Consider the following 56,323-nt stretch of genomic DNA (forward strand, 5'->3'; position numbering starts at 1 on the left):
GAAGAACGAAGCGCAACGCAACGAGATCTACGCGTCGCCGCTGCGCGCGAGCACCGCGCAGTTGAAGGGCCTGCCGCCCGCGCTGATCCAGGTGGCGCAGTTCGACGTGCTGCGCGACGAAGGCGAAGCGTATGGCCGCAAGCTCGACGCGGCCGGCGTGGATGCGACGACCACGCGCTACGACGGCACGATCCACGATTTCGGTTTGCTGAACGCGCTGGCCGACGATGCGCCGACGAAAGCCGCGACGAAGGCGATGGCCAACGAAATCGCGACGCGGTTGAAGTAACGCGGCGGGCGCGCACGCGCGCTGCTAGCGTCGCGGTGCGTGTGCGAACGGAACGAAGGCGGGCGTATGCCCGCCTTTTTTGCATGCGACCGGCGCGCGGTTGGGGCGGTGAAGCACGACGGTGTCCGCAGGGGTGACACGGTCGTGCCGGGATCGGGCGATTGCGCCAGTCGCGACTGGCGGCCGGCAATGTTGGTACGATCGCGCGTATCGTCCATGCCGGCGCGGCAAGCCGCCGGCCCGGCGCAACCATTCGGGAGAAGCGGTTCATGTTGCAGGCGTTCGCGGTCTTGCTGATCTTCCAGTGTCTCGGCGAAGGCGTGTCCTATCTGTTCGGCCTGCCGGTGCCGGGCCCCGTGATCGGCATGCTGCTGCTGTTCGGCTTCGTGATGCTGCGCCCGCAGGTGGCCGATGCGATCGAGCCGACCGCGCTCGAGCTGCTGCGCCACCTGTCGCTGCTGTTCGTGCCGGCCGGCGTCGGCATCATGGTGTCGGCCGATCGCGTGCGCGGCGATGCGGTCGCGGTCGTCGTCGCGCTGGCCGTCAGCACCACGCTGGCGATCGCGGTGACGGCGCTCGTCACGCGCGCGCTGCTGCGGCGCCAGCGCCGCGCGGGCGGCAACGCGGGGGGCGTGCAATGACGGCCTTCCCGAAACTCGGCGCGATCTGGGTCTATCTCGCCGCGACCCCGCTGCTCGGCCTGACCATCACGCTGGTCGCGTATCTGTTCGCGCAGGCCGTCTATGCGCGGGCGCGCTTCAACCCGCTCGCGAACCCGGTGCTGATCGCGGTCGCGCTGATCGTCGTGCTGCTGACGATCACGCATACGCCGTATCCGACGTATTTCGAAGGCGCGCAGTTCGTCCACTTCCTGCTCGGCCCCGCGACCGTCGCGCTCGCGCTGCCGCTGTACCGCCAGTGGTCGAAGCTGCGGCGCACCGCGCTGCCGCTGCTCGTCGGCCTGCTCGCGGGCTCGCTGACCGCGATCGTGTCGGCGGTCGGCATCGCCGCGCTGTTTGGCGCGTCGGGCCAGACGATCGCGTCGCTCGCGCCGAAATCGGCGACGACGCCGATCGCGATGGCGGTCGCCGCCGAGATCGGCGGCATTCCGTCGCTCACCGCCGTGCTCGTGATTTCGACCGGGATTTTTGGCGCGGTGTGCGCGCGTGGCATCCTCAATCTGCTGCGGGTCGACGAGCCGGCCGTGCGCGGCTTCGCGCTCGGCGTCGCGTCGCACGGTATCGGCACCGCGCGCGCGTTCCAGGTCAGCGAGGAGGCCGGCGCGTTCGCCGGGCTCGGGATGGGGCTGAACGGCGTGCTGACGGCCTTCGTCGTCCCGATCCTGCTGCCGGTGTTGTCGCGCTGGATCTGAACGCGCGCCGGTCGGCCGCGGGCTATCGGTTTCCCTGACGGCGCGGATGGCAGGCCGAAAGGACGGCCCGTGCCGCTTGCACGTATCGTTGTCGTTATCAGGAGAATTCAGGAACGCACACGGACATTTGCGCGGCGATCGGCTAACGTTGCATCGGCGCCGTTGTCGCAAGCCGTCGCGTGCGCGCCGGTGTCCGATAATCCACAATCAACACTCGACAAGGAGATCCGGCCATGAAGCAGTCTCGCGTGGTTTCGGTGGCAGCAGCAGTAGCGGCGTCGTGCGGTCTGTTGTTGACCGCCGTGCCGGCGGCATACGCGCAGGATCCGGCGTCCGCGCCGACGCAGAAGCAGCTCGACAAGGCGCAGAAGAAGGCGGCGCGCAAGGCGGCCCGTGCGCGGCACGCGTCGGACCTGAAGGCGATCGGCACCGGCAGCGGTTACCGGCTGACCAACGACCAGAGCAACTATCCGCAGAACGCCGTGCAGAAGGCGCCCGCGACGAAGGCGGCGCCGGCCGCGCCGGCTTCGGGCCAGTAACGCCCGCCAGCCCTGCACAGGACGAACGGCGCCGGTCGAACCGGCGCCGTTCGTTCGTGCGCAACGGCAGCGGCGCGAGGCTGCCGCGTTACGACGCGAGCTTGCTGGCGATTTCCGCGACGTGCTTGCCCTGGTAGCGCGCGATGTCGAGTTCGTTCGCGCTCGGCTGGCGGCTGCCGTCCGCGCCCGCGAGCGTCGTCGCGCCATACGGCGTGCCGCCGGTGATTTCGTTCATGTTGACGAGCCCGCTGCACGCATACGGCACGCCCACGATCACCATCCCGTGGTGCAGCAGCGTCGTGTGGAACGACGTGATCGTCGTTTCCTGGCCGCCGTGCTGCGTGCCGGTCGATGCGAACACGCTGCCGATCTTGCCGACGAGCGCGCCCTTCATCCACAGGCCGCCCGTCTGGTCGAGGAACGTGCGCATCTGGCCGGCCATGTTGCCGAAGCGGGTCGGCGTGCCGAAGATGATGGCGTCGTAGTCGGCGAGTTCGTCCACCGTGGCGACCGGCGCGGCCTGGTCGACCTTCACGCCGATCGCGCGGGCCTGGTCGACGGGGATCGTTTCCGGCACGCGCTTGAGCGTGACCTCGACGCCGGGCACCGATTTCGCGCCCTCGGCGATGTGCTGCGCCATCGTTTCGACGTGCCCGTAGGACGAGTAGTAAAGAACCAGAACCTTGGCCATGTTGCGAATCTCCGATTAAAAAGGCCCCGCATTCAGCGGGGCCCGGTTTCCCGAACGGGCGTCATGCCCACTCGGCCGTCACTTCGACCGGACGCAGGTCGAACACCAGCACTTCGGCATCCTGGCCGTCGGCGATCGTCAGCGCCTGTTCGCCGCGGATGCGCGCGCCGTCGCCTTCGCCGAGCGTCACGCCGTTGACCGTCACGCTGCCGCGCGCCACGTGCACGTAAGCAAAGCGGCTCGGGTCAAGTTCCAGCGTCGTGCGCTCATCGCCGTCGAACAGGCCCGCGTAAATCCGCGTGTCCTGCCGGATCTTCAGCGAACCGGCGTCGCCGTTCGGCGACACGACGAGGGCGAGCTTGCCGCGCTTGTCGTCGGCCGCGACATTCGTCTGCTGATAACGCGGCTCGGCACCCTTTTCGGCCGGCCCGACCCAGATCTGCAGGAAGTGGACCGGCGTGTCCGGCGAGTGGTTGAACTCGCTGTGGCGCACGCCCGTGCCCGCGCTCATCAACTGCACGTCGCCCGGCACGATCACCGAACCGGTGCCCATCGAGTCCTTGTGTTCCAGCGCGCCGTCGAGCACGTACGACAGGATTTCCATGTCGCGGTGCGGGTGCGTGCCGAAGCCGCGGCCCGGCGCGACGCGGTCGTCGTTGATCACGAGCAGGTCGGAGAAGCCGACTTGCTTCGGATCGTAGTAATTCGCGAACGAAAACGTATGACGGGAGCTGAGCCAGCCATGCTCCGCACGGCCACGTTGGTTTGCTGCACGGATTTCGATCATGATTTTTTCCTTGAAGTCGCCGGACCTCGGAAGTGGGCCCGGCCGTTCGTTGAGATGAATCTTAGGTCAATCGATTTGACAAATAAATGGCTGTAGAGATAATGACTGTCGCTATGGAGTGGACAATATGGAACTCAACGACCTGAGGATCTTCGTCGCGACCGTCGATGCGGGCAGCTTCACGGCGGCGGCCGACCAGCTGATGCTGTCCAAGCAGTTCGTCAGCCGGCGCACGATGGCGCTGGAGGCGTCGCTCGGCGTGCGGCTCCTGCACCGCAATACGCGCAATCTCGCGGTGACCGAATCGGGGCAGGAGTTTTATGCGCGCGCGCAGCGCATCCTGGCGGAGATCGCCGACGCCGAGCAGGCGATGTCGGTGCGCAGCACCGAGCTGCACGGCTCGCTGAAGATCAGCGCGCCGCTGTCGTTCGGGATCACCCACGTGTCGCCGCTGATCGCCGAATTCCTGTCCGCGCACCCGGCCGTGCGGCTGAACCTCGACCTGACCGACCGGCGCGTCGACCTGATCGGCGAAGGGTTCGACCTCGTGCTGCGGATCGGCTCGCTCGAGGATTCGACGCTGATCGCCCGCCCGCTGGGCGCGTGGCGGATGATCGCGTGCGCGAGCCCCGCGTACCTGAAGCGGCAGGGCACGCCGCGGACACCGGCCGATCTCGCCGGTCACACTTGCCTGCTGTACGGGCGCGAGCGGCGCGTCGGCTGGGAATTTCGCGTCGACGGCGCGTCACGCACGTTCGACGTGCAGGGGCCGCTCGTCGCGAACAACGGCGAAGTGGTGCGCGACGCGGCGATCGCGGGGCTCGGCATCGCGCTGCTGCCGCACTTCATCGTCGGCGCGGCGCTCGACAGCGGCGCGCTCGTGCCGGTGCTCGACGCGTACGTGCCGCCGCCGATCACGCTCAATGCGGTGTTCCCGCAGCATCGGGAAGGGTTCGTCACGCTGCGCACGTTCATCGGATTTCTTGCCGAGCGGCTCGGCGACGCGCCGCCGCCCGGGAAGCGCGACGCGGGCCGGACGCGATAGCAGGCCACCGTGCGGTGAATAGCGCGCATATTCTCCGCAAAATATGCGGAGAATATTGAGCCATGCGGCGAGTCGGTGGGATAATCTCCGCATCATGAGCGGAGATTACACTTTCATCTGGGAATCGGCCGATTGGCCGGCGTGGCGCTTCGACCTTCCGGCACTCGCGACGCCGCTGGCCGACGTCAGCCGCGCGCAAGGCATGCTGGCCGGGCGGCTGGCGGACATCGGCCTCGCGCTGCGCGACGAGGCGAGCCTGGCCGCGTTGACGGAGGACGTCGTCAAGACCAGCGCGATCGAGGGCGAAACCCTGAACGTCGCATCGGTCCGCTCGTCGATCGCGCGCCGGCTCGGGGTCGACATCGGCGCGCTGGCGCCGGTCGACCGCCACGTCGAGGGCGTCGTCGACATGGTGCTGGACGCGACGATCCATGCGGCGGCGCCGGTGACCGAGGCGCGCCTGTTCGGGTGGCATGCGGCGCTGTTCCCGACCGGCTATTCGGGATTGTCGCGAATCACGGTCGGCGGATGGCGCACGGATGCGAGCGGGCCGATGCAGGTGGTGTCCGGCCCGATCGGCCGGCAGCGCGTGCATTTCGAGGCGCCGCCGGCCGCGCGCCTGACGCACGAGATCGCGCGCTTTCTCGCGTGGCTCAATGCCGAACCGGCCGAGCCGTTGCTGATCCAGGCCGGCCTGGCCCATCTGTGGTTCGTCACGCTCCACCCGTTCGACGACGGCAACGGCCGTATCGCGCGTGCGCTCGGCGATCTGGTCCTGGCGCGCGCCGACCGGAGTCCGCAGCGTTTCTACAGCCTGTCGGCGCAGATCCAGCGCGAGCGCAATGCGTACTACGACGTGCTGGAGCGCACGCAGCGCGGTTCGCTCGACGTCACGGAATGGCTCGCGTGGTTCCTGGATACCCTCGGCAGGGCGATCGATCACGCGCACACGACGCTCGACGCGGTGCTGGTGAAGGCGCGCTTCTGGCAGCGCTGTGCGGGCTTCGCGATGAACGCGCGCCAGGTCAAGGTGATGAATCGCCTGCTCGACGGTTTCGAGGGGAAGCTGACGACGACCAAGTGGGCGGCCCTCGCGAAGTGCTCGCAGGACACCGCGCTGCGCGACATCGCGGAACTCGTCGAGCGCGGCGTGCTGCGCCGTTCGTCGTCCGGCGGCCGGAGCACGAGTTACGAGCTGGCGCCGTTCGACGGCTGATACCCGTTCGCGCGCTCGACGGCACGGCATCTACGCGAAAAGGCCGACTTGTGGCGTGTGGTTTCTCGGCTCATCCCGCGGGCCAATCCGATCGGCTATTTCGTCGGACCGAGGATCCGGGAGGCCGGCAAGCGCCACAACGCGAGCACGCTACCCGACCTGTTCAAGGGCCACTGCAGCCGCCGCGCGTTCGAACAGGTCGTTGCGTGCGCATCGATCCTGTTCCTGATTGCCGGCGTTCGCAAGCATCACCGTCGCCGCGCCGGACGTGCTCGACAAGGCTGCGCGCGTGGCTGAAGGCGTCGCCGCGCACGATCCAGCGCGCAAAAGGCATCGTGCGCGTGGCCGATGCGCAGGGGGCAGTCGCCGCGCGAAGCGGCGGGCGCGATGGTGTTCATCGGAATCTTCCATCGCGCGACGCAAGCCGTATTGCGCGACGGCATCGTGCAACGCAGCGTGGCTGCCGGAACGGTTGCAACGACATCGAACGTCGATTGATCGGCGTCGCGCATCCGGGTTACGCTTCGGCGGGCGGCGGCATGCGCCGCATGCCGGGCCGGGCGTTTTTACCTCGAATGTCGCGTGCAGGTAGCTTCTACGGGCGCGCGACCCAGCGACGATCAAGCCGATGACTATCCAGAACCGATCGAATCCGCGCGAACACGCCGCGATTTCCGCATCCAGCGTGCGACGCACGCCTCTGCCATTCGTCGCGGCGGCCGCGCTGCTGACGCTGCTGCCGAGTGCCGCGCAGGCTGCCGGCTTCGACTGCGCGAAGGCCGCCTCGCCGGCCGAAAAGACGATCTGTGCGGATACCGCCCTGTCGAAGCTGGACGGCGACCTGTCGGCCGCGTGGAAGCGGGCGCTCGCAAAAGGCGGCGATACGGCCGCGCTGAAGGCCGCGCAATTGAAGTGGCTGAAGCAGCGCGACCAGTGCGGCAGCGATGCACCCTGCCTCGGCGACCGCTACCGCGAACGGCTCGCGAGCCTGAACGGCACGCCGCTCGCCGCCGACCGCTGGCAGCAGACGTGGTACCTGACGAGCGACAACCCGTCGTTCGGTGGTGTGCTGACGTTCACCGGCACGGCGCCGCGCCTGCATTTCGAACTGAGCGGCAACAACGGCGCGAATGACGGCGGCCTCGACGGCGACATCGTGCTGCACGGCGATAGCGGCACCTATCGCCGGGACGCATGCCGGCTCGATTTCGACCGCAAGGGCGGGCGCATCCGCGTCACGCAGCAGGGCACGGATTTCGATTGCGGTGCCGGCGCGGGTGTCGTCTACGCGGGCGACTACGTGACGGCGTCGCAGTTCCAGGCCAAACCGCCGGCCGACCTGCTGACCCTCAAGGTCGTGACCGACGCGACGCAGAATGCGGCCGCGCACAAACTGCTCGGCGGCGATTATCAGACGCTCGTCGACATGGTCAACTACAGCGCCGACGAGAAGGATCTCGACGGGCTCGATGCGCGTGTGAAATCCTACTGGGTGCGCGGCATCGCGACGACCAACGCGGCGATCGTGATGCGCCGCGGCGCCGATCTGTGGATCGGGCTGCTCGTGTTCGATGCGAAGAACACCGTCCGGATGCGCTACTACACGAACGTGCCGGCGTGGAAGAAAACCGTGCCGAAGACGATCAAGGCCTGGCACGACAATCTCGACAAGACGCTGCCGATCGACGTGATGCCGTGAGCGGGCGCCGCCGCGCGGCACGTTTTCACTTGCGGCGCGCCGCGCGCACGGGCGCCGGCGGCGCGACCGATTCCCGCGTGCGCAACTCGGGCAGCACGGCCCGGCCGGGCCCCGTGGCGCCGTTCTCGAGCGCGTCGAGCAGTGCATGCGCGGCCTGGCGCCCGATTGCGTCGGTATCGACCCACATCGTCGTCAGCGGCGGCTGGATCTCGCGCGCGAGCGCGATGTCGTCGAACCCGGTGATCGACAGTTGCGCGGGCACGTCGATGCCGAGCGCCTGCGCCTCGAGCAGTGCACCGAGCGCGAGTGCGTCGTTGCCGCAGATCACGGCGGTCGGCCGCGTCGCCGCGTCGCTGCCGGCGATCGCGCGCAGGCTCGCGCGCCCGAACGCGATCGTGGCCGCGCCTTCATGCTGATGCACGGGGCGCACGGCGAGGCCGTGCGCGGCCAGCGTGTCGTGAATGCCGCGCAGGCGCGCCTGTACGCGGTCGTTGTCCGCCGACGGCTGCATGATGATCGCGAAATCGCGGTGACCGAGGTCGAGCAGGTGGGTGGTGAGCCGCGCGAACGCCGCGCGGTTGTCGAAGCCGATGCAGCAGTGCGGACTGTCGTCGCGATACGCGTAGGTGACCACGTAGGGCACGCGATGCATCGCGAGGAGTTCGAACAGTTCCGGCGGATACGCTTCGCCGACCAGCGACACGGCTTCCACGCCGCGCGACAGCATCGCGCGCACCTGCGCCAGCGCCTGCGCGGGATCGTAGTTCGAGCAGCCGAGGAACAGCGTGATGCCGTGTTCGGCCATGACCGCCTGCATGCCCGCGACCTGCGACGCGAACACCTGGTCGTCGAGCGTCGGAATGATCGCGCCGGTGATGTGGGTACGCGTGGACGCGAGCGCGCGGCCGGCCGCATTCGGAATCCAGTTCAGCGTGCGCGCCGCGTCGCGCACGCGCTGCTGCACGTCGGCCGACACCTTGCCGGGATCGTTGTACACGCGCGAGACGGTCGCGGTCGACACGCCGGCCAGCTTCGCGACGTCGCCGAGCACCGAGCGGCCGCTGCCGCGGCGCGTGCGCGGCGCGCCGCCGCGGGACGGGGGCGTGCTCATCGGCCGTCTCCCGGCGGGCGGTGCCTGCCTGCGGCATGCGTTGCCAGTCGCGTCATTGTTTACCCTCGATTCATGGTGGTCCCGCTTGCATCCTCATCCGATCCTGTGAGAATGTAAGCGCTATCTTATTGCTGCTTCGTATTATGTCAGACATGGATTTCACCCGCATCGCGAAATTTTCAGAGACGACGGCCTGTTCGGCCATTATGTCGATCTCAAATGTAAGCGGTTACATTCGAGCATGAACGACATCGCCTCGTCGCGTATCGCTGTCGTCGGCAGCGTCAACATCGACCTCGTCACACGCACGCCGCGCCTGCCGGTGCCGGGCGAAACGTTGCTCGGCACGGCATTCCAGACCGTTCACGGCGGCAAGGGGGCGAACCAGGCGGTCGCGGCCGCGCGCCTGGGCGCATCGGTCGTGATGATCGGCTGCGTCGGCGACGACGCGTTCGGCGCGCGCCTGCATGGCGCGCTCGCGGCGGAGCGCATCGACGTGACGCACCTGCATCGGATCGGCGGGGCGGCGACCGGTGTGGCGGCGATCACCGTCGACGACGGCGGTGCGAACAGCATCGTCGTCGTGCCCGGTGCGAATGCGTGTCTCGATGCCGGCCGGATCGACGCGGCGCGCGACGCGATCGCGGAGGCGGCACTCCTCGTGTGTCAGCTCGAAGTGCCGGTTGCCGCCGTCGCGTGCGCGATTGCCTGTGCCACTGAGCACCACACACCGGTGCTGCTCAATCCGGCGCCCGCGCAGCCGCTGTCCGACGCGTTGCTGGCACGGGTCGACTATCTCGTCGTCAACGAAACCGAGGCCGAGTCGCTGACCGGCATCGCCGTCGGCGACGACGCGTCGGCCGTGCGCGCGGCCGATGCGTTGTGCGCGAAGGGCGTCGGCAACGTGCTGGTCACGCTCGGCGCGCGCGGCGTCTGCTGGCGCGGCAGCGCGGGGAACGGCCGGCATCGGGCGATGACGGTGGTGGCCGTCGATACGACCGCGGCCGGCGACACGTTCGTCGGCGGGTTCGCGGCCGCCCGCGCCGGCGGCGCATCGATGGACGATGCGATCGGCTTCGGCCAGCGCGCGGCGGCCATCAGCGTCACGCGCCACGGCGCGCAAACCTCGATCCCGACGCGTGACGAAGTCATGCGCGGGGATACCTGAATTCCGCATACGACGGAACGGCCATCACCGGCCGACACCAGTGACATGGAGACAACCGACATGAACGAAAACCAACCTGTTCCGCCCGCACCGCCACGCATCCGGCGCGGACAACGCATCGCGCTCGCGCTGTTGATGGCGAGCGGGATCGTCAACTACCTCGATCGCGGCACGCTGGCCGTCGCGAGTTCGGCGATCCGCGGCGATCTCGGCCTGTCGCTCGCGCAGATGGGGCTGTTGCTGTCCGCGTTCTCGTGGAGCTATGCGCTGTGCCAGTTTCCGGTGGGCGGCCTCGTCGACCGGATCGGCCCGCGCCGGCTGCTCGGCATCGGGCTGATCGTCTGGTCGTTCGCGCAGGCGGCGGGCGGCATCGTGTCGACCTTCGGCTGGTTCATCGTCGCGCGCATCGTGCTCGGTATCGGCGAGGCGCCGCAGTTTCCGTCGGCCGCGCGCGTGGTGAGCAACTGGTTTCCGCTGCGTGCGCGCGGCACGCCGACCGGCATTTTCAACGCCGCGTCGCCGCTCGGCACCGCGCTGGCGCCGTTGCTGCTGTCGATTCTCGTGGCATCGTTCAACTGGCGCTGGGCGTTCATCGTGACCGGTGCGCTCGGTCTCGTCGTCGCGGTCGTCTGGTTCGCGCTGTATCGCGATCCGGTGCGTGCGCAACTGTCCGCCGCCGAGCGAAGCTATCTCGATGCCGACGCGCAAAGCGTGGCCGCGGCGCCGAAACTGACCTTCGCCGATTGGCGCAGCCTGTTCTCGCACGGCACGACCTGGGGGATGCTGATCGGCTTTTTCGGATCCGTGTACCTGAACTGGGTCTACCTGACCTGGCTGCCGGGCTACCTGACGATGGAGCGGCACATGAGCCTGATCCGCACCGGCTTCGCCGCGTCGGTGCCGTTTCTGTGCGGGTTCGTCGGTTCGCTGGTCGCCGGCTGGCTGTCGGACCTGGTCACGCGCCGCAGCCGTTCGCCGGTCGTGAGCCGACGCAACGCGGTGGTGGTCGCGATGCTCGGGATGGTCGCGTTCACGATCCCGGCCGCGCTCGTGCAGAGCAATACGGTTGCGCTCGCATGCATATCGGTCGTGATCTTTCTCGCGAACGCCGCGTCGGCCAGCTCGTGGGCGCTCGCGACGGCGGCCGCGCCGCCGAGCCGCATCGCGTCGCTCGGCGCGATCCAGAATTTCGGCGGTTTCATCGGCGGCGCGCTTGCGCCGATCCTGACGGGCATCATTGCGCAGAAGTGGTCGTTCGTGCCGGCGCTGCTGACGGCCGCGGCGATTGCGTTCGCCGGTGCGATGGCGTACCTGCTGCTGGTGCGCAAGCCGATTCCCGAGCAGGCCGCGAACGCCGCGCCCGGACCGTTGCCGGCATGACCCGCGGCCTGCCCCCCGCATTCACTGAAGCAAGGAGAAACAGATGCAACACCCGCAGCAATCGAACGTGACCATCGAGGGGATCGTGCCGGTGATGCTGACGCCGTTCGACGACGCCGGCGCGATCGACTACGCCGGGCTCGAACGGCTCATCGAATGGTATCTGGCACACGGCTCGGATGCGTTGTTCGCGGTCGCGCAATCGAGCGAGATGCAGTTCCTGAGCCTGGCCGAACGCGCGGAACTCGCGCGTTTCGTGGTCGATCGGGTGGCCGGGCGCGTGCCCGTCGTCGCGTCCGGGCACATCAGCGAGGATCTCGATGCGCAGGTCGCCGAATTGTGCGCGGCGGCCGAATCGGGCGCGCAGGGCGTCGTGCTCGTGACCAACCGCCTCGATCCGCAGCGCAAGGGCAGCGCCGCGTTGCTCGATCATCTGCACCGGCTGCTCGCGCGACTGCCGTCGGATCTTCCGCTCGGCCTGTATGAATGTCCGGCGCCTTACCGGCGGCTCCTCTCGGATGACGAACTGCGTGCGTGCATCGACACGGGCCGGTTCGTGATGCTCAAGGACGTGAGCTGCGATCTCGAGACGGTGAAGCGGCGTGTCGGGATCGCCGCGGGATCGCCGCTGAAGATCCTGAACGCCAACGCCGCGATTGCGTGGGACGCGATGAAGGCCGGGTCCGCCGGCTTCAATGGCGTGTTCACCAATTTCCACCCGGACCTCTACCGGTGGTTGCGCACGCAAGGCGACACGAATCCGGCGCTGGCCGACGAACTGTCGACGTTCCTGGTCGTGTCGGCGGTGTCGGAGGCGCTCGGCTACCCGGCACTCGCGAAGCTCTACCATCAGCGGATCGGCACGTTCGGGTCGATCAAGTGCCGTGCGATCGACTACGACGTGCGCGAGCGATTCTGGGCGCTCGACGCGGTGCTCGACAAGATCGTCGCGGGAACCGAGCATTTCCGCCGGCGGATCGCGGCGTAGGCGCCCGGGGTGGCGGGTCGGGCGATGCATTCGGGCCGCATGTGCGGCCCGGCGTCACCGCTTGCCGTGCCGTTTTGCACGCGCCTTGATGCTTAACAAGCCCTTGTTTGACTCAATTGTCCACTAAATCGAGACAGCGAATCATATTTCGACGGATTGATGATTTGCAGCGAGACAGTAGACTGCACCCGTGCTTCGCCAGAACCGGTTCGCAGCGCGCCGCGAACGGCGCGACCGGACGGATTCTTCGGCAACCGGCCACGGTATCGGCCGGCGATCCGGTCGGGCGAGGCGTGGTCCGTCGCCGGTCACGCGCGCCGCTTCGGCGTGCATCGGCGGCGGCCGCATCAAACCGTCAATTCAAGGGTGATTGTTATGCGTTACGTTTCGCTGGAGTCGAAGAAGGACGAGCTGCTGCTGGCGGCTCGCGTGTTGATGATGATCCTGTTCGTGCTGTTCGGCTGGCAGAAGCTGACCGGCTTCTCGGGCACGGTCGCGTACATGGCGTCGACGGGGAACCCGGCGCCCGAACTGGCGGCCGCGGTCGCGGTGGCGGTCGAACTGGCCGGCGGCGTGCTGATCGCGATCGGCTTCTACACGCGTCCGCTCGCGCTGGTGTTCGCCGCCTATACGCTCGCGACCGCGCTGATCGGCCATCGCTACTGGGCGCTGCAGGGGATGGAGCAGTACATGGCGATGATCAACTTCTACAAGAACGTGAGCATCATCGGCGGGTTGCTGTTGCTCGCGCTGACCGGGCCGGGGCGGTACTCGGTGGACCGGAAGTAACGCAGGGCGAAGTTTTGCCCGGTCTCATGGGCCCGGTGCACCGAGGTGCGCCGGGCCTTGTTTGTTGCGGACTTTTGCGGCCCCCGTTCGCGGCCGCAGGCATTGCACGGAACCGCGGGCCGGCAGCGCAGGCATCCGAATTTTCGAGAATGGCATCCGGGTACTCGTTGTAACCTCATGCTTCCAAACCTCGAAGCCATCCGTTCCCGATGCCAAGCACGACGTCACCGACCGAACTCCCCACCATCCTCCTCATCGGCGCCTCCGGCCTGCTCGGCCGAGCCGTCGCCGCCTCCCTCGCCCGCGAACCGTCGCTGAACCTGATCGCGACCCGCCGTAACCCGCACACCGCTGGCGCAAGACTGCTCGCGCTGCCGCCGGAAAACCTCGAGCTGCTCGACGTCCTCGACCAGCCGGCCCTCGAGCAGGCGTTCGCGACCCACCGGCCGGCCGCCGTCATCCTCTGCGCGGCCGAACGCCGGCCCGATATCTGCGAACGCGACCCGGCCGCCGCCCGCGCGATCAACGTCGACGCGCCGGCCCGCGTCGGCGCGCTGGCTGCCCGATACGGCGCGTGGACGCTCGGCATTTCCACGGACTACGTGTTCGACGGCAAGGCCGCCCCGTATCGTGAAGACGCGGCGCCAAACCCGCTGAACATCTACGGCCGCACCAAGCTCGAAGGCGAGGCGGCGCTGCTCGCCGCGTCGTCGCTGTCCTGCGTGCTGCGCCTGCCATTGCTCTATGGTCCGATCGCCGACTGGAGCGAATCGGCGGTCACGAGCCTCGTCCCGGCGACCGCGGCATCGGCGCGCACGGGCGCACACGCGGTCGGCATGGACGCGTGGGCGATCCGCTACCCGACCTACACGCCGGACGTGGCGGACGTGATCCGCGACCTCACGCTGCGTCACCTGTCGGGCCGGACCGTCACGGGCATCCGTCACTGGTCCGGCGACGAGCCGATGACGAAATACGAGATCGCGCAACGGATCGCCGCCGCGCTCGGCGTCGCCGCGTCGCTCACGCCGATCGAGCAGCCGACCGACGCGACGCCGCGCCCATACGATTGCCATCTGGACGCGTCGAGCCTGCGCGCGCTTGGCATCGACCACGCGACGCCGTTCGACGTGGCCTTGCGCACGGTCCTGCGCGGCGCGCCGCCGATTCCGTAAGGCCGTCGACGATGTGCTGCGGCGGGCCGTGCCACCGGCGCGGAAAGCCCGGGACGAAGCGGGTTTTCGTTCGACGGGGCGCGTGATCCGCACCCACCGGCAGAGGGCGGCATGCGCTGTCGTGCCGTCATCGAAAGGCGATACACTGCGCGGGTTCCCGACCCAGTCGGGAGCGTCGGGGCACCGGGCAAACCGGCAGCGATGGCGCGGATCGCGCCACATTCCCTGACTCATTCGAACAAATCGAGAGAGAAAGAGAGGGCCCATGCTGACACGTCTTCGTAACGGACTCGACCGCGCGCGCGACTTGCGCGGATCCGGACCCGCTTCAACCCTTGCGCACCGGCCGACGGCGTGCGAACTGGTCGACCTGAGCGCGAAACGCGCGATCTGGCGCGTTCCCGTGCCCGGTCAGGCCGACTGCTATCTGGCGGCCGAGCCGGCCGGGGTGGAGCGTTTCGTCGTCCATCTCGACGCCGACGCGTTCTATCGCCGCTGGCTCGAAACGAGCCCCGCATTCCCGAAACAGGATTCGCAGGACTGCGTACCGCGCCGGGCCATGCCGCTCGACGGCAAGTTCGCAATGGCCGCCGCCGGGTTCAGGGGCGGCCGAGAGGCGCCGGTGGCGCTGCCGCCGGTCGGCTACTGGCCTGCGGGAAGCGGGTACGAAGTCGCGATGAGCGACGGCATGACGCGGACCTTCTGGCTGCTCGCCAATCACGTGCGGTCGTTTCCGGTGAGCGTGGCCGACGCGACCTGGGCGACGATGCTGAACGGCATGGCCGGTATCGGCGTGGCGCCGATCGCATACAGCGCGCTGTTCGCGCGGGGCGTGTAAGCGCGGCAACGGGGTGAGGCACGCGGGCCGGCGACGTGCTCGGCCCGCCGCCTATCGCGCGTCGTCCCCCTGATTTGACACCCGGCGCGTGCGCCCATTACAGTCGCGACGCGGGCCGGTGGGTCAAGCACACACCCGGAACAGGCAGTCGACGTTCCAGGACCACGGGGCTACCCCGTGGATCGGATCGACACACCGATGCGTCGCAAGGGGCCCGGTTGCGCGCGGCGCAACGCCTCCCCTCGCAGCACCAGCCACGTTGACTCATCGTCCCGCCCATTCCCGGCCATGCATTCATCCCTGCGCGACACGACCCGCACGATTGCCGAGGCGATGCTCGCCGGTTCGCCCGAACGCGACGGCGTCGTCGCGCGGATGGCGGCCGTGCTCGGCGGCGCGCCGGTCTGGGCAGATGAAGTCGCGGATGCATCGCTCGCGCGCTTCGGCGCGCATTGGGCCGACACCGCCATCGATGCACTTGCGGCCGTCGTGGCCGAGGCGCCCGGATTCGTGCGCGCGTGGTATGGCGACCCTCGGCCGGCCGTGATCCGCGTCGTGCGGCGGCCGCCGGTCCAGCGGCCGTTGCCGGCGCCGCTCGCCGGCTGCGAAGTGCCGCCATGGGCGACGCCCGGCGATCTCGCCGACTGGCTCGGCGTGAGCGTGCCGGCGCTCGACTGGCTGTCCGACCACTGGCGCGTCGACGCGCGCAGCGGCGCCACGCCGCTGCATCACTACACGTACGTCGCGGTCGACAAGCGCAGCGGCGGGTGCCGGTTGGTCGAGATCCCGAAGGGAAGGCTGCGCGAGGCACAGCGCCGCATCCTGCACGGGTTGCTCGATCGCATTGCGCCGCACGGCGCGGTGCACGGTTTTCGCAAGGGGCACGGGATCGTGTCGTTCGCGGCGCCGCATGCCGGCCGCGATGTCGTCGTCCGCTTCGATCTCGCGGATTTCTTCGTCTCGGTACGCGCCGCACGCGTCCATGCGCTGTTCGCCACGCTCGGGTATCCGGTCGAAGTCGCGCGCACGCTCACCGGGTTGTGCACGAATCGCGTGCCCTCCGCGCGGCTGCTCGCGCCCGACCTGCGCGACCGGTTCGACTGGATTGGCCGCCAGCGCTATCGCGAACGGCATCTGCCGCAGGGCGCGCCGACGTCGCCGGCGCTCGCGAACCTGAGCGCGTTCCGGTTCGACATGCGGCTCGCCGCGCTCGCGCGTTCGCTCGACGCGACCTACACGCGCTATGCGGACGATCTCGCGTTCTCGGGCGGCGGCGCGCTTGCGCGCGACATCGAGCGGCTGCAAATCAGGGTTGCCGCGATCGCGCTCGAGGAGGGCTTCGCGCTGCAACTGCGCAAGACGCGCGTGATGCGGCGCGGGGCGCGACAGCAACTGGCCGGCGTGGTCGTCAATCGTCATCCGAATCTGGCGCGCGACGAGTTCGATCGGCTGAAGGCCATCCTGACCAACTGCATCCGGCACGGCCCGGCCTCGCAGAATCGGGACGCGCATCCGGATTTCCGCGCGCATCTCGCCGGGCGCGTCGCGCATGCCGCCGCGCTGAATGCGGCACGCGGCGCGAAGCTGCGCGCGCTGTTCGACCGGATCGCCTGGGATGCGCACGACGCCGGGCGGTAAGCCGCTCGCTGCGCATCGATTCCGTTACGCGACTTCTGCAATACGATGTCGCGCACTGCTATCATTCGCGCCATGCCGCACCCGTGCCAGGGGCGGCGCCTGACTTGCCGCAGCCGTTCGCCGTGCCTGTTCGTGCGCGACGCCGGCCCGGTCCTGCCTGTCAATGACGCGCGACGTCGTTTAGTGCGCATCGCGCAAAGCATGCCGGCTCGGGCGGACGATTCACATATTTGACAGCACCGATCGGCGGAACTTCGTGATAGGTTCGACCATCGGAGTTTTTTGCAAAAACATGCCCAAAGAGGATGAATACATGACCCAGGCCCTGCAGGAACTCGAAGCACAACTTCGGGACCTGAACATCAAGCTGTCGGATGCGAAGCAGAAGGAGAAGCAGGCCGCGCTCGCGGCATTCAAGGAGCAAGTCGAGCTGTTGGGCATTTCGCAGCAGGAAGTGTTGAGCGCGCTCGGCTACATCGTCCAGCGAAAACGCAAGGCGCCTGCCAAGTACTACGATCCGACGACCGGCCGCTCGTGGTCGGGGCGCGGCCCGCGGCCGAAATGGCTCGAAGGCAAGGATCTCGAATCGCTCGCCGTCGACCGCGAGGCCAAGGCCTGGTGGCCCGGCGACGACCAGGGCTGAAGCCGGTCGAGCCGCCCGGCGGCGCGGCGCCGTCCGGCTCGGGCCGGCAGGCCCGCCGGTAACCCCCGTCCGTCAATCTTTTTCATCCGGTGTCCGGCCTGGCCGCGACATCGCCGGCCTCGCCGCCGACACCGGATCGACGTTTCCTCCGTTTTCCCGCCTTGCCTGCCATGTCCCGCTTGCCGTTGCGGCAGCGGCGCCGATGCGCGCCCGCGCCCGTCGTCGGCGCACACAGGCCTTAGAATGTCGCCGGACATTCGTGGCAGGACACCATGGCAGCAAACATGAAATCTTCGACGCTCGACGGCCCGTCGGCCCCGCGCGTGGAGCAGGTCGGGTCGTACGCGTGGAAAGCGCTGGCCGGGTCGGCGATCGGCTATGCGATGGACGGCTTCGACCTGCTGATCCTCGGCTTCATGCTGCCGGCGATCACGGCGGCGCTGCAACTGACGCCCGGGCAGGGCGGCGCGCTCGTCACGTGGACGCTGATCGGCGCGGTCGCGGGCGGCATCCTGTTCGGCGCGCTGAGCGACCGCTACGGGCGCGTGCGCGTGCTGACCTGGACGATCCTGCTGTTCGCGATCTTCACCGGCCTGTGCGCGTTCGCGCGCGGCTTCTGGGATCTGCTGGCCTACCGCACCATCGCGGGCATCGGGCTGGGCGGCGAGTTCGGGATCGGCATGGCGCTCGCGGCGGAAGCGTGGCCGGCGAGCAAGCGCGCCCGCGTGTCGTGCTACGTCGCGCTCGGCTGGCAGGCCGGCGTGCTGCTGGCCGCGCTGCTGACGCCGCTCCTGCTGCTCCACATCGGCTGGCGCGGCATGTTCCTGGTCGGCGTGCTGCCCGCGCTGCTCGCGTGGGCGATGCGCAACAAGCTGCACGAGCCGGCAGCGTTCGTGCAGCGCGCGACGCAGCCGACGTCCAATGCGTTCCGCATGCTCGTCGCCGACGGCCGCACCGCGCGCACGAGTCTCGGCATCGTGATCCTCTGTTCGGTCCAGAACTTCGGCTACTACGGGATCATGATCTGGCTGCCGACCTTCCTGTCGAAGCAGATGGGCTTCTCACTGACGAAGTCGGGGCTGTGGACGGCGGCGACGGTCGTCGGGATGATGATCGGCGTGTGGGTGTTCGGGCAGCTGGCCGACCGCATCGGGCGCAAGCCGACGTTCCTGCTGTACCAGCTCGGTTCGGTCGTCACGGTCATCGCGTATGCGCGGCTGACGGACCCGACGGCGATGCTGTGGGCCGGCGCGCTGATGGGCATGTTCGTCAACGGGATGGTCGGCGGCTACGGGACGCTGATGTCGGAAGGTTATCCGACGGCCGCGCGCGCCACCGCGCAGAACGTGCTGTGGAATATCGGCCGCGCGGTCGGCGGCTTCGGCCCGGTCGCGGTCGGCGCGCTCGCCGCGCACTACTCGTTCCAGACGGCCATCGCGCTGCTCGCCGGGCTCTACGTGCTCGACATGGTCGCGACGTTGTTCCTGATTCCCGAGCTCAAGGGCGTCGAACTCGAATGAGCGTGGCGCTCGCGCGCACCGCGACGATTTCACCGGAAACCACGATGCAACAGAAGAACAGGACGATCGGCGTGATGGGCTCGGGCAAGGAGCCGTGGCTGGCGTTTTCGGAGCCGCTCGGCGCATGGCTCGCACAGGCCGGCTTCAATCTGCTGACGGGCGGCGGGCAGGGCGTGATGCTGGCCGTCGCGCGTGCGTTCGCCGGCGTGCCGGGGCGGGCCGGCCGGTCGATCGGCATCCTGCCGACGCAGGCCGATCCGGTCGCGGGCTTCGTGCCGCTCGACGGCTATCCGCATCCATTCGTCGACATCCCGATCCTCACGCCGCTGCCGCGCCGCGAACCCGATGCCGATCCGCACACGATCAACCGCAACCACGTGAACGTGTTGAGCAGCGACCTGATCGTCGCGTTGCCGGGTGGGCCCGGCACGGCGCAGGAAATCTCGCTGGCGCAACACTGGCGCAAGCCGCTCGTCTGCTTCGGGCCGGACGGCGCGTTTCAGGCGCTCGCGGTCGATGCCGTATGCACGTCGTCGCTCGACGACGTGATCCGGTTCGTGGAGGCGGCGTTTGCGGCGGAGCGCGCGCGGGCGACGAGATAGCTCGCGCGAGCGGCTTCGACGGCGGCGGGTTGCGCTTTCGATGCGGGCGTGCCTGCGGCGCATGCGGCCGCAGGCACGGTTCGGTGCCGTCCACGTCCCGTTTTCAACCGCGCCCACAGCCGGTTCCGCAGCCGGCGAATCTCGTGCGGCATCGGCTTGAGCCGCGTCATCCTGCCCGGCACCTCGTCGGCCGGATACACCAACGGATCGCGCGCGACGGCCGGCTTCACGTACTGGCGGGCAGCCTTGTTCGCGGTCGCGTAGAACGCCGCGTTGGGGATGCCCGCGTTGACCTTCGGATCCTGCCGTAAGTTGATCCATTTCAGCGCCGCGTCGAGGTGGATCAGTTCTGCTTGGGCATCAACAACGAGAGATCTGATTGAACGGGTCCGGTCGCGAGAAGGGATCAACAAATCGGCGAGATATGCCATGAACCATTCCGAATCTTTCCAATCCGAGGTGAGCGTTTTAACGTACTCAGATGATGAGCTGCGGCGGCTAGATGACGAGATGCCCATCCTGGCGGCAATCAAAAGTTTTTTGTCAGGCCTGCCCCCAAGGTGCGGCCGCGACCGACCGAAACCAGTTGCATGCCGTTGAACAGGTTGCCGAAGGTTTCATAGCGTTTGTCGAAAAGATTGCGGCCGAACAGATAGACTTCGAGATCCTTGTTCTTCCATCCAATCCGGGCATTCACCAGGCTATAGGCGTCAAGGTAATAAGATTTGTCGATATCTGCGGTGCGCTTGCCGGTATATTGGTATTGAAGGTCGGCGGAGAGCGTGCCCGGCAAATGAATTGCCTTGGCTGAGGTTTCGTATTGCAGCCCGGCCGTCGCCGTCCAATTCGGTGTGTTCGGAACGGGATTGCCGGTGACCGTATTGACCGCGGCGCCGTTGGCGCCGAGTTCGCTATGGATGTAGCCGACGCCCCCGGAGAAGCTCAAGCCTTCAGCGACGAGCGCGCGCGCCTGCAACTCGAAACCACTGGTCTTGTAGTCCTGGTATGTCGTCCGAAAGGCGCCAAGCGAAGGATCGAGATAGGACATGACACCGTTCTTGATGTCGTTGTGATAGACGCTGGCATCGATCTGAAGACGATGGTCAAGAAGATCGGCCTTGACGCCCGCTTCGTAAGTCCACCCCAAAGCGGCCGGATAGGGGTTGCCCACGATGCCGTCGACCGGATAGCTAAAGAGCGGGTACACCCTTGACGCGTGACCACGAGCCACCGACACGTAGCTTTGAATGTCGTTCGTCCACTTGAAGGACAGGGCTACCCGACCTGTCGGATAGGTTTGCGACGTGGAGTTGGAGCCGGTCAGCGAAGCGAGGCCCAGGGAGTTGTCCTGCTTCATCTCGATATTGTCATGGCTTACCCGACCGCCGATCGAGAACTCCCAGCGGTTCGCAAAGGGGATCGAAACGTCCCCGAACAGTCCTAGATTGGTCGTGTCGAGATTGCTTTTCATCGCGACTGAGCCGGAATACGGAGGCGGCGCGCACTGCGTACTGCTGCACCAGCGTATGCCGTTGGTTCGCATGGCACTGGCACCGACGACCCAGCGAACCGGGGCACCCTCGATTGAATTCAGCCGAATCTCCTGGCTGAAGATGTTCTCCTGATCCGTCGAGTGGCCCACGTTACTGGATGCGGGAAACCCGATCGCGTCATAGACAAGTTTGTCCACGAGATCGAGTTCGCTTTCCAGCTTGTTGTGCTGGTAGGAACTGATGGAAGTGAGCTGGAAATTCTTGAAAAAATGCTCGACGGTCACGGTGGCGCCCGCTTGCGTTGTCTTCAAGTCCGGCTCGGTCAGGATGCCACTGGTCGGAAACTGATTGGCGCTACGCAGGATATAGAGCGGGGAGTTGGCCTGATCATGCAGATAGTTGCCCGTCACTGTGATGAGCGTGTCGTCCAGCCCCGTGAAGCGTAGTCCTCCACGGAATGCACCGATGTCGCGCTTGCCCAGCTTGTCGGTGTAAAGGCTGCGTATATCGCCATTCTCATGGCCGTAACGGATCGCCATCCGTCCGTCAAGTTGCCCGGGCACGATATTGCCGCCAAGAACTGCCTCGCCCATGCGATAGCCGTGTTCGCCGACCTCGGTTGTCACGTGAACATCCCGAGTTCCGTCAGGCTGCTTCGTGACAACGTTGATGGCGCCACCCAGCGTATTGGTTCCCCATAGCGTGCCTTGGGGACCGCGCAGCACTTCGATATGGTCGACGTCAAGCAACATGTTCGACGCGCTCATCATGCTGTTCGGCACACCATCGACATTGAATGCGATCGTGCCATCGGCGTAGTTGGCAGGCGTCCCAAGTGAACTGACACCGCGAATCGAGAACCACTGGGAGCCTGTGGCGCGGCTGACCCATTGGACATTGGGCGAATGGCCGGCGATAGCCACACCCGGATCGAAGGGCGATTCCTTCAAGGTCTTCGCTTGCAGAACCGTGATGCTTTCAGGCACATCCTGAAGGCGTTCGGTCGTTTTCCGGGCGGTGACCGTGACGGGCTCAAGGACGGTGCTCTCTGCGCTCGATGCCGACGTGCCGCTATCCGGCGACTCAGTGGTTGATTGCGCTTGCTTTCCCTCGGTAGCGAACACGTCCGGAGCAGCGACGGCGACGGCTGCGGCAATCGTTGCGTTGAGCAATGTATGTCGGACGGTACGCAAGCCACACGCCGGGAGCCTTTCGCGCATCGCGTCGATCGAGCCTGAACTTCTGCCAAGGGATTGATGAAAGGGAGAGCGACGTACCGCGCATTGCCCTTCAATATGAGGCGTGCTAGACATTAAACGAGACTCATTTGCATTATCGGGACCGTCAATTTACCGATTCGCCGACACACCTCCGTAGCGAGATTTGGCCAATTCCTTGTTCAATCAGGCCAAGTGGATGTCTTTCCATCGAGATGGCCGTATTGCGAAATAAATTGACTAGATTTCGCAATGTAGAAGTGTGGCTGCACGGGTAGGCTGCGCCTCATCGTGGCCTGCCATGCCTGTTCTCTGGCCGGCCGAGTACTTCGTCCTTCCCGAGGAATACCCGTGCACTCACATATCATCGGTAGATCGGCCATGCGCGGCCGTTCAAGCGCCATCTCGAGCCCCTTTGCTCAAGCGGGGCGCGCATGAGCACCGCCGCTCTCTCCCGTACCAAACCCATTGTCATAAGCGTTGTTGGGCTGGCCGTGGTCTTCGGCCTGCTGTATGCCTGGCGCGCTGTTCGAAGCGGCGGCGCGGAACAACAGGCCATGCCGCCGATGCCTGTCTCGACGATCCGCGCAGCGCCACGCAGTGTGGCCGACGAGTGGCAGGCCGTTGGCAGCCTGCAAGCCGTGCATGAAGTGCTGCTGGCTCCCGATACCTCGGGGCGGGTGACCGCCGTCAATTTCAACGCAGGCCAGTCCGTGAAGGAAGGGGCGGTGCTGATTCAGCTCTACGATGCCCCCGAACAAGCGGATCGTGCCGCCGCCGTGGCCAAAGCCGATTTCGCCCAGTTGCAACTCAGGCGTTCGCAAGCGTTGGCACCTACCGGCGCGGAACCGCGCGAATTGCTCGAACAACATAAGGCGGACGCTGCCCAGACTGCCGCGGCAGTCCGGCAACTGGACGCACGCATTCAGCAAAAGGCGATTCGCGCGCCGTTCTCCGGTCAGTTAGGTATCCGACGGATCAACCTGGGTCAGTATCTCAATGCCGGTGACGCGATCGCCACGCTGACCCAGCTCGACCCGCTCTATGTCAACTTCACGTTGCCGCAGCAGGACATGCCCAGGCTGACGTCGGGCGCACCGGTTCAGGTCACGGTGGATGCTGTGCCGGGGAGGGTGTTCACCGCCAGGATCAGCGCCATCGAACCGCGTATCGATGGAGAAACCCGCAATGTGGCCGTTCAGGCGCTGTTGCCCAATGCCGACCGGGTGCTGAAACCCGGGATGTACGTGACGGCGCGGCTGGTATTGCCTGCCACGACCGACAATATCGTATTGCCGCTGACGGCGATCCAGACTTCGGCCTCTGGTGACAGCGTGGTGGTCGTGAAAGGGGCCGACGCGCAGGGAGTCGGCAAGGCGATTGCCGTGCCGGTCGTCACCGGCCGCCGGCTCGGGGAGGAGGTTCTCGTATCCCAAGGCGTCAAGCCTGGCGACATCGTGGTGATGGCTGGCCAGAACCGTCTTCCGCCCGGTGCGACCGTAAAAATCAACGGCACGCCCCCTTCGGCAACGGCGACACCTGACGCCCCGGCCGTTGTGTCCTCCAGCGCCAGCGCGCGGTAAAGGAAACCACGCCATGCGCTTTACAGACATCTTCATCCGTCGACCCATCCTGGCACTGGTCGTCAGCCTGCTCATTCTGCTGATGGGTGCCACGTCGATTTTCCTGTTGCCGGTGCGGCAATACCCCTATCTCGAAAACGCCACCATCACGGTCAGTACCACGCTGCCCGGGGCAACCCAGGACGTGATGCAGGGTTTCGTGACCACGCCGATCGCGCAGTCCATCGCCACGGCCAGCGGTATTGAATACCTGAGTTCGACCACCACGCAAGGCAAGAGCGAGATCAAGGCGCGATTGGTGCTCAACGCCAACGCTGATCGCGCGATGACCGAAATTCTTGCCAAGGTGCAGCAGGTCAAGTACCAGTTGCCGGCGGGCATTACCGATCCGGTCATCAGCAAGTCCACCGAGGGCGGTACAGCGGTGCAGTACATCGCCTTCTACAGCAAGACGCTGTCGATCCCGCAAGTGACGGATTTCGCATCGCGGGTTGCGCAGCCTCTGCTCACCAGCATTCCGGGGGTGGCCTCGGCGGACGTCTATGGCGGCCAGACGTTGGCCATGCGCATCTGGATCGACCCGGTGAGGTTGGCCGCGCGCGGGCTGTCGGCCGGCGAGATATCGGCCGCGCTGCGCGCCAACAACGTGCAGGCCGCGCCGGGCCAGCTCAAGAGCGCGCTGACCGTCACCAACATCAGCGCCGCCACCGATTTGCGCAGCGTCGAGGACTTCCGCCAGATGGTCGTGAAGTCGAGCCCCGGCGGTGGCGTCGTGCGGTTGTCGGATGTCGCCACCGTGGAAATAGGCGGCCAAAACTACAATAGCCTCTCGTTCGCTACCGGCATACCCGCGATCTTCGTCGCCATCCAGCCCACGCCGGCCGGGAACCCGCTGGAGATCGTCAAGCAGGCCAACGAACTGCTGACCAGGATTCGTGCAATGGCGCCCCCGGGACTGACGGTAGCGCCGAACTACAACGTAGCGCGCTTCGTCAATGCTTCGATCGAGGAAGTGAAACACACGCTGGTGGAAGCCATCGTGATCGTGATCGCGGTGATCTTCCTGTTCCTCGGCACGTTCCGCGCGGTGATCATTCCGGTCGTCACCATTCCGTTGTCGCTGGTCGGCACCGCTGCGTTGATGCTGGTCTGCGGTTTTTCGATCAACCTGTTGACCCTGCTGGCGATGGTGCTGGCGATCGGTCTGGTGGTGGACGATGCCATCGTCGTGGTGGAGAACATCCATCGACACATTGAGGAGGGGCTGACGCCGGTGCGCGCGGCCCTGCTCGGCGCACGCGAAATCGTCGGGCCGGTGATCGCCATGACTATCACGTTGGCGGCGGTCTATGCGCCAATCGGCATGATGGGTGGACTGACCGGCGCGCTGTTCAAGGAGTTCGCCTTCACATTGGCCGGCTCGGTCATCGTCTCCGGCGTGGTCGCGCTGACGCTCTCGCCGGTGATGAGCTCGATGCTGCTCAGTTCCAGGCAGGGAGAGGGGCGGCTGGCGAAGCGGGTCGAACACTACATGGAAGGGCTGACGGCGTTCTACGGGCGCCTGCTGGCCCGCACGCTCGCCGCTCGCGGTGCGGTGCTGCTGGTTGGTGTGGCCGTGCTGGCCGCCATCGCGGTGCTGTTCACCGGCACCCGCCGCGAACTGGCGCCGACCGAGGACCAGGGCGCCGTCATCGTCGTCACCAAGGCCCCGCAATATGCCGGCGTCGGCTACACCGCCCGCTATGCTCAGCAGATCGAAAAGCTGTTCGAGCAGATTCCCGAGTTCGACAGCAGCTTCATGAACATCGGCGACTCCGCCGGTGGCCAGAACATGATGCTCGGTGGCGCGATCCTCAAGGACTGGTCGAAGCGCAAGCGGTCGGCCACCGAGATCCAGGGGCAGATTCAAGCCGCCGGCGGCGCCATCGACGGCGAGACGTTGACCGCCGTGCAGTTGCCCCCGCTACCGGGTTCCAGCGGCGGCCTGCCGGTGCAGATGGTGCTGCGCTCGCCTGACGACTTCAAGACGCTGTACGAGACCGGCGAGAAGATCAAGGCAGCGGCCTATGCCAGCGGTCTGTTCCTCTACGTGCAGAACGACCTGTCCTACGACAGCCCGCAGGCACACATCACGATCGACAATGCGAAGGCCAGCGAAATGGGGGTGACCATGCAGTCTGTCGCCGATACCCTTGCCGTGCTGGTCGGCGAAAACTACGTCAATCGCTTCAACTTCCACGACCGCTCCTACGACGTGATCCCGCAAGTGCGCGGCGCCGAGCGTATGACACCGGAAGACCTCGGGCGCTTCTATGTCAAAACGACCTCCGGCGCACTGGTGCCATTGTCGACCGTGACGCATGTCGAGATGCGCCCGCAAGCGAACCAGCTCACCCAGTTCGGCCAGATGAATTCGACCACGCTCGAAATGCTGCCGGCGCCGGGCGTGAGCATGGGCGAGGCTGTGAAGTTCCTGCAATCGCAGCCGCTGCCGCCCGGCACCAGTGTGGACTGGCTCAGCGACAGCCGCCAGTTCGTGCAGGAAGGCAACCGCCTGCTGGTCTCCTTCTGCTTCGCATTGGTGGTGATCTTCCTGGTGCTGGCCGCGCAATTCGAGAGCCTGCGCGATCCGCTGGTGATCCTGGTGACGGTGCCGCTGGCGGTCTGCGGCGCGCTGGTGCCGCTGTGGCTGGGTTTTGCCACGCTCAATATCTACACGCAGATCGGATTGGTCACCTTGATCGGCCTGATCTCGAAGCACGGCATCCTGATGGTCACTTTCGCCAACCATATCCAGCACCACGAAAACCTGAGCCGCATCGAGGCGATCGAGAAGGCGGCGGCGGTGCGGATGCGTCCCGTGTTGATGACCACCGCGGCAATGGTCGCCGGCCTTGTGCCGCTGTTGTTTGCAGACGGCGCAGGCTCGGCCAGCCGGTTCTCCATCGGCATCGTGGTGGTGATGGGCATGATGGTCGGCACCTTCTTCACACTGTTCGTACTCCCCACCATCTACAGTTTCATCGCCAAGGATCACCGGGGAACAGCGGAAAGTTCTCGCGCCCGTGAACTCGCTACTGCGGAGGCTCCCGATGTCGCTCTTTAAACCGGTTCCCGCGATGCCTGTTGTGTCGCGTCCGGCGACGCTTCCCTCTCCACGCGCAGCCTTCTTGGCGATGGCCGTTGCCGTTATCACCGCAGGTTGCGCCAGCGGCCCCGATTACCACGCGCCGGCCTTACCGGAAACCGCAGCAGGCCCGTTCGTCAGTCACCCGTCCAATACGGATGTTGCCGAAGCACTGCCCGCGAACTGGTGGAAGCTGTATGACGACCCCGCGCTCGACAAGCTGGTGCAGGAAGCCTTGTCGGCCAATCCCAACCTGCGCGTGGCGATGGCCAACCTCGATCGCGCGCGGGCCATCTACACGGAAGCGCGCAGCGGGCAATTCCCTTCGACCCGTATGTCAGGAGGCGTGGGATACGGGCGCGATCAGACCACGTGGTCCGGCACCGGCCAGGCCCCCGCGCAATGGAGCTACAGCGCTGGCCTCGACGTCTCCTATGAACTCGATCTGTTCGGTCGGGTCAGGCGCGACATCGAGGCTGCTCGCGACGACACCGATGCAATCGCCGCCGCCTACGATGCCGCCAGGGTAGTTGTTGTTGCGGAGACGACGCGGGCCTATGTGGACGCCTGCAGCTACGGTGAGTCCATCGGCGTGGCGCGCTCGTCCGTCGAACTGGCACAGCGCAGCCTGGATCTCATCGACAGCCAGGCGCGCGCGGGCTCGGCGTCGCATCTGGATGTGGAACGGGCGGGTGTCACGCTGGCCCAGGCCCAGGCCGCCTTGCCGCCCTTGCAAGGCCAGCGCGAAGCCGCACTGTTCGAGCTGGCCGCGTTGACGGGGCGCACGCCCTCGCAAGTGCTGGAACCGGCGCGTGCCTGCACCAAGGCTCCCGAGATTTCCGGTGCGTTGCCGGTCGGCGATGGCACGGCGCTGCTGCGCCGTCGTCCCGACGTGCGGCAGGCCGAGCGCCAACTGGCGGCGGATACCGCCCGCATCGGCGTGGCCGTGGCGGATCTCTATCCACGTGTCACGCTGGGCACCTCGGGTAACTACCTGCGCAACGACTACCTGAAAGGCAATCGCACCTTGTCCTTCTCTTTCGGGCCGCTCATCTCGTGGACGTTCCCCAACATGATGGTGGCTCGCAGTCGCATTGCGCAGGCGAAGGCACAAAGCGCGGCGTCGCTGGCCAGCTTCGACGGTGCCGTGCTGAATGCACTGAAAGAGTCGGAGCAATCGTTGAGCGCCTATGGCGCGGCGATGCAGCAGCGCGATGCGCTGGCAGAGGCGCGTGACCGTGCCGAGAATGCCTTCCGGCTGGCCGACCAGCGTTACCGCGCCGGCTCCATCAGCTACCTCGACGTGATCGTGGCACAGACCGGTCTGATCGACGCGAAAGCCCAGGTGGCCGCTGCTGACCAGCGAGTCGGTTCTGCGCGAGTCAGCGTATTCAAGGCGCTTGGCGGTGGCTGGGAACAGGCCAGTACGCAGTAATGCTCGAGGGCATCGGCGCGTGGGCGATCTCACCGTCGCGCCGATGTCTGATGCCAACCATTAGCCACGCGGCTCCGCGTTGTCGCGAACGACCGGAGGTCCGGCATAGCGAAGGAAGACGGATATGGACCCGCACGACGACCCGCCTCGGATCATTGACCTGATTACATCATTCGGCAGCAAGAGCCCGCCGTCTGGCAAACACACGATGAAGCACACCACAGCAGCCTGTCCGGCGACCACACCGCCGATGTCGTCTCAGGAACAACGATTGGCGGCCAGCCGACTGCGACCGACGATCGCTCGTACCCGTGTCCTGTCCGTACTGGAACAGGCGGCGCCGCGCTGTCTCGATGCCAGTCAAATGTATCGCATCCTCTGCACGCAACTCGACAGCCTCAAACCGGCCTCGATCTACCGTGCGCTGAATGATTTATGGACCTCCGGCTTGCTGGTCCGTACGGAGGGCGCACAAGGCCGCGCACTCTACGCGCTCAAGCCGGACAGGAAGAACCTTCAGAACGACACCGTGCGCTGCCACTGTGGCGCGCGGTTGGTTTTTATCGAGGACCGGGCTTTGCACGAGCATCTTCGATCGCTGGCGACCAAGGAAGGCTTCGATCTCGACAAGGAGCCAGCTTTTACCATCACCGTGACGTGTGCGGAATGTCGGTCGTTCCGCAGGAGAAGAGAGTAGGCGACTTTAAACCGAGGTCGCCCGATCTGACGGCGGCTCGCCGCTTTTTGCTGCCAAGCGTCCATGCTCGGTGGACGACGGCACGCTCCCGTCAAGGTGAGACTTAATCGGGAAGCATGATGCCGCGTACGGCGGCAGACTGCGCGGTTGTCGTTCGATCGGAAAGGTATCGTGCTGGCGGCTTGCCTACCGCCTTGCGGAACATGGTGATGAATCCGCTGGCATTTTCGTAGCCCAGTTCCAGCGCCACCGTTTGCACGCTTTCGCCGATGGTCAGGCGTTGAAGCGCAAGGATCACATGCAATTGCCGGCGCCAGCGTCCGAAGCTCATGCCGATTTCGTGCAGCAGAAGCCGGCTCATGCTTCGTTCGCTCATGCCAATGCGGGTAGCCCAATCGCCCTTTGAGGTTTTGTCGGTAGGATCGGCCAACAGCATTTCCGCGAGTCGGCGCAATCGCGGATCACGCGGCATCGGCAAATGCAGGTCTTCTACCGGCGCCGCCGCCAACTCATCTAGCAACGCGGCAATCAGTCGGTCTTCCCGGCCGCCCGACGGGTATGACGCGGGGAAGCCGGCCACCTTCAGAAGCAACTCGCGCAACAATGGCGAGACGGAGATCGTGCAGCAGGTTTTCGGAAGATCCGGTGCGGCATCAGGCTCCACGAACAGGCAATGACATTCGGTTTCACCGGATCCCCGTGCCGAGTGGGGCAAGTCTCCCGGTATCCATACCGCGCATTGCGGCGGCACGATCCAGACACCGTTTTCGATTTCGCAGTTGAGGATGCCACGGACGGAGTAAAGCAGTTGCGCCCTGCGGTGCCGATGCCTCGCATGTTCCCAGCCCTTGGCTACCGACATGGCACTCAGGGCGACAACGGGACGGGGCAGGTTGTCCACGTCCTTGGCCACGGTCGGATCGGTGATGGCAATGCTTGACATGATGCGTATCGGGCTTCGGATCCAAGATGAGGCGCTGGCCTAATTGAAAAACATTATGGCCAACTTGTGCAATGACGTCCAGCCATTCCGTCGGTATCGTGTGATTGACCATGCTGGTCGTTCTGCTCGCCAGGGCTATTGCGCTTCCGGTCCGGAGGGGTATCCCATTTTCTTGACGAGGTAGGGCCGCCAGCTATTTCCCGTGAAGCGCCGAAGGAGTATTGGCATGTTGATTGACGCCTCGAAGTTCCCCTTGGTCTGGATGCGGCTGAACGCGCCAGGCACCGACCCCGCAGCCTCGCCTTTTGCCGAGTTCGAGGGATTGCTCGCACGGAAGGAAGTTTTCGTTTTACTCAACGACGAGGGGCTTGATCAAGGCGAACACGAACATTCGCCGGAAGAAAGGAAGCAAACCTCGCTTTGGATGAAACGCCACAAGAGCGAATTGCGAACCTTCGTCAAGGCAGGGATCTACATCGAACCGAATACCGCCAAGCGACTGGCGGCCAAGGCGTTCGCTCTGGTCTACGAAAAATTTTGGGGCTATCCCATGCTCACGGTTGCGACGAAAGACGAGGCGCTGGCCCTGGCGCGGAGGTTGTTGCTGGGCGAGCAAACGGATGCATGGTCGCACTAGGCCCGACTAACTGAGGGCGGTCGGTATCGGTGGACGGCAACGCGTTAAGCGGCGGTACGGTCACCGAAGAAATGAGGCAGGTCATGGCATCGAAACCCGTCGAAACCCGGAACGTCGTCTCCGTCGGAAGCAAGATCCGATCGCTGCGCCAGCGCCAGGGCCGCACGCTGGATGACATCGCGATCGTCTCACATCTTTCGAAATCCTTTCTTTCTCAGGTCGAGCGAGATCACGCCAGCCCGTCGATCACTTCGCTCGCGAGCATCGCGAAAGCGCTGGGCGTGTCCGTCAGCTATTTCGTCGATACGCCGACCGAGGAAGGCCGTGTGCGCCGCCATAAGGATTTGCAGTACTTCGCCTTCGCCGGTTCAGCCGATCTGCTCGCGCGCCTGTCGAATCAGTCGGGCGGCCGCCAACTCGAAGCGATTCTCGTGCGCATGCCTCCCGGCGAGCGACCAAGCAAAGTGACCACGCACGCATGCGAGGAATTCGTGCATGTGCTCAGTGGTGAAGTGACGATCACGCTCGAAGGCAAATCGTTCGTGCTCGGCGCAGGCGACAGCGCGCACTATGAATCGACAATTCCGCATCTCTGGACCAACACGCGCGACGACGAAGCCGTGCTGGTCTGGGCCGGCACGCCGCAGCTGCTCTGACTGGCGCGCGGCGCGGCAGGACTTGCTTGCGCGTGAGGCGACGTCCTAAAGAGCTCGACCTTGCCTGGCAAGATGATGATGGGGCGGCTCAATATGCAGTCGCCGAGTCCAGTGCGAGGGGAGAAAGTGTCCAATCCCGAGCGGCTATCGGCGGGTGCCTGGGGGGCGTTGATCCAGATCGACGGCTGCGATCATCGATGGTGCGAGGAACGGGCGCCGGCCTGCACGCTGCTGGTGTACGTCGACGACGCGACGAGCCGGCTGACGATGTTGCACTTTACGCAAACCGAATCGACCTTCGGCTACTTCGAAGCGACACGAGCGTACATCGAATGGCACGGCAAATCTGGGGCGTTCCACAGCGACAAGGCCGCTGTGTTCCGCAATGTGAAGTCAGGTAAGACCGGTACCGACCGGAGCACGCGTTCGGCCGTCGACGTCGCCCGCGATCAGAAGCGGTATCCGACCGAAAGGAACGTCACGATCGGATTGACCCGGAATTTGCTGGTGCTCGTGACCGTGCCGACGGACGACCGGGTCGTCAGCGTGGCGCGTGTCGATACCCACGAATACGCCACCGACGCGTTGATCGACCAGCGAGAGTCGATGTTGTAGGTCAGGCCGCCGCTGACGACGGGCGCAAAGGACTTGCTGAGCGACACGGACGTCGGCCCCCCGAGCGCTGTCCCAGCGGTCGGCGAAAAATAGATCTGCCCGGTGGAGACAGGATTGCTCAGCTTGATGTTGCTGAACCACGTATAGGTGACGCCGGCGCCCAGATACGGCCTGAACCGCGCATTCGGCTGGCCGAAATAGTAGTTGAAGAGGATCGCGGGACTCCACGCGCGTGCAGTGCCCAGTTCCCCGATACCGCTGAGCGTGCCCGCACCGTTCAGGCGCCATGTCGGCGGAACGCCCATGACCATCGTCGCCGCGATATGGTCGGTCAAGAAGTACGTTGCGGTCAGCCCGAACGTATCGCCGCTTGCGATCTCCCCACCGCTGCCGGTCATCACTTGTGACCGGCCGAGCGCATTGACGGTCAGCGGATCAGCCGACCCCTGCGGGGCAAAGTGCGACCAGCCGGCATTGACTACCCACTGGCCGGCTGATTGCGCGTGCGCGCCAGAGATGGCCGCGAGCAGTACGACGGTTCCTGCGCTCATTCGTTTCATGATTGTCTCCAGATTTTGGTGTTTGTGTTCAGGAATCGTGAAACCTGTCTTCATCCCCGTGCGCCAGACGTGACGCGCGGGCGGGTCCTGCGCGGATGAAGCGCGACGCCAAGGGCATCGGGTTCTTCTTCGGTAATCAAAAGATCTTTCAGTAATTTCGGATTCCGAACATATTTGTTTAATCCAACGTCAAGCATTCCGAGAATCGACAGTCACTGATGTTCGGGTTCGACCGACGTCGAAAAGGCAAACGGGAAGCGACCCATCACCGTATGGGTCTTCGCTATCTGCGCGCGATCGCTCAGCGCCACATGCAAGGCGAGCCCGCACGACGGGTCGTCCGCCATGCTCACTCGGGCACCCTCGATGCCGGCATCGTTCAGCGCGGCGATCAGCGCGTCGAGCGTCTCCCGTCGTTTGAGTTCGGGCTTGAAGATCTTGCCGACCGCCGTGAGCGGCATTGCCTCGACGATATGAATCCGCTTCGGTAGCGCGGCACGCTCGCCGATCAAGCCGCGTATGAATGTGTCCAGCTCCGTCTCGGTTGCGGTTGCGCCGGCTTTCAACTGCACGTACGCGACGGGCAGCTCGCCTGCATGCACGTCGGGACGTCCGATTGCCGCAGCGATTTGCACTGCCGGGTGGCGGTGCAGCGGCTCTTCGATCGTCGCCGGATCGATGTTGTGACCGCCCCGGATGATGAGTTCCTTGCGGCGGCCCGTGAGCCAGAAGTAGCCCTGCGCATCGCGCCGCGCGAGATCCCCGGTGTTGAGCCACTGCCGGCCGTCGTCGAGATCGAGCCACAAGCTCTTGTTCTGATCTTCCTGAAGATAGCCCGCGAAAACGTTCGGCCCGGAAATCGTCAGCACACCGACTTCGTTCTCGACGCAATCGCGCACGTAGCGGCCGGCGTCGTCGAGTATCACCGCCTTCATCATCTGGCCGGGGATGCGCAAACCGATCGAACCGAGACGCCGTTCGCCGCCCGGCGGATTGACGCTGCTTACGCATGCGCCCTCGGTGAGCCCGTAACCTTCGAGGATCCGGACCCCGGTGCGATCCTGGAACGTGCGGAATACTTCCACGGGCATCGGCGCGGCACCGCAGAGCCCATACTCGAGCGAGTCGATATTCCAGCCGTCGACGGGCACGTCGAGCAATGCCGAATACAAGGTCGGTACCGCGCTGAAGAAATTGATCCGGTGTTGCTCGACGATTTCCCAGAATCGTTTGACGACTCCGTCGCCGCGATAGCCCTGTGGCGTACCGAGCACCACATGTGCGCCGCGCGAGAACGGCACCAGGCCGGTTGCCAGCACGGCATTGACATGGAACAGCGGTAGTCCGCAGAAAACGGTTTTCCCCGGGCCCATCCCGGTACCGACGACCTGCCCGACGCTCCAGGCATTGGCCACCTCGTTGCCGTGCCGGCGAATCGCGATTTTCGGCAATCCCGTCGTGCCTCCCGTGCAGAAGTAGGACGATATGTCGTCGGCTTCGAAACGCCGTGAGGCCAGCAGCGCATCACCGGATTCGCGCGCCATCGCAGCGTCGAAATCGTGGATCGCGATGTGGCGCGGAACGGCGCCGCGCAGACCCGCGCGCCCGTGCAGCCGTTTGCATTCGCGGCGCCCCATCACGCGCGCCGCCATTCGGCGCCAACCCCGCACGCGCTCGGCCAGATCGATCAGGACGAGGCTTTGCAGCGACGGCACCTGGCTGAGGATGGGCTGGATCTTCGACCAGATATCCGTTCCCGGAAAGGGCGTCAGCGTCACCAGCACTTTTGTGTGTGCGGCCTTGAGCAGCGATGCGATTGCCGGCCCCTCCAGCAACGGATTGATGGCGCATACGATCCCGGCCGCTTCGCCTCCCCAGATGACGAAATGCGTCTGCGGCAAGTTCGGCAGCACGTAGGCAACCACCGAGTGGCGATCGATGCCCAGGCGCGAAAACATGTTCGCGGTCCGGGTGATATCCCGCATAAGCTCCGAATAAGTCCAGCGCGATGGCTTGCGATGATCGTCGGCGCGCAGGAAAAACGACAAGGCCGGCGCGGTCGGGTCGATCGCCGCACCACGGCCGATCATCTCGTAGGTGCTGGCTGGGAGGTCGGCGGGCGGCCCCTGGTTTTCGATCCGCAGCACGTCCGCTTCGGTTGCGATGGCGTTCATGCGAGCTGGTCCACGATTCGGTTGCGTTGCACACCGAGGTCAATCGCCCCGTCCCTGCTCCGGATCCGTGATTCGACCAGATCCCCGGCCTTCAGATACTGCGGACGCGCGGCCTGAACCTTCGTGAAAATCCGCCACTTCACGTGCTCGGGCAGCAACGCGGCAATTCGTTGCTTCGCCGGCGACGGAATGCTGAGCGCGCATCCGGAAGGCGTGCCCGTTGCAAGCAAGTCACCGGCGTTCAGATCCTGAACACCCGAAAGCTCGGTGAGTGTTTCGGCTGGACCGTATACGAGGTTCCCGGTCGAATCGCTCTGCCGGACTTCCCCGTTCACGGTCAGTGTCAGCGTCAGCGTGCGCAGCCGCGCGATATCGCTTGCCTCCAGCAGGCACAGATACGGCCCCACCGGCCCGAACGTTCGATAGCTTTTCCCTTTGTAAAACTGCATCTGGGGAATCTGGATATCGCGTGCGGAATAGTCGTTGACGATCACGAGGCCGGCCACGTACTCGTGCAGGTTCTGTTCCGTGATGGCTTGCCGGGACGTGATATCGCGGCGAAGCACGAGCCCCAGTTCGATCTCGTAATCCAGAAACTGCACATGTTGCGGCCGGATGACGTCGGAATCGGCGGCGACGATGCAGCCGGTCGCCTTCGTGAAGATCATGTTGAATGACTTCGCGTCCGGATTCATGCCGGACTCGATCATGTGCTGGCGATAGTTGGCGCCCTGACAAACGAACTGTTGATTGTGCGTGACCGGCGACAGCCACTCCACGTCCGACTCGGGAATCGTTTCTCCGCCGAGCGCGGCGAGTTCATCGATCCGATGTGCCCGCACGAATTCGCCGGTCGTCGGGTAGTCGCCCGGTATCGGTGTGATCCGGTGATTCGTCACCACGCCCCATTGGGCGCGCCCCTGATGCCGATAGTGCAAGACGTGCAATGCCATGAAGATGCCTCGAACAGGTCTGAGTGAAGATGAAAGTCACGCAAACAGTTTCGCGAGCGTGCGCAGCTTCGCGAAGGTGACGTCCGGACTGGTCCGGAGGTTTCGGATGAGCGATGCGATGCTTGCGGCAGTGATCTTCGGTTTGGTGAAGCTGCGCGGCATCCGGGGGCCCCACTGCGACATCGCTTCACGGCTGACTTCGTGGATGCCCGTGGCCACGTCCGCCGTGAACATGTCCCCATCGCAATAGTGTTCGTGCTTGTCGCCCCAAGGATCCTGCCAATAGTCGAAGACCTGGCTACCGAGAATGTGGCGCCCCATCCCCCATGCGTGCGTCCATCCTTTGTCGCTCAGCAGACGCTGCCCGATCCCCACCGCGTCCGCGTCAACCAGCTCGAATGCCGAGTGGCTGTAGAGCGCTGCGAATCCCTGTGCCAACGCGAGGGTATGGTGATCCGCGGGTATCGCCCCGCGATCGAGTCGCAGGAACGCGACGGCGGGCGATCCATCAGGCAACACCTGAACGTCGCTCGGGATGAAGCCGAAGTGAGACGTGTACCACGCACAGGTCGCCTGGAAGTCGGCGAGTTCGAGCACGACATGACCGAGGCGAATCACTTCCGGCACCTCCGGCGGCGGACGCTGGGTATCGTTCACACGAACGATGGAATCGGGCGAGTTGAACGGTAACGCCGACCGGTGCGGCAGGGCGCCGGCCCGCGCTTGTCCCGCGACTGCGTCAACACGAAAACCCGATGGATCGACGAGCGTGACTCGATGCCCGCCGCCGGGCCACGGTGACGGCTCCACGTCCGATGCGCCCGGCACGTGGGCAAGCTTTCGCAGTGCGTCGATGTCGTCAACTTCAAGCCCGAAGCCGACGAAACGGTTTTTTTCAGCGCGCCGGACGACGTAGCAGAACGGCGTGGCGGCGGTGCCCCGGAGGAACAGATATTCGCCGTCACGGGATACGGTCCGCAGGCCGAAATCGTTGAGAAATCGTTCGGCCCGTTCGAGATCGGGACGCTCGAACATCAAATAGGACAGTGCCCGAGCCTTCGTCGTTGGTCGGGGGTTCCGTGCGGGTTGTGCAGTCGTGAGCTTCATGGGGGCCTCAGGAAGTCGGCTGGGCAATGTGACCGGATAGCGACGACAAGGAGGTGCGCGCACCCAGCAATTGCAGGGATTCGAGAACGAGGCGGGTCGAGTCGGCCACCGGGCCTTCGTGCAGGACCGTTTTGTCCGGCCGAATCACGGCCGCCCAGCCAAACCGCACGACACCCGGCATGAACGTGCCGTCCAGGTCCTCCCAGCCGTCGTTCTCGATGCGATGAAGGCGCTGCCCGCGGTGCACGACTTGCACCACGACACCACCCGCCGCAATCAACGCGGCTCGCGCGCCGGCGTCGAGTTCGACGTCTGGATCCCGTCCGAATCCGATCAACGCAAGACCGCTGCCGAACACGTCGTCGCTCAGGCGGATCGCCCCATCGTGCTTGCGCAGCCATCCCTGCGGAAGCACGGCGCCGCGCACGAGCCGCGTGGTCGAGCAGCCGGGGACGAACAGGCCTCTGCGGAACGCATTCTTCGGCTTGATCCCGAGCTCGTCGAAGTGATTCCGTAGCGGCGGAACGAGCCGCGTCAATCGCATCAGACCGTGCGTGAACAACGCGATCCCGGCATTTCGTGGCATCACGAGCTTCCCCATGAATTTCGCGACGCCGATCATTGCCTTGGCATGAGGTCGGCGTTCCTGATCATAGGAATCCAGAATTTTAGGGGTTGCTTGGCCATTGACGACCCACGCCAGTTTCCAACCGAGATTCGCGGCATCGCGCAGGCCGGCGACGAGCCCCTGGCCGACGAACGGCGGAGTGATGTGGGCGGCGTCGCCCGCTAGGAAAACGCGTCCTTTGCTGAAGGTCCTGACGGTTCGGGCATGAAAACGGTACACGGCCTTGCGTTCGATCACCATGTCCTGGATGCCGCCCCACGGTGCGAGCAGTTCGCGGATGCGTTCGTCGGATTCCATCTCCTCTCGCGTCTCGTCGGGATGGAGCATGAACTCCCAACGCTCGCGCCCGCCGGGAGCGGTCATATGAGGCGTCGGCCGCCGGTGGTCGCAGAGGAACTCGACATGGTCGATCGGTCGGCGCACGTTTCGCGCGTCGACGATCAACCAGTCTTCCGCGAACGTCTTGCCCTTGAACTCCTGTCCGATCAACTGGCGCACGATCGAGCTGGCACCGTCGGCGCCGACGACGTAGCGGGCGCGCACGACGTGCCGCACGCCCTGCGCGCTGTCGAGCGTGGCGGCGACGTGATCGGCGTTCTCGTCGAGCGAGACGAGCGTTACACCGAGCGCCATTCGGGCGGTGCGGTGTGCGGTCAGTCGGGCGCGCAAGCATCGCTCGAGGTCCGGTTGATAGAACGTCACAAGCTTCGGATGGCCATCGATGCTCCCGAGCGTATTGATGCGCCCGAACTCGCCGAACCACGGCGAGCGCATCCGGACGTACGGAATCGCCACCGTATCGAGGTCGGCTTCGTTCACCCCGACGTACTGCAGGATGCGAAGCGCATCGTTGTCGAGCGCGATCGCACGCGGCGCCATGAAGATCTCCGCCGCCCTGTCGACGACAAGCACGCGCACGTCGTCCCGGCCAAGCAACGCGCCGATCGTCGCGCCGACGGGACCGCAGCCCACGACCAGCACGTCGACGTCCGACGGCAAGTCGCGCCCGCCGGCACGGCTCGCGGTGTCGTTGCCTTCATGGACGCCCGACTCGCACGTCAGTTTTGTCTCCGCCACCGTTCTGTCTCCCATTCTTCAGGCAGGCCGCTGCAGGCTGCCTTGATGACATTAAAATCATAACTGATGATTTTGTCAATTTTGATGTTCGAACGTATACTCGAAACATCGAACCTACGCGCACGCCGATGCCCAGCACTTCTTCCCGTCGCACCAGAACACCGTCGCCGGCCGTCTCGAACGGGCAAGCGCCGTCAGGCCCCGAGGTTCGCGAGCCTCGAGGCGCGCGTCGAAAGCGCGAGACGCGGGCGCGCCTGCTGGATGCCGCCTTCGTACTCATGGCGCAAAAGGGGATGGAAGGCGTCGCGATCAATGAAATTACGGAAGCCGCGGACGTGGGGTTCGGCTCGTTCTATAACCACTTCGAATCGAAAGAAGCGATTCATGCCGCGGTTCTGGAAATCGTGTTCGAGGAGTTCGCGGATACCCTGGACCGCATCGCCGCCAACCTCACCGACCCTGCCGAGATCATTTCGGTGTCGTTGCGTCATACTTTGCTGCGAGCCAGAGGTGAACCGGTTTGGGGACAATTTCTCCTCCGCGAAGGGCTGTCGATGCGAGCACTCAGCCGCGGCCTCGGACCTCGGTTGTTGAGGGATATCCAGAAAGGGATCCTCGCCGGGAGATTCTCGGCAAATGACCCGCTGATGAGCGTTGTCACGGTCGGCGGCGCGGTACTGACCGCCATTGCAATCGAATTACGATTCGATGCAGACGAGAAGCCCGTCACCGACATGTTGAACATGATCGGGTACAGTCAGAACGGCTTTGCCGAGCGCGCAGCGTCATCCCTTTTGCAGACGCTCGGTGTGCCGCGAACTGAAGCGATGGAGATTGCGAATCGTCCCCTGCCGCTCGCTGTGACGTCAGCGCCCCAGGCGTCGCCAGCGCGTGAGCTGTGAGCGTGAAGGGGGTGTTTCTCGACGCAGGAGGTCTGGCCGTCGGCACAACGCTGCCGATGGGGGCGAGTGATTTCGTGAAGTTGGTGGAGCGGGTTGGGGGGCGGTAGGGACGCGGTGCTGACTTTTCGGGGCCGATCGCGATGAACGAGCGCCACCGGGGTGATCCCGGTATCGGTGGCGCTCATTGAATAAGCCTCGTCAACCGAAGACCCCGCCGGTTGAGCTACCGGCCATTCCCGCTGAACTGCCCGAGCAATTCGGCAGCGACCCGATGACGGCCGAAGCCCTCCATGCCGCGACGCTGGCGCTGAAGAACGCGGCGGCTGTGCACCGCCGCCTCAATCGGCGCCGATCTTGTCTTCGGCGTACACGAGTTGCTGCAGGCGCGCGGCGGCTTCATCGCGCATCTCGATCGAAACCTGCGGCGGCACGCCGGAAACATCCGCTGGCGCGTAAAGCGCGCCGATCAGCGGCGGCTGGGCGGCGATGAACGCGCGCCATTTCTGCGACGACGCGCGCATCGCTTCGCGCGATGCACGCGGCAGGCGGCGTTCGATCGCGGCCGTCACGTCGTCGATATCCTGCAGGTACAGCGGCGCGGCCTGCGCCGCGCAGCGGCCCTTTGCGTCGAGATCGGCGAGCGCCGCGCAGTGCGCCCGTTCGAAGCGTGCGCCGCGTCGCGGTACGGCGTCGACGCGTTCGGGACGGTCGTCCGTCGCGGGCGGCAGGCGTGTGGCCAGGCTGAAGCCGTGCGCCGCGCGATCCGCTTCGAACCGTTGCAGCGACAGCGCGCGCTGCCGTGTCAGTTCCATCACGTCGTTTGCATTCATCGGCGCGTAGATCGTGCCGCGTGTCGTCGCGTAGACGGCGCCGATCAGCTTCAGGTCGGCATCCCGGCGCGCGAGCCACGCGCGCTGGGCGCGCAGCAGCGCGGGTCGGTCCGCCGCCGGCAGCGATGCCTGCAGCGCGCGATAGCTCGCGTTGAGCCGTGCGTCCCATGCGCGACCCGCGTCGACGACGCATTCGTCCTGGCCTGCCGTCGACGCATGTTCGGGATCGTTCAGGCACTGCGTCATCGTCCGGTCGATCGGATCGATGCCGGTCGCGGCGTCGGGTTGCGCGGCAACGGCGGCAGGCGCGGTGACGACCGCGCAAAGCGCGAGGGCCGCGAGACGTTCGAGCATGGGCAGCGTCCTTTGTCGTGGTGAGCGTGATGACGCCCTTCAGCGTGAATCGGGTGCGTCGAACGTCAGCTGCCGGCGGGCCCCGGCCGGCTGAACCGCTGCTCGACGACCTCGGTGCCCCAGTGCGTGCCCGCGGACTCGTGGGTCAGCGTGAAGCCGAACGCGTCGTACAGGTGGCGCGCCGAATCCAGTCCCTTGAAGGTCCACAGGTAGGTCTCGCGAAACCGGTGCTCGTCGACGAAGCGCATCGCCAGCGTCATCATCTGGCGCCCGATGCCGGACCCGCGCAACGCGTCGTTCACGATGAACCAGCGCAGGTGCGCGACGCCGGTCGCCGGATCGCCGTCGATCGCGAGCGACGCGAGCGTCCGCCCGTCTTCCTGGCAGAGCCACAGTGCCTTGCCGACGGCCGGCAACGTGCCCGCGAACTCGGCCAGCTCGGTCGCCACCCGCTTTTCGAAAAAGACGCCGAACCCCCAGTGCTCCGCATAGAAGCGTGCATGCAGGCTCGCGATGTCGCCGATACAGCCCGGTTGGTAGCCTTCGCGGATCGGCGGCGCATCGAGGGTCGTCGCGGGCGCCCTGGCGGCGTTGTCTTGCGCGAGGGCATCGGCATACAGCGCGAGGGCGCGCAGCAACGCCTGCTGGTCGGCGGGAATCATGCGACGCAACGCATTCGACACCTGGTCGGTCGCGAACGTGTCGATTCGTTTCTGCAGCTTTTTCCCCTCGGCGGTCAGGTACAGCTCGATCGCCCGCGCATCCTCGCTCGATACGCGGCGTTCCACGACACCGGCCGCCTCGAGCCGCGCGAGTTGCCGGCTCGTGTTCGATTTGTCGAGCCGCAGGATGTTGCCGAGATCCTTCGCGTTGATGCCGGGCGCCATCCCGATCTCGAGGATCGCGTGAACGGCCGACGGCGCCCAGTCGCTGTCGGCGAGCGTCGCGCGCATGAAGCCGAGCTCGCGCACCAGCTTGCGGGAGAAGTCGCGCAATTCGAGGATGGTCGCGTCGCGAGGCTTCGCGGGCGCGTCGATGAGGTCCATGGTTTGCCCCAAATGGTTGCGTGTCGCAATCGATAATAGTTGCGGATCGCAACTTGTCAAGGCGAATGTGTGGCGCGCAGAAGTGGTATTGGCGCGGATGGCGGTGTGCCGGCACGTGGACGCATACTGCGCGTATCGGGCGACGGGCGAGCGCGTGCCCGGGCATCGATCCAGGTTCGCGGACCACGGAGGCCACCATGAACAAGCTGTTGCCGATGACGATCGGGTTGCTTGCCGGATGCGGCATCAGTACCGGGCCGCTCCATGCCGCCGGCGGCATGGATGCGCCGCCGTGCAGTGCCGCGCATGCGGCGGACCCGGGCGGGAACGCGGCGATGCCGGGCGCGTCGGTCCGCAGCTTCTCCACCGCCGGGTGTTCGGGCGCGGTGCTGCAGGGCGACCGCGCCACCGCGACGGTCAACGGCGACCGGATCGAACTGCGCGACGGCATCGTCTATGTGAACGGACGGTCGTACGGCGCCGTCACGCCCGCGCAGACGGTCGAATACGAGGCCGCGCGCGACAGGCGCACGTTGAAGGTCGACGGCAAGGTCCGTACGCCGCTGCGCTGAGTGCTGCTTCCAGCGCGCCGCAGCGGCGACGCGTCAAGTCACGTCGCTTTCGGGTAACTGACTTCCATGCCCGCGCGCACGTCCTGCTGGATGCCGTACTGCGCGAACGGATAGCGTAGCCCGTTGCGCGACAGCGCCTCCATTCCGGCAACGGCCTGTTCCAGCGCGTCGGGCGCCAGCGCCATCAGCATCTCGTCGTCGAGCACGCCGCCGTAGCGGCGTTCCGCGTAGCACGGAATCGACAGGCTCGGCTGCCCGGTCGACAGCGCGCGGCCCCACGAATCCGCGCATGCCGATTCGCCGACCACGCTCCAGTCGAAGCGCTTGTATCCCGACCATTGCAGCCCGTTGATGAAGTACATCATCGCGCCCGGCGTCGCGTAGAACAGTGCGATGTCGGGCGCGATGCGGCCGGCCGCGAGCGGCGACACGACGAGCGCTTCGTACTGGCCGTCGGCCACGCAGTGCATCGCGGCCTGGTGCGCGCGCGAATCTTCCTGCGTCGCGTACCAGACGCCGGCCATCTGCTGGCCGGATGCCCACTCCGCGTCCTTCGCGTGACCGAGCCCGACGACCGACCGGCACTGCGCGCCGACGAGGTCGTCGGCCGTGATGCCGACCGTGAAGCCGAGCCGCGCCGTCTGCCCGACGATCTGGTCCAGCGAGTGAATCGCCTTCGGGCGGCGAATGCGCGGGACGGCTTCCATGTCCTCGCGCCGTTCGAACAGCTTCATCCCGAACGGGATGCTGCGCAGCTTGAGCAGCCGCTCGAGGTCCGCCGACAGTCCGGCAAGCGTTTCTTTCATGTGAGGTCTCCGGGATTCGCCGGACCAGTGTAGCGATCCGGGGTACCCCCTTCAACACGCCGCCGGCTGCTCAGTCGGCCAGCGTCAGCCGGCCGTCGCTGAGCCGCACTTCGCGTCCGATCCACGCCGCATCGACGCGCGGCAGCACGGCCGACGGCTTGCGCAGTTCGCGCAGCAGCGTTGCGCCGTGCGACAGCCGGCCGCCCATGCGTGCGATCACCGCGCGGGCGGCCTGGTACTGCGCATGCCGGCCCGGGTCGAGCGCGTCTTCGAGCAGGATGTCGCGGCCGAGCACGCCCTGCGCGTGGCCCGGATAGATCATGAAGCCGGCTGCCTCGTCGGTGCCTTCGCCGCCGTCCTGCCAGAAGCTGCCGTTGCGGTCGCGGCGTTCGGGATGCGGCGCGAACCAGGTGTCGCGGTCGGCGGCCGGCATCGCGTGATGCAGGCGGAAGAACACGCGCATCAGGTTGTCGCGATACCACTCGCGTACCTGCAGATACCAGCCGCGCATGCCGGGCGCGCCGAGCGCGTGCAGCACGCGGACCGGCAGCGGCCAGGCGGGGAAGGGCTGCAGCGGCAGGTCGGCGGCCGCGGGCCGCGCGGTGCCCGGATCGGTTTCCCACGGCAAGCGGTGCGGGCTGTCGTCGAGCTGGCCATAGGCGGTCGGCGGACGTCCCCACAGTGTGCCGCCGCTGCTGGCGAGCGATGACGCGATGCACAGGTTGCCCTGCACGACGAATACGTAGAAGCGCGTGAACCAGTCGGCCAGTTGCTGGCCGTCCGCGCGCCGTTCGACGAGCGTCGCGAGTTCCCGGTCGAAGCGCTGCAGGCCGCGCGCGAGCGTCGGCAGGTGCCCGCGCGCGACGCGCTGCATGCGCCAGAACACCGGCAGTGCGCGCAGCAGGCGCAGCGGACGCCAGCGCAGCGGCGGCGTCGCGCCGCCGATCTCGCCGCTGTAGTTCGCGGCGGACACACCCCAGTCCGCGAGACGCGCGAGGAACAGGTCGTTGTTGATGTACGACGCGCCGCCGTACAGCGCGGTGAACGGCTCGTTGTCGCGCAGCACGCGCGCATCCCAGCGCGCCATGATGGCCGGGATGCTGCCGGCCGCGCGCCGTTGCGCATATTCGACGAGCCGGCTCGGCTGCGGCGGCAGGATCTCGGCGATGTTGGCCGAGGTCAGGTGCCGGTGCCAGCCGTAGCTGCTGATCGGGCGGTATTGCAGGAGCCACAGCTGCGTGCCGTCCCATGCCCATTCGACATCGCCGGGTACGTAGTGGAACGCGCGCAGCACGCGTTGCAGGAACGCCCACAGCCGTTGCGAAGTCAGGCCGTGCGCGGCCGCGAACGTGCCGCGCCGCCACGGCTCGCCGAGCCGCGACAGGATCGCGCGCCGCGGGCTTGCCTGTCCGTCGGCAAGCGATTCGAGGTGGCCTTCCACCCATTCGACTTCCACCGACAGATGGCGCACGAACGCGATGCCGGACAGCACGGGCGCGACGAAGCGCTGCACGACCGCTTCCTCGAGGCCGCCGTCGAGCAGTTCAGCCACGCGTGCGGCGGCATCCGATGCCGGCACGCGCAGGAACGTCGTGTGCAGGCCGGCGTTGGCTGCGTCGGCCTGGTCCTCGCCGTGGCTCGACGAGCGGACCGCCCACTCGGCGCCGGGCTGGCTCGCGAGAAAGGCGGGCAGGCGCGGATCGTCGGCGCGGGTCAGCGACAAGGCGGGCGGCACCGGCAGGCCGGCCATCACGGCGAGTGCCAGACGTCCGCCCTTCGTGTGCGCGACGAAACCCGTGTCGCCGGCTTCGAGCCACTGCGCGAACGCGGCCGGCGCATCGATCCACGGATAGTGTCCCCAGCCGCGCTGCAGCGTGACGGTGAGGTCGGCGCGCGCGAGGATCGCCGACCACGCGGCGGCCTGGCGCACGCCGAGCACGGCATCCTGGTCGCCCCATACGAGCTCGATGCGGTCGGTGACCCACTCGAGCAGCGACAGCGCGGTATCGGCGCGCACGAGATCCCAGTGCGGCAGGAACGCGCGGCAGCGCGCGTAGCCGGCGCCCATGCGGCGATATTGCGCGGGCGTCCAGGTCTGGTTCGAGAACTGGCGGGCGAACAGCGTCGGATGGTGCGCGAGCAGCCAGTGGATCGTCTTGCGCAGCGGTTTCGGCGCCATCAGTTTCGGCAGCCGCCGTTCCCACAGGAATGCGCCGACGGGCGCGAGCAGCACGCTGCGGCCGAAGTGGCCGGGGCGCCGTTGCAACGCGTGCAGCACCAGCAGCGCGTTCACGCCGACCGCCATGATCGCGTGGCCCGGTTCGGTGACGTCCAGCAGCGCCTGCGCGTACGCGGCGAGATCCTCGCACGGCGGCGCGGGATGATCGCCGAAGCCCGGCAGTTCCAGCGGCACCGGCCGGTAGCGCCGGAAGTGGGGCAGCGCATCGTCCCACCAGTCGGCCGCGCTGCCGTTGCCGGCGAGAAGGTACAGGATCGGTTTGCTCATCGATGCTTCGCCGGTCGACGATCGTCGCGGTCGCGGTCGCCCCGATCGGGGCGGCGACGTCGGCGGATGCCACGGCTCTCGTTGGTATGGGTGTTATGCCGATGCGAGTGGAGTGGAAGGGCGGCCCGCTCGGATGGATGGTTGCGGGCATTTTACGCGAGTCGATTCCGTGCGATTCGCGCTTGATTGCCGGGGCCGGATTTTTCGCTGCGCGTTTGTCGGGCGAGCACGGAACGCAGGATCAAGCCACTGGAATCCGCCAGGCAGGATTCAACGGAAGACAGTGACAGGGAGCCGGGGTGCGGCGGGATCGATTGCGCTCGTCGCCCACGGTGTGTTGGTCAAGAACGGCGTCACGCCGATCGCGCACCGGCGTGACGAGGACGACGCATCAATGCGGCGCGGCCGCCTCAACCCGATCGACCGGGCTGCCCGGCGGCTGCCCCGTTTGCCGGCGCGATCGGCCCGAACTCAGGTACGCGGCGATCGAGTCCTGCGTGACCTCGCCGAGCCACACGCCGTCCGGGTCGAGCACGGGCATCCACGACACGCTGTACTGGTACATCTTCGACAGCACGATGCGCAGGTTGTCGTCGGCCGAGACACCGGCCGGGAACGGCGTCACGCGTTCGCCGCATGTGCCGCCGTCGCCGCGCGCCGCGCGGCGCGTCACGTAGCCGAGCGCGCGGCCCGCGTCGTCGAGCACGGTCAGGTAGCGGCAGTCGGCTTCGTCCATCACCGCGAGTGCGTGCGCGAGCGGCGTATCGACGCGCGCGGTGTCGGGTTGCGTGGCCGCGTCGCCGGCCTTCACGAGCAGCAGGCGCTTGAGCGTGCTGTCCTGGCCGACGAACTGCGCGACGAATTCGTCGCGCGGGCGTGCGAGCAGCGTGTCGGGGTGATCGTACTGAACGAGCTGGCCGCGCCGGAACACCGCGATGCGGTCACCCAGCTTGATCGCTTCGTCGATATCGTGGCTCACCATGATCACGGTCTTGTTCAGTTGCCGCTGCATCTGGAAGAACTCGTTCTGGATCGACTCGCGATTGATCGGATCGACCGCGCCGAACGGTTCGTCCATCAGCAGCACGGGTGGATCGGCGGCCAGCGCGCGAATCACGCCGATACGCTGCTGCTGCCCGCCCGACAGCTCGCGCGGATAGCGTTTCAGGTACAGCTTCGGATCGAGCGCGACCATCGACATCAGCTCGCGTGCGCGTTCGGCGCAGCGCTTCTTGTCCCAGCCGAGCAGGCGCGGCACGACGGTGATGTTCTCTTCGATCGTCATGTTCGGGAACAGTCCGATCTGCTGGATCACGTAGCCGATGTGGCGCCGCAGGTCGACTTCGTCGAGCTGCGCCGTATCTTCACCGTTGATGAGCACGCGGCCCGATGTCGCGGCGATCAGCCGGTTGATCATCTTGAGCGTGGTCGTCTTGCCGCAGCCCGACGGGCCGAGGAACACGCAGATTTCCCCCTCGGGCACCGACAGGCTCACGGAGTCGACCGCGCGTACGGTCTGGCCGTCCTTGCGCGTGAAGGTCTTGGTCAGTTGGTCGAGTTCGATCATGTCTTCTGCACTCCCTTCGGTGTCAATGCCCGCTGCAGCCTCTGCAGCAGCCGGTCGGCGACGATCGCGAGCAGGCTCACGAGCACCGCGCCCACCAGCAGTTTCATCATGCTGCTCTGTCCGATGGCGCGCAGGATCAGCGTGCCGAGCCCGCCCGCGCCCACCACGGCGGCGATCGTCATCACGCCGATGTTCATCACCACCGCGGTGCGCACGCCCGCGAGAATCACGGGCACCGCCAGCGGCAGCTCGACGAGACGCAGGCGCTGCCACGCGGTCATGCCGATGCCGGTGCCGGCTTCCTTGATGCCCGCATCCACGTTGCGCAGCGCGAGGTAGGTGTTGCGCATGATCGGCAGCAGCGAATAGAGGAACACGGCCGTGATCGCGGGCGCGGCGCCGATGCCCTGGCCGAAGCGCGAGAAGAACGGGATCATCAGGCCGAACAGCGCGATGGACGGCAGCGTGAGCACGATCGTGGCGATGCCGAGCAGCGGCCCGGCGAGCCATTCGTGGCGATTGATGAGGATGCCAAGCGGTACGCCCGCGACGATCGCGCAGCCCACGGCGATCGCGACGAGCCACATGTGTTGCAGCGTGAGCTGCAACAGCTCGGGCCAGCTCGAAGCGAGATAGTCGAATACGCTCATCGGGTCTCCTTCAAGGTAGCGGATGCGTGCGCAGGAACGCGTCGGCGACGTCGCGCGGCGATTTGCCGTCGAGGTCGACGGCCTTGGCCATGGCCTGCATCGCGTCGTTGTCGAGCGCGGCGGACAGCGCGTTGAGCTGCGTCGCGAGTCCCGGATTGCGCTCGAGCGTGTCCTTGCGCACCACGGGCGTCGCGTTGTACGGCGGGAAGAAATGCCTGTCGTCCTCGAGCGGCACGATGCCGAAGCCCTTCACGCGGCCGTCGGTCGTGTAGACGAGGCCGATCTTCAGCTGGTTGTTGTGCAGCGCCGTGTAGACGAGCCCCGGATCCATCTGCTTCAACTGCGCGCGGCTGAACTGCATGCCGTACGCGGCGAGCAGCGGCTTCAGGCCGTCCGGACGGTTCGCGAATTCCGCATCCATGCCGAACACGTAGTGCTTTGCGGCCGGATCGGTCTTCAGGTGCTCGGCGAGCTGCGACACGGTGCGGATGCCGGTGGCCTGCGCGAGCTGGCTCGGCAGGCCGATTGCGTAGGTGTCGTTGAGCGGCGACGCGTCGAGCCACACGAGCCCGCGCGGTACGTCGAGCGCCTTGACCCGCCGGTACATCTCCTCGGGCGAGAGCTTGTCCTGGATCTTGTTGTAGACGAGCGCGGCGGTGCCCGTGTAATCCCACATCAGGTCGAACTGGCCGTTTTCCAGCGCGCTGCGCGTGAGCGTGCTGCCGAGCCCCGCGCGGACTTCCACGTCGTAGCCGCGCGAGCGCAGGTATTGCGACGTGATTTCCGCGAGGACGTATTGCTCGGTGAAGTTCTTCGCGCCGAGCACGAGCTTGGCGGCGAATGCCGGTGTGCCGGCGGCCATGCACACGGCCAGGGCGGCGCACAGGCGGGCGATCGATCGAAGCGGGCGCATCATGCGGCACCTCCGTGGCGCGCGAGCCAGCGGCGGCTGCCGGTTGCGACGATGCCGTCCAGCACGAGCGCGAGGATCGCGGTGAGCGACGCGCCGAGCAGCAGCAGCGGCTGGTTGTCGAGATAGATGCCGGGGAAGATCAGCGAGCCGAGGCTGTCCGCGCCGATCAGGTACGCGAGCGGCGCCGTGCCGACGTTGATCGCGAGCGCGGTGCGCACGCCGCCGACGATGATCGGCACCGCATGGGGCAGTTCGACGCGGGCGAGCGATTGCCAGCCCGTCATGCCGATGCCCTTGGCCGCTTCGCGCAGCGCGGCCGGCACGTTCTTCATGCCTTCATAGGCATTACGCGTGATGGGCAGCAGCGATGCGAGGAACAGCGCGATGATCGCAGGTACGTCGCCGATGCCGAAGATGCCGAGCGCAATGGCCAGCACCGCGAGCGACGGGACCGTGTTGCCGATGTTGAAGACCTGCATGAAGCGCTCGGCCCGGTGCTGAAACCGCGGCCGGCTCAGCAGCACGCCGGCCGGTACGCCGACGACGATCGCGAGCGTCATCGAGTAGACGACCAGCAGCATGTGCTGGCCCGCGTAGTACGCGAGATCGTCCGCGCGCTGGCGGAACGTGTCGGCGCCGATGCCGCGCGCCAGCGCCCATCCGACCGCGATGATGGCTACCGGGCTGCCCACCAGCTGGACAGTGCGTCGAGTCATGAAGATACCCCTCCTCGATCCCGATGCGGCACGCGCGCAGGCACGCGCCGCGATGACGCCGGATGGCGTCGCGATGGAAGTTCGTGATCCCGGCATGGCCGCGATTGAACTGACGGAAACAGTGCTGCCGGCTGCACCGAAGTGCGGCTGGCGGTCGGGTGAACGCGATGTTGCGTTCGTCTGATTGTCAGGTTCAGCCCGGCGGCGCCGTAACGGCAAGGCGCGTTCGAGCAGGGCACCGTCCTGCGAAGACGGCATGGATGCGGGCGGCTTGGCGCCGACCGCTGGGGCCGGTGGCCCCTTTGACGTGGCGAAACGGATGCATGCGCAACAAAGTGCGAAATGACATCACGTTGCGCACGAGATCATGCGTTTTGTGATGAAGTTGGAGCGAGTATAGAGCAATCGAATGAGCGCGTCCAGCTTGGGCACGGCACGCGGTCGTGCGGCGGCGTCGAGCCGAACGCCGTCGGCGGCTTTCGTGGAAATGATTCGAATTCCAAACTAACAGGCGGGGGCGCCGTTCGGATTCGGCATGCGCGATCGACGTTACATGTCGTTACCGGCGTCCGCGCGCGGCGTCTTGCCGGTCCAGCGCCGGTACGCGTGACGGAAGCTGCGCGGCTCGCTGTAGCCGAGCCGTTCGGCGATCACCGCGACCGTCAGCGTGTGGTCGTCGAGCATCCGCACGGCTTCGTCGTGACGGACTTCATCGAGCAGCGACTGGAACGTGATGCCGTCCTTGTCGAGCCGCCGGCGCAGCGTGCGCTCCGTCAGGTGCAGCGCATTCGCGAGCGCCGTCATCGACTTGAAACGCACGAGGTCGCGCGCCATCAGCTCCTTCGCCCGATCGGCGAAGCGCGTGCCGACCGACGCGGCCCACTGCCGTTCGAGCACCTCGCACTGGCCGTGCAGCGCATTGAAGCTGACTTCGTTCGCGAGACGCGGCGTTTCCGTGCCGTTCACCGACGTGAATACGAGACGGTTGTCGGCCGCATTGAATGCGACCGGGCAGCCGAAGTGGCGTGCGTAGTCGGCTGCATTGCGCGGCGTGCGGCGCGCGAGCTGCAACTGTTCCGGCCATACCGGCTTGCCGACGAGATCGGACACGATCAGCCGCAGGCTCGACAGGCACATGTCGACCTGGAATACCTCGAGATCGGGTTCGCCGTTGTAGCGGCTGATGGTCACGCTCATGCCGCCGGCGTGCGCGTCGACGCGCACGTCGAAATACAGCCCCATGAACAGCGGGAACTGGCCCATGCAGCGGAACGCCTGCGTCACGGAGCCGCTGATCAGCATCGCGTAGCCGGCGAGACCGAGCGTCGACACGTGCAGCCGCGCGCCGATCGACAGCCCGATCGACGGTACGCCGCTGCAGCGCAGCAGGTTGCGGAAGCAGCGCTGCTCCTGGCCGCGATTCACGTGCAGGTTCGGCGACGCGACCTCGTCCGCGCCGAGCCCCGTGCCTTCGAGCAGCGCGGCGCCGTCGATGTGCCGCACGCGGCACTCGTCCAGCGCGACCGCGATCGCGTGAACGGTGGCCGGAATATCTTCCTGGCGTCCGGCCGGGCGGGCGAGGCCGAGCGATGTGCGCAGGCTGCGCTCGGCCCGGCTCTGGTTGCGTTGGGAGCGGCTGTCCATGGTGCCGATACGGTGACGGGCGTGCACGGAACATAGCCGGAATGTCCGAAAAATGCCAGTGCGGCACAGCAGCATGCATGGCCGGACGATGCGATGCGTGACGCTGTGTCCTGAAATATCCCCCGATTACGTCCGTATTTCTCATTCGTCCGGGATTTTTTGGCGCACCACACTTTCTTCCGATCGCGCGCCGCCGTCGGCGCCGGGCGATCGAGAGTTGAAGTCATGAACGCCACCCACCCACGTGAGGACAGCATGGACAACGACAGGCCAGGCCGAACCGTATCGGCCGCCGCGACGCACGACGTCGGCGCGAGCGCGCATCGAGGCGACCCGGACGAGCGCCGCACGCCGCGTCTGCTCGGCCTCTCGACGCTGGTGATCTTCGGCCTCGCGTACATGCTGCCGATGACGGTGTTCACGACCTACGGCCTCGTCACGAGCGAGACGAACGGGCATCTGACGGCCGCCTATGCGGTCACGCTGGTCGCGATGCTGTTCACCGCGCGCAGCTACGGCCACATGGCGCGGCTGATGCCGAGCGCCGGTTCCGCGTACACGTTCGCGAGCCGCAACTTCGGCACCTCGGCCGGCTTCATGGTCGGCTGGGCGTTGCTGATGGACTACCTGTTCATCCCGATGATCAGCTACCTCGCGATCGGCATCTACATGAAGCAGATTTTCCCCGGCGTGCCGGCCAGCGTATGGATCGTCGGCAGCATCGCGCTGGTCACCGGGCTGAATATCGTCGGGATCCGGCTCGTCAACCGCGTGAACCTGATCCTGATCGCGAGCCAGTTCGTGTTCATCGCGATCTTCGTCGTCGCATCGGCGCGCGTCGCGGCCGGCGAAGGGCTGTCGATGACCGTCGCGTTGCCGTCGTCGGGCGACGCGCGCGCGATCTTCGCGGGCGCCGCGATCCTGTGCCTGTCGTTTCTCGGTTTCGATGCGGTCACCACGCTGTCGGAAGAGACGCGCGAGCCGCGGCGCACGGTGCCGCGCGCGATCCTGCTCTGCACGCTGGCGAGCGGCCTGCTGTTCATGCTGATCGCGTATGCCGGGCAAGTGGTGTTTCCCGACTGGCACGCGTTCAAGGATCTCGATTCGGCCAGCTTCGAATTGATGCGGCGCATTGGCGGCGGCACGCTGTCGGCGTTCTTCGTCGCGGTGTACGTGGCGGGCTGCTTCGCGAGCGCGATGGCCGGGCAGGCGAGCGTGACGCGCGTGCTGTTCGCGATGGGCCGCGATCGCGTGCTGCCCGAATGCGTGTTCGGCCACCAGCATGCGCGGCTGCATACGCCGGTGCGCGCGACGCTCGCGGTCGGCGTCGTGTCGCTGTCCGCGCTGTTCGTCACGCTCGACCTCGCGTCGACGATGATCAGTTTCGGTGCGCTCGTCGCGTTCGCGGTCGTGAACCTGTGCGTGATGCGCAGCTACCTGGGCCAGCGCGGGCACCGTCATGTCGCAGGCTGGATCACGTTCGGCGCGATGCCGGCGATCGGCTTCGCGATGAACGTGTGGCTCTGGTCGGGACTGTCGCGCCAGACGTTCTACGTCGGCTTCGGCTGGCTCGTGCTCGGCCTCTGCCAGCTCGTGTGGCTCACGCGCGGCTTCACGCGCCCGGCGCCGACGCTGTCGATGCATTGAATGACCGGCGGCATGTCGCCGGTTCTGAAACCCTGAAGGAGGAGTGACCCATGAACGCTGTTGACGTCAATCCCGGTGCGGACCTGCAGGCGCTCGGCAAGCGCCACCTGCTGATGCATTTCACGCATGCCGATGCGTACCGCGAGAACGCGCTCACCGTGTTCGACCGCGGCGAAGGCTGCTGGCTCGTCGATCGCCACGGCAAGCGTTATTTCGACGGGCTGGCCGGGCTGTACTGCGTGCAGGTCGGCTACAGCCACGGTGCGGAGATCGGCGATGCGATCCGCGAGCAGATGGTCCGGCTGCCGTTCGCGACCAACTGGGGTTATGGCCACGAACCGGCGATCCGGCTCGCGCACCAGCTCGCGGCGCTCGCGCCCGAAGGCCTGAACCGCGTGTTCTTCACGTCGAGCGGCTCGGAGTCGAACGAATCGGCGATCAAGCTGGTGCGCCAGTATCACCAGTCGCGCGGCGAGCCGCAGCGGCGCAAGTTCATCGCGCGGCGCGTCGCGTATCACGGCACGTCGTTCGGCGCGCTCGCGCTGAACGGGATGACGAATTTCCGCAAGCACTTCGAACCGTTGATGTCGGGCGTGCGGCACGTGAGCAACACGAAGCGCTACGGCCGCCCGGCGGGCGAGACGGAAGCGCAGTTCACACGCCATCTGCTCGACGAGATCGAATCGCTGATCGTGCAGGAGGGGCCGGATACCGTCGCCGCGCTCGTCGTCGAGCCGCTGCAGAACGCGGGCGGCAGCCTGACGCCGCCGGCCGGCTATGCGGCCGGGCTGCGCGACATCTGCGACCGGCACGGCGTGCTGCTCGTCGCGGACGAGGTGATCTGCGGGTTCGGCCGGCTCGGCGAATACTTCGGGTCGGCGCGCTACGGGCTGAAGCCGGACATCATCACGTTCGCGAAAGGCATCGCGTCGGGCTACGTGCCGCTCGGCGGCGTGATCGCGAGCGACGCCGTGGTCGACACGGTGCTCGACGGGCCGCAGCAGATGTTCCTGCACGGCGCGACGTACGGCGGCCATCCGGTCGCCTGCACGGCCGCGCTCGCGAACCTCGCGATCATGGCGCGTGAAGGGGTGCTCGAGAACGTCCGCGACAACGAAGCCGTATTCCGCCAGACGCTCGACGGGCTGCTCGAACTGCCGTGCGTCGGCGACGTGCGCGGCGACGGCTACCACTACTCGCTCGAACTCGTGACGGACAAGGCCGCGCGCCGCTGGGCGGCCGGTATCAGCGCGCAGGCGTTCGTGTCGACGATCCTCGCGCCCGCGATCTTCGACGCGGGGCTGCTGTGCCGTGCGGGCGTCGATCACGAAGGCACGCCGATCGTGCAGTTCTCGCCGCCGCTCGTGATGTCGCGCGACGAGATCGTGTGGTTCGTCGCGCAGATCCGCGACATCCTCGCCGACACCCATGCCCGGGCGACGCGCTGAGCGCGGCGTCGTTCATTTCAGAAGGAGCAACCGATGCGAACGTCACAACAGTCCTATATCGACGGCCAGTGGCTCGATCCGGCCGATGCCCGGTCGATCGACGTGATCGATCCGGCCACCGCGCGGCCCTATGCGCAGCTCAGGATCGGCGCCGCGGCCGACGTCGATCGCGCGGTCGGCGCGGCGAAACGGGCCTTCGACACGTATTCGCGCTGGCCGGTGGACGAGCGTGTCGCGCTGTTGCGGCGCGTGCTCGAGATCTACCAGCGCCGCTACGAAGAGGTCGCACAGACGATCAGCCGGGAAATGGGCGCGCCGATCGCGTTTGCGCGCGCGGCGCAGGCCGCGGTCGGCACCGCGCACCTGGAACAGACGATCCGCGCGCTGCAGTCGTTCCGCTTCAGCACGCAGACCGGTTCGCTGCTGGTGTCGCACGAACCGATCGGCGTGTGCGCGCTGATCACGCCGTGGAACTGGCCGATCAACCAGATCGTGTGCAAGGTCGCACCGGCGCTCGCCGCCGGCTGCACGATGGTGCTCAAGCCGAGCGAGGTCGCGCCGTTCAGCGCGATCCTGTTCGCGGAAATCCTGCACGAGGCCGGCGTGCCGCACGGCGTGTTCAACCTCGTGCACGGCTACGGGCATGAAGTGGGCGATGCGTTGTCGCGACACCCGGATGTCGACATGGTGTCGTTCACGGGCTCGACGCGCGCGGGTGTCGAGGTCGCGAAGGCGGCCGCCGATACCGTGAAGCGCGTGCACCAGGAGCTCGGCAGCAAGAGCCCGAACCTGATCCTGCCGGATGCCGACATCGAGGATGCCGTCACGCGCGGCGCGCGCAGCTGCTTCAGCAACAGCGGCCAGTCGTGCAATGCGCCGACGCGCATGCTCGTGCATGCGGATCACCTGGCGCTGGCCGAGCAGGCGGCGCGGCGCGAAGCGGAGCGTACCGTCGTCGGCGATCCGCGTTCGACGGAAACAGGCATCGGGCCGGTCGTCAGCCGCACGCAGTTCGACCGCATCCAGCACTTCATCCGGCTCGGGATCGACGAAGGCGCGACGCTCGTCGCCGGTGGTCCCGGCCGGCCGGAAGGGTTAGGCGACGGCTTCTACGTGCGGCCGACGGTATTCTCGAACGTCACGCCGGACATGACGATCGCGACCGAGGAAATCTTCGGGCCGGTGCTGTCGATCATGACCTACCGGACCGAGGAAGAAGCGATCGCGCTTGCGAACGATTCGGTGTACGGGCTCGCGGCCTACGTGCAGTCGAAGGATCTCGATCGCGCACGTCGCGTCGCGGCGAGGTTGCGGGTCGGCAACGTTCACATCAACTATCCGGCGTGGAACCCGGCCGCGCCGTTCGGCGGTTACAAGCGTTCGGGCAACGGGCGCGAGTATGCGGAGTTCGGCCTCGTCGAGTATCTGGAAACGAAGGGGACGACGGGGTACACGGACGGCAGCGCGTGATGATGCCCTGATCGCCCTGGGGACCGGGGCGGCGAACCGGTTCCTGCCGATGGCGGCGCCTCGCGTGGCGTTCGATCGGAACGGCACGTGGCCGCCCGCCGCGGGTGCGGCAGCAGTCCCCGGGCCGCCACGAAGCGGTCGACCTTGATTCCTCGCTGCGTGTGCCGCCGCTCAGCGGTCTTCGGGATCGGCCACGGCCGCATCGGCGCCCGCAACGGGAGCGGCGGCGCGCCGGCGAATCTCGGAATCGAGGATCAACCGCCCGCGCAGCTTGCCCTTCATCCGCTTCACATGCTTGGGCGCCTCGGTCATGTGCTCGACCATCAGCGCGCGGACGCGCTCGACGTCGCGCTCGCGCGCGGCCTGCAGGATCGCCTTGTGAATCGACACGTTCGCCTCGCCGAAGCGCTTGTGCTCGACGAGCGGCGTATCGTTCCGGAACTCGATCAACTGCCGGATCATCTCGTTGATCAGTTCGCAGCTGAAGCGCAGGAACGGATTCGGATTCGCGGCCGCAAGGATGTCGTGGAACGTCGTGTCCTCCTGCCGCTGGCGCAGCATGTGGCCGCGATCGTGCACGCCCGAGCCGCCGTCGCAGCACGCGATGTTCGCTTCCAGCGCCGCGAAGTCGCGCTCCGTCAGGTGCGGTACGGCGCCGGCGGCCAGCTCGGGTTCGAGCAGCTTGCGCACCGTATAGATGTCGTCGATCGACACGTCCTTGAAGAACAGGTAGTTCTGCAGGAGCTGCAGCGTGCGGTCGAGCGGCACCTCGACGACCATCCCGCCGCCCGACGGCCCCGTCGTGACCTTGATGAGCCCCTGCACCTCGAGCGACTTCAGCGCCTCGCGGATCGTGCTCT

The 56,323-nt window shown here is 66.4% G+C and carries 50 protein-coding genes and 4 pseudogenes (2 of these 54 cut by a window edge); 32 read left to right on the top strand and 22 right to left on the bottom strand.

What is annotated here, in order from left to right:
- The 4 genes from G3N62_RS00940 to G3N62_RS00955 all read left to right on the top strand — a co-directional run.
- Window positions 1-289, top strand: partial view of an alpha/beta hydrolase gene (locus tag G3N62_RS00940; protein WP_124670072.1) — the 3' portion only. 746 nt of this gene lie to the left of the window's left edge; 289 of the gene's 1,035 nt are visible here — the last part of the coding sequence; its start codon lies beyond the left edge, outside the window; its stop codon occupies window positions 287-289.
- Window positions 290-558: 269 nt separating this feature from the next.
- Window positions 559-930, top strand: coding sequence for a CidA/LrgA family protein (locus G3N62_RS00945; protein ID WP_124670071.1), 372 nt, complete (start codon window positions 559-561; stop codon window positions 928-930).
- Window positions 927-1,661, top strand: coding sequence for an LrgB family protein (locus G3N62_RS00950; RefSeq protein ID WP_034191967.1), 735 nt, complete (start codon window positions 927-929; stop codon window positions 1,659-1,661). The genes G3N62_RS00945 and G3N62_RS00950 overlap by 4 nt, the downstream gene beginning before the upstream one ends.
- A gap of 233 nt (window positions 1,662-1,894) precedes the next feature.
- Complete coding sequence (locus G3N62_RS00955) at window positions 1,895-2,200, top strand: hypothetical protein (RefSeq protein ID WP_034191966.1); 306 nt, start codon at window positions 1,895-1,897, stop codon at window positions 2,198-2,200.
- An 88-nt stretch (window positions 2,201-2,288) separates the two neighbouring features.
- Here the strand turns inward: G3N62_RS00955 and wrbA are convergent, their stop codons facing one another.
- Entirely contained in the window at window positions 2,289-2,891 is a 603-nt protein-coding gene (gene wrbA, locus G3N62_RS00960; protein ID WP_034191965.1) for an NAD(P)H:quinone oxidoreductase, read from the bottom strand.
- Between the two features lie 61 nt (window positions 2,892-2,952).
- Window positions 2,953-3,678: a pirin family protein gene (locus tag G3N62_RS00965; protein WP_034191964.1), complete on the bottom strand. Its 726-nt coding sequence runs from the start codon at window positions 3,676-3,678 to the stop codon at window positions 2,953-2,955.
- A 127-nt stretch (window positions 3,679-3,805) separates the two neighbouring features.
- Between G3N62_RS00965 and G3N62_RS00970 the strand changes: the two genes are divergently transcribed.
- From G3N62_RS00970 to G3N62_RS35785, 3 genes and pseudogenes are all read left to right on the top strand, one after another.
- Window positions 3,806-4,723 carry a LysR family transcriptional regulator gene (locus G3N62_RS00970; protein WP_124670070.1) on the top strand — a complete coding sequence of 306 codons (918 nt, stop codon included), beginning with the start codon at window positions 3,806-3,808 and terminating at the stop codon, window positions 4,721-4,723.
- Window positions 4,724-4,817: 94 nt separating this feature from the next.
- On the top strand, window positions 4,818-5,939 hold the full coding sequence (locus G3N62_RS00975) for a Fic family protein (protein ID WP_206141127.1): 1,122 nt from the start codon (window positions 4,818-4,820) through the stop codon (window positions 5,937-5,939).
- 25 nt (window positions 5,940-5,964) lie between these two features.
- Window positions 5,965-6,170 (top strand): annotated as a pseudogene (locus G3N62_RS35785) (sodium:solute symporter family protein); the annotation flags it as partial.
- On the opposite strand, the gene G3N62_RS00980 reads toward G3N62_RS35785, so the two are convergent.
- A complete protein-coding gene (locus tag G3N62_RS00980) occupies window positions 6,090-6,635 on the bottom strand; it encodes a hypothetical protein (RefSeq protein WP_185733084.1) in 546 nt (181 codons plus the stop codon). The pseudogene G3N62_RS35785 and the gene G3N62_RS00980 sit on opposite strands and share 81 nt — an antisense overlap.
- Between G3N62_RS00980 and G3N62_RS00985 the strand changes: the two genes are divergently transcribed.
- Window positions 6,568-7,638, top strand: coding sequence for a lysozyme inhibitor LprI family protein (locus tag G3N62_RS00985; RefSeq protein ID WP_124670069.1), 1,071 nt, complete (start codon window positions 6,568-6,570; stop codon window positions 7,636-7,638). The genes G3N62_RS00980 and G3N62_RS00985 overlap by 68 nt on opposite strands.
- 25 nt (window positions 7,639-7,663) lie before the next feature.
- On the opposite strand, the gene G3N62_RS00990 is transcribed toward G3N62_RS00985, so the two are convergent.
- A complete protein-coding gene (locus G3N62_RS00990; RefSeq protein ID WP_124670068.1) occupies window positions 7,664-8,749 on the bottom strand; it encodes a LacI family DNA-binding transcriptional regulator in 1,086 nt (361 codons plus the stop codon).
- A gap of 241 nt (window positions 8,750-8,990) precedes the next feature.
- On the opposite strand from G3N62_RS00990, the gene rbsK reads away from it, so the two are divergent.
- The 10 genes from rbsK (at window position 8,991) to G3N62_RS01040 (ending at window position 19,490) form a co-directional block, all read left to right on the top strand.
- Window positions 8,991-9,917, top strand: coding sequence for a ribokinase (gene rbsK, locus G3N62_RS00995; protein ID WP_124670067.1), 927 nt, complete (start codon window positions 8,991-8,993; stop codon window positions 9,915-9,917).
- Between the two features lie 60 nt (window positions 9,918-9,977).
- A complete protein-coding gene (locus G3N62_RS01000) occupies window positions 9,978-11,297 on the top strand; it encodes an MFS transporter (protein ID WP_049036753.1) in 1,320 nt (439 codons plus the stop codon).
- Between the two features lie 43 nt (window positions 11,298-11,340).
- Window positions 11,341-12,285 carry a dihydrodipicolinate synthase family protein gene (locus tag G3N62_RS01005; protein ID WP_034191959.1) on the top strand — a complete coding sequence of 315 codons (945 nt, stop codon included), beginning with the start codon at window positions 11,341-11,343 and terminating at the stop codon, window positions 12,283-12,285.
- A gap of 375 nt (window positions 12,286-12,660) precedes the next feature.
- Window positions 12,661-13,074, top strand: a complete 414-nt coding sequence (locus G3N62_RS01010; protein ID WP_049036750.1) for a DoxX family protein — start codon at window positions 12,661-12,663, stop codon at window positions 13,072-13,074.
- Window positions 13,075-13,283: 209 nt separating this feature from the next.
- The gene (locus G3N62_RS01015; RefSeq protein WP_206141128.1) at window positions 13,284-14,249 is read left to right on the top strand and encodes an SDR family oxidoreductase; all 966 of its coding nucleotides are present in this window, start codon (window positions 13,284-13,286) and stop codon (window positions 14,247-14,249) included.
- Window positions 14,250-14,514: 265 nt separating this feature from the next.
- Window positions 14,515-15,087 (top strand): hypothetical protein, encoded by a 573-nt coding sequence (locus G3N62_RS01020; protein ID WP_034191956.1) that lies wholly within the window; start codon window positions 14,515-14,517, stop codon window positions 15,085-15,087.
- A gap of 288 nt (window positions 15,088-15,375) precedes the next feature.
- Window positions 15,376-16,725: a reverse transcriptase family protein gene (locus G3N62_RS01025; RefSeq protein ID WP_049036746.1), complete on the top strand. Its 1,350-nt coding sequence runs from the start codon at window positions 15,376-15,378 to the stop codon at window positions 16,723-16,725.
- A 313-nt stretch (window positions 16,726-17,038) separates the two neighbouring features.
- Window positions 17,039-17,368 (top strand): H-NS histone family protein, encoded by a 330-nt coding sequence (locus tag G3N62_RS01030; protein WP_034191954.1) that lies wholly within the window; start codon window positions 17,039-17,041, stop codon window positions 17,366-17,368.
- A 272-nt stretch (window positions 17,369-17,640) separates the two neighbouring features.
- A complete protein-coding gene (locus tag G3N62_RS01035) occupies window positions 17,641-18,888 on the top strand; it encodes an MFS transporter (protein WP_124670065.1) in 1,248 nt (415 codons plus the stop codon).
- Window positions 18,885-19,490: a DNA-binding protein gene (locus G3N62_RS01040; RefSeq protein WP_034191952.1), complete on the top strand. Its 606-nt coding sequence runs from the start codon at window positions 18,885-18,887 to the stop codon at window positions 19,488-19,490. The genes G3N62_RS01035 and G3N62_RS01040 overlap by 4 nt, the downstream gene beginning before the upstream one ends.
- Before the next feature lie 95 nt (window positions 19,491-19,585).
- Here the strand turns inward: G3N62_RS01040 and G3N62_RS01045 are convergent.
- Both G3N62_RS01045 and G3N62_RS01050 read right to left on the bottom strand, forming a co-directional pair.
- Window positions 19,586-19,831, bottom strand: a pseudogene (locus G3N62_RS01045) (polyamine ABC transporter substrate-binding protein); the annotation flags it as partial.
- A gap of 188 nt (window positions 19,832-20,019) precedes the next feature.
- Complete coding sequence (locus G3N62_RS01050) at window positions 20,020-22,203, bottom strand: TonB-dependent receptor (protein WP_206141129.1); 2,184 nt, start codon at window positions 22,201-22,203, stop codon at window positions 20,020-20,022.
- A gap of 431 nt (window positions 22,204-22,634) precedes the next feature.
- Here G3N62_RS01050 and G3N62_RS01055 point away from each other — a divergent pair, with 431 nt between their 5' ends.
- The 4 genes from G3N62_RS01055 to G3N62_RS01070 all read left to right on the top strand — a co-directional run bounded on the left by G3N62_RS01055 (window position 22,635) and on the right by G3N62_RS01070 (window position 29,042).
- Window positions 22,635-23,783, top strand: coding sequence for an efflux RND transporter periplasmic adaptor subunit (locus G3N62_RS01055; RefSeq protein ID WP_124670062.1), 1,149 nt, complete (start codon window positions 22,635-22,637; stop codon window positions 23,781-23,783).
- Window positions 23,784-23,796: 13 nt separating this feature from the next.
- Window positions 23,797-26,889, top strand: coding sequence for an efflux RND transporter permease subunit (locus tag G3N62_RS01060; RefSeq protein WP_034191948.1), 3,093 nt, complete (start codon window positions 23,797-23,799; stop codon window positions 26,887-26,889).
- Window positions 26,876-28,345: an efflux transporter outer membrane subunit gene (locus tag G3N62_RS01065; RefSeq protein WP_241012815.1), complete on the top strand. Its 1,470-nt coding sequence runs from the start codon at window positions 26,876-26,878 to the stop codon at window positions 28,343-28,345. Before G3N62_RS01060 ends, G3N62_RS01065 begins: the two co-directional genes overlap by 14 nt.
- Window positions 28,346-28,469: 124 nt before the next feature.
- Complete coding sequence (locus G3N62_RS01070) at window positions 28,470-29,042, top strand: transcriptional repressor (RefSeq protein ID WP_080288027.1); 573 nt, start codon at window positions 28,470-28,472, stop codon at window positions 29,040-29,042.
- A gap of 103 nt (window positions 29,043-29,145) precedes the next feature.
- On the opposite strand, the gene G3N62_RS01075 is transcribed toward G3N62_RS01070, so the two are convergent.
- Window positions 29,146-29,985 (bottom strand): helix-turn-helix transcriptional regulator, encoded by an 840-nt coding sequence (locus G3N62_RS01075; protein ID WP_034191946.1) that lies wholly within the window; start codon window positions 29,983-29,985, stop codon window positions 29,146-29,148.
- A 226-nt stretch (window positions 29,986-30,211) separates the two neighbouring features.
- Between G3N62_RS01075 and G3N62_RS01080 the strand changes: the two genes are divergently transcribed.
- From G3N62_RS01080 to G3N62_RS01090, 3 genes and pseudogenes are all read left to right on the top strand, one after another.
- Window positions 30,212-30,622 (top strand): hypothetical protein, encoded by a 411-nt coding sequence (locus G3N62_RS01080; RefSeq protein ID WP_049036741.1) that lies wholly within the window; start codon window positions 30,212-30,214, stop codon window positions 30,620-30,622.
- 83 nt (window positions 30,623-30,705) lie between these two features.
- A complete protein-coding gene (locus G3N62_RS01085; protein ID WP_059562337.1) occupies window positions 30,706-31,278 on the top strand; it encodes a cupin domain-containing protein in 573 nt (190 codons plus the stop codon).
- Between the two features lie 162 nt (window positions 31,279-31,440).
- A pseudogene (locus G3N62_RS01090) lies at window positions 31,441-31,662 on the top strand (ISNCY family transposase); the annotation flags it as partial.
- Window positions 31,663-31,727: 65 nt separating this feature from the next.
- Here the strand turns inward: G3N62_RS01090 and G3N62_RS01095 are convergent.
- The 5 genes from G3N62_RS01095 to G3N62_RS01115 all read right to left on the bottom strand — a co-directional run bounded on the left by G3N62_RS01095 (window position 31,728) and on the right by G3N62_RS01115 (window position 38,407).
- The gene (locus G3N62_RS01095) at window positions 31,728-32,453 is read right to left on the bottom strand and encodes an OmpW family outer membrane protein (protein ID WP_124670061.1); all 726 of its coding nucleotides are present in this window, start codon (window positions 32,451-32,453) and stop codon (window positions 31,728-31,730) included.
- Window positions 32,454-32,665: 212 nt separating this feature from the next.
- Complete coding sequence (locus G3N62_RS01100) at window positions 32,666-34,627, bottom strand: acyl-CoA synthetase (protein WP_124670060.1); 1,962 nt, start codon at window positions 34,625-34,627, stop codon at window positions 32,666-32,668.
- The gene (locus G3N62_RS01105) at window positions 34,624-35,580 is read right to left on the bottom strand and encodes a fumarylacetoacetate hydrolase family protein (protein ID WP_034191941.1); all 957 of its coding nucleotides are present in this window, start codon (window positions 35,578-35,580) and stop codon (window positions 34,624-34,626) included. The genes G3N62_RS01100 and G3N62_RS01105 overlap by 4 nt, the downstream gene beginning before the upstream one ends.
- A 36-nt stretch (window positions 35,581-35,616) precedes the next feature.
- Entirely contained in the window at window positions 35,617-36,687 is a 1,071-nt protein-coding gene (locus G3N62_RS01110; protein ID WP_124670059.1) for a VOC family protein, read from the bottom strand.
- 7 nt (window positions 36,688-36,694) lie between these two features.
- Entirely contained in the window at window positions 36,695-38,407 is a 1,713-nt protein-coding gene (locus tag G3N62_RS01115; protein WP_124670058.1) for a bifunctional 3-(3-hydroxy-phenyl)propionate/3-hydroxycinnamic acid hydroxylase, read from the bottom strand.
- A 113-nt stretch (window positions 38,408-38,520) separates the two neighbouring features.
- Here G3N62_RS01115 and G3N62_RS01120 point away from each other — a divergent pair, with 113 nt between their 5' ends.
- Complete coding sequence (locus tag G3N62_RS01120; RefSeq protein ID WP_124670057.1) at window positions 38,521-39,294, top strand: TetR/AcrR family transcriptional regulator; 774 nt, start codon at window positions 38,521-38,523, stop codon at window positions 39,292-39,294.
- A gap of 184 nt (window positions 39,295-39,478) precedes the next feature.
- Window positions 39,479-39,613 (top strand): annotated as a pseudogene (locus G3N62_RS01125) (IS256 family transposase); the annotation flags it as partial.
- 19 nt (window positions 39,614-39,632) lie between these two features.
- Here the strand turns inward: G3N62_RS01125 and G3N62_RS01130 are convergent.
- Both G3N62_RS01130 and G3N62_RS01135 read right to left on the bottom strand, forming a co-directional pair.
- Window positions 39,633-40,478 carry a lysozyme inhibitor LprI family protein gene (locus G3N62_RS01130; protein WP_059562349.1) on the bottom strand — a complete coding sequence of 282 codons (846 nt, stop codon included), beginning with the start codon at window positions 40,476-40,478 and terminating at the stop codon, window positions 39,633-39,635.
- Window positions 40,479-40,543: 65 nt separating this feature from the next.
- Entirely contained in the window at window positions 40,544-41,524 is a 981-nt protein-coding gene (locus G3N62_RS01135; RefSeq protein ID WP_124608672.1) for a helix-turn-helix domain-containing GNAT family N-acetyltransferase, read from the bottom strand.
- A 197-nt stretch (window positions 41,525-41,721) separates the two neighbouring features.
- On the opposite strand from G3N62_RS01135, the gene G3N62_RS01140 reads away from it, so the two are divergent.
- Entirely contained in the window at window positions 41,722-42,096 is a 375-nt protein-coding gene (locus tag G3N62_RS01140; RefSeq protein ID WP_059562355.1) for a hypothetical protein, read from the top strand.
- Between the two features lie 38 nt (window positions 42,097-42,134).
- Here G3N62_RS01140 and G3N62_RS01145 read toward each other — a convergent pair whose 3' ends face one another.
- The 6 genes from G3N62_RS01145 to G3N62_RS01170 all read right to left on the bottom strand — a co-directional run bounded on the left by G3N62_RS01145 (window position 42,135) and on the right by G3N62_RS01170 (window position 49,254).
- Window positions 42,135-42,902 carry a DUF169 domain-containing protein gene (locus tag G3N62_RS01145; RefSeq protein ID WP_034191935.1) on the bottom strand — a complete coding sequence of 256 codons (768 nt, stop codon included), beginning with the start codon at window positions 42,900-42,902 and terminating at the stop codon, window positions 42,135-42,137.
- Window positions 42,903-42,972: 70 nt separating this feature from the next.
- Entirely contained in the window at window positions 42,973-45,408 is a 2,436-nt protein-coding gene (locus G3N62_RS01150; protein WP_185733081.1) for a PEP-utilizing enzyme, read from the bottom strand.
- Window positions 45,409-45,799: 391 nt separating this feature from the next.
- Window positions 45,800-46,975 carry a betaine/proline/choline family ABC transporter ATP-binding protein gene (locus G3N62_RS01155; RefSeq protein ID WP_059562369.1) on the bottom strand — a complete coding sequence of 392 codons (1,176 nt, stop codon included), beginning with the start codon at window positions 46,973-46,975 and terminating at the stop codon, window positions 45,800-45,802.
- The gene (locus G3N62_RS01160; protein WP_049036718.1) at window positions 46,972-47,625 is read right to left on the bottom strand and encodes an ABC transporter permease; all 654 of its coding nucleotides are present in this window, start codon (window positions 47,623-47,625) and stop codon (window positions 46,972-46,974) included. The genes G3N62_RS01155 and G3N62_RS01160 overlap by 4 nt, the downstream gene beginning before the upstream one ends.
- Window positions 47,626-47,635: 10 nt before the next feature.
- Window positions 47,636-48,541, bottom strand: coding sequence for a glycine betaine ABC transporter substrate-binding protein (locus tag G3N62_RS01165; protein WP_034191930.1), 906 nt, complete (start codon window positions 48,539-48,541; stop codon window positions 47,636-47,638).
- Complete coding sequence (locus G3N62_RS01170; protein WP_124670056.1) at window positions 48,538-49,254, bottom strand: ABC transporter permease; 717 nt, start codon at window positions 49,252-49,254, stop codon at window positions 48,538-48,540. Before G3N62_RS01170 ends, G3N62_RS01165 begins: the two co-directional genes overlap by 4 nt.
- On the opposite strand from G3N62_RS01170, the gene G3N62_RS01175 reads away from it, so the two are divergent.
- Window positions 49,253-49,438 (top strand): hypothetical protein, encoded by a 186-nt coding sequence (locus G3N62_RS01175; RefSeq protein ID WP_034191928.1) that lies wholly within the window; start codon window positions 49,253-49,255, stop codon window positions 49,436-49,438. The two genes, G3N62_RS01170 and G3N62_RS01175, sit on opposite strands and share 2 nt — an antisense overlap.
- 365 nt (window positions 49,439-49,803) lie before the next feature.
- Here the strand turns inward: G3N62_RS01175 and G3N62_RS01180 are convergent, their stop codons facing one another.
- Complete coding sequence (locus tag G3N62_RS01180; protein WP_034191927.1) at window positions 49,804-50,898, bottom strand: AraC family transcriptional regulator; 1,095 nt, start codon at window positions 50,896-50,898, stop codon at window positions 49,804-49,806.
- A 255-nt stretch (window positions 50,899-51,153) separates the two neighbouring features.
- On the opposite strand from G3N62_RS01180, the gene G3N62_RS01185 reads away from it, so the two are divergent.
- Genes G3N62_RS01185 through G3N62_RS01195 form a run of 3 tightly spaced genes read left to right on the top strand, consistent with a single transcriptional unit; the run spans window position 51,154 to window position 55,463 of the window.
- Window positions 51,154-52,545 carry an APC family permease gene (locus G3N62_RS01185; protein WP_124670084.1) on the top strand — a complete coding sequence of 464 codons (1,392 nt, stop codon included), beginning with the start codon at window positions 51,154-51,156 and terminating at the stop codon, window positions 52,543-52,545.
- A gap of 50 nt (window positions 52,546-52,595) precedes the next feature.
- Window positions 52,596-53,993, top strand: coding sequence for an aspartate aminotransferase family protein (locus G3N62_RS01190; protein WP_124670055.1), 1,398 nt, complete (start codon window positions 52,596-52,598; stop codon window positions 53,991-53,993).
- Between the two features lie 33 nt (window positions 53,994-54,026).
- Complete coding sequence (locus G3N62_RS01195; RefSeq protein ID WP_124670054.1) at window positions 54,027-55,463, top strand: aldehyde dehydrogenase family protein; 1,437 nt, start codon at window positions 54,027-54,029, stop codon at window positions 55,461-55,463.
- 171 nt (window positions 55,464-55,634) lie between these two features.
- Here the strand turns inward: G3N62_RS01195 and G3N62_RS01200 are convergent, their stop codons facing one another.
- Window positions 55,635-56,323: the 3' portion of an FCD domain-containing protein gene (locus tag G3N62_RS01200; RefSeq protein WP_034192037.1), read on the bottom strand. 166 nt of this gene lie beyond the right edge of the window; the window shows 689 of its 855 coding nt (coding positions 167-855); its start codon lies beyond the right edge, outside the window — the gene reads right to left on this strand; it ends in the stop codon at window positions 55,635-55,637.

Origin of the sequence: Burkholderia sp. Tr-20355, from assembly GCF_017104685.1 — a bacterium.
GTDB classification, from domain to species: Bacteria; Pseudomonadota; Gammaproteobacteria; order Burkholderiales; family Burkholderiaceae; genus Burkholderia; species Burkholderia seminalis.

Coding starts and splice junctions, on each gene's coding strand:
- G3N62_RS00945 (WP_124670071.1), top strand. CDS start 559: ATGTTGCAGGCGTTCGCGGTCTTGCTGATCTTCCAGTGTCTCGGCGAA.
- G3N62_RS00950 (WP_034191967.1), top strand. CDS start 927: ATGACGGCCTTCCCGAAACTCGGCGCGATCTGGGTCTATCTCGCCGCG.
- G3N62_RS00955 (WP_034191966.1), top strand. CDS start 1,895: ATGAAGCAGTCTCGCGTGGTTTCGGTGGCAGCAGCAGTAGCGGCGTCG.
- wrbA (WP_034191965.1), bottom strand. CDS start 2,891: ATGGCCAAGGTTCTGGTTCTTTACTACTCGTCCTACGGGCACGTCGAA.
- G3N62_RS00965 (WP_034191964.1), bottom strand. CDS start 3,678: ATGATCGAAATCCGTGCAGCAAACCAACGTGGCCGTGCGGAGCATGGC.
- G3N62_RS00970 (WP_124670070.1), top strand. CDS start 3,806: ATGGAACTCAACGACCTGAGGATCTTCGTCGCGACCGTCGATGCGGGC.
- G3N62_RS00975 (WP_206141127.1), top strand. CDS start 4,818: ATGAGCGGAGATTACACTTTCATCTGGGAATCGGCCGATTGGCCGGCG.
- G3N62_RS00985 (WP_124670069.1), top strand. CDS start 6,568: ATGACTATCCAGAACCGATCGAATCCGCGCGAACACGCCGCGATTTCC.
- G3N62_RS00990 (WP_124670068.1), bottom strand. CDS start 8,749: ATGAGCACGCCCCCGTCCCGCGGCGGCGCGCCGCGCACGCGCCGCGGC.
- rbsK (WP_124670067.1), top strand. CDS start 8,991: ATGAACGACATCGCCTCGTCGCGTATCGCTGTCGTCGGCAGCGTCAAC.
- G3N62_RS01000 (WP_049036753.1), top strand. CDS start 9,978: ATGAACGAAAACCAACCTGTTCCGCCCGCACCGCCACGCATCCGGCGC.
- G3N62_RS01005 (WP_034191959.1), top strand. CDS start 11,341: ATGCAACACCCGCAGCAATCGAACGTGACCATCGAGGGGATCGTGCCG.
- G3N62_RS01010 (WP_049036750.1), top strand. CDS start 12,661: ATGCGTTACGTTTCGCTGGAGTCGAAGAAGGACGAGCTGCTGCTGGCG.
- G3N62_RS01015 (WP_206141128.1), top strand. CDS start 13,284: ATGCCAAGCACGACGTCACCGACCGAACTCCCCACCATCCTCCTCATC.
- G3N62_RS01020 (WP_034191956.1), top strand. CDS start 14,515: ATGCTGACACGTCTTCGTAACGGACTCGACCGCGCGCGCGACTTGCGC.
- G3N62_RS01025 (WP_049036746.1), top strand. CDS start 15,376: ATGCATTCATCCCTGCGCGACACGACCCGCACGATTGCCGAGGCGATG.
- G3N62_RS01030 (WP_034191954.1), top strand. CDS start 17,039: ATGACCCAGGCCCTGCAGGAACTCGAAGCACAACTTCGGGACCTGAAC.
- G3N62_RS01035 (WP_124670065.1), top strand. CDS start 17,641: ATGGCAGCAAACATGAAATCTTCGACGCTCGACGGCCCGTCGGCCCCG.
- G3N62_RS01040 (WP_034191952.1), top strand. CDS start 18,885: ATGAGCGTGGCGCTCGCGCGCACCGCGACGATTTCACCGGAAACCACG.
- G3N62_RS01050 (WP_206141129.1), bottom strand. CDS start 22,203: ATGCGCGAAAGGCTCCCGGCGTGTGGCTTGCGTACCGTCCGACATACA.
- G3N62_RS01055 (WP_124670062.1), top strand. CDS start 22,635: ATGAGCACCGCCGCTCTCTCCCGTACCAAACCCATTGTCATAAGCGTT.
- G3N62_RS01060 (WP_034191948.1), top strand. CDS start 23,797: ATGCGCTTTACAGACATCTTCATCCGTCGACCCATCCTGGCACTGGTC.
- G3N62_RS01065 (WP_241012815.1), top strand. CDS start 26,876: ATGTCGCTCTTTAAACCGGTTCCCGCGATGCCTGTTGTGTCGCGTCCG.
- G3N62_RS01070 (WP_080288027.1), top strand. CDS start 28,470: ATGGACCCGCACGACGACCCGCCTCGGATCATTGACCTGATTACATCA.
- G3N62_RS01075 (WP_034191946.1), bottom strand. CDS start 29,985: ATGTCAAGCATTGCCATCACCGATCCGACCGTGGCCAAGGACGTGGAC.
- G3N62_RS01080 (WP_049036741.1), top strand. CDS start 30,212: ATGTTGATTGACGCCTCGAAGTTCCCCTTGGTCTGGATGCGGCTGAAC.
- G3N62_RS01085 (WP_059562337.1), top strand. CDS start 30,706: ATGGCATCGAAACCCGTCGAAACCCGGAACGTCGTCTCCGTCGGAAGC.
- G3N62_RS01095 (WP_124670061.1), bottom strand. CDS start 32,453: ATGAAACGAATGAGCGCAGGAACCGTCGTACTGCTCGCGGCCATCTCT.
- G3N62_RS01100 (WP_124670060.1), bottom strand. CDS start 34,627: ATGAACGCCATCGCAACCGAAGCGGACGTGCTGCGGATCGAAAACCAG.
- G3N62_RS01105 (WP_034191941.1), bottom strand. CDS start 35,580: ATGGCATTGCACGTCTTGCACTATCGGCATCAGGGGCGCGCCCAATGG.
- G3N62_RS01110 (WP_124670059.1), bottom strand. CDS start 36,687: ATGAAGCTCACGACTGCACAACCCGCACGGAACCCCCGACCAACGACG.
- G3N62_RS01115 (WP_124670058.1), bottom strand. CDS start 38,407: ATGGGAGACAGAACGGTGGCGGAGACAAAACTGACGTGCGAGTCGGGC.
- G3N62_RS01120 (WP_124670057.1), top strand. CDS start 38,521: ATGCCCAGCACTTCTTCCCGTCGCACCAGAACACCGTCGCCGGCCGTC.
- G3N62_RS01130 (WP_059562349.1), bottom strand. CDS start 40,478: ATGCTCGAACGTCTCGCGGCCCTCGCGCTTTGCGCGGTCGTCACCGCG.
- G3N62_RS01135 (WP_124608672.1), bottom strand. CDS start 41,524: ATGGACCTCATCGACGCGCCCGCGAAGCCTCGCGACGCGACCATCCTC.
- G3N62_RS01140 (WP_059562355.1), top strand. CDS start 41,722: ATGAACAAGCTGTTGCCGATGACGATCGGGTTGCTTGCCGGATGCGGC.
- G3N62_RS01145 (WP_034191935.1), bottom strand. CDS start 42,902: ATGAAAGAAACGCTTGCCGGACTGTCGGCGGACCTCGAGCGGCTGCTC.
- G3N62_RS01150 (WP_185733081.1), bottom strand. CDS start 45,408: ATGAGCAAACCGATCCTGTACCTTCTCGCCGGCAACGGCAGCGCGGCC.
- G3N62_RS01155 (WP_059562369.1), bottom strand. CDS start 46,975: ATGATCGAACTCGACCAACTGACCAAGACCTTCACGCGCAAGGACGGC.
- G3N62_RS01160 (WP_049036718.1), bottom strand. CDS start 47,625: ATGAGCGTATTCGACTATCTCGCTTCGAGCTGGCCCGAGCTGTTGCAG.
- G3N62_RS01165 (WP_034191930.1), bottom strand. CDS start 48,541: ATGATGCGCCCGCTTCGATCGATCGCCCGCCTGTGCGCCGCCCTGGCC.
- G3N62_RS01175 (WP_034191928.1), top strand. CDS start 49,253: ATGAAGATACCCCTCCTCGATCCCGATGCGGCACGCGCGCAGGCACGC.
- G3N62_RS01170 (WP_124670056.1), bottom strand. CDS start 49,254: ATGACTCGACGCACTGTCCAGCTGGTGGGCAGCCCGGTAGCCATCATC.
- G3N62_RS01180 (WP_034191927.1), bottom strand. CDS start 50,898: ATGGACAGCCGCTCCCAACGCAACCAGAGCCGGGCCGAGCGCAGCCTG.
- G3N62_RS01185 (WP_124670084.1), top strand. CDS start 51,154: ATGGACAACGACAGGCCAGGCCGAACCGTATCGGCCGCCGCGACGCAC.
- G3N62_RS01190 (WP_124670055.1), top strand. CDS start 52,596: ATGAACGCTGTTGACGTCAATCCCGGTGCGGACCTGCAGGCGCTCGGC.
- G3N62_RS01195 (WP_124670054.1), top strand. CDS start 54,027: ATGCGAACGTCACAACAGTCCTATATCGACGGCCAGTGGCTCGATCCG.